28 protein-coding genes are annotated in these 49,710 nt (G+C 43.9%); 14 read left to right on the forward strand and 14 right to left on the reverse strand.

Annotated features, from left to right (window positions below):
• The first annotated feature begins 884 nt into the window (after positions 1-884).
• Positions 885-1,634 carry an oligogalacturonate-specific porin KdgM family protein gene (locus AB4161_RS20645; protein WP_048616477.1) on the forward strand — a complete coding sequence of 250 codons (750 nt, stop codon included), beginning with the start codon at positions 885-887 and terminating at the stop codon, positions 1,632-1,634.
• Positions 1,635-1,768: 134 nt separating this feature from the next.
• Here AB4161_RS20645 and AB4161_RS20650 read toward each other — a convergent pair whose 3' ends face one another.
• The 3 genes from AB4161_RS20650 to AB4161_RS20660 form a co-directional block, all read right to left on the reverse strand.
• Positions 1,769-2,485, reverse strand: coding sequence for a 3'-5' exonuclease (locus tag AB4161_RS20650; protein WP_372084135.1), 717 nt, complete (start codon positions 2,483-2,485; stop codon positions 1,769-1,771).
• Positions 2,485-4,347: a DUF294 nucleotidyltransferase-like domain-containing protein gene (locus tag AB4161_RS20655; protein WP_372084137.1), complete on the reverse strand. Its 1,863-nt coding sequence runs from the start codon at positions 4,345-4,347 to the stop codon at positions 2,485-2,487. The genes AB4161_RS20650 and AB4161_RS20655 overlap by 1 nt, the downstream gene beginning before the upstream one ends.
• Before the next feature lie 283 nt (positions 4,348-4,630).
• Positions 4,631-5,350, reverse strand: a complete 720-nt coding sequence (locus AB4161_RS20660; protein ID WP_017069960.1) for a FadR/GntR family transcriptional regulator — start codon at positions 5,348-5,350, stop codon at positions 4,631-4,633.
• A 342-nt stretch (positions 5,351-5,692) separates the two neighbouring features.
• On the opposite strand from AB4161_RS20660, the gene AB4161_RS20665 reads away from it, so the two are divergent.
• The 3 genes from AB4161_RS20665 (at position 5,693) to AB4161_RS20675 (ending at position 8,882) form a co-directional block, all read left to right on the forward strand.
• Positions 5,693-6,469, forward strand: coding sequence for an SDR family NAD(P)-dependent oxidoreductase (locus AB4161_RS20665; protein WP_372084138.1), 777 nt, complete (start codon positions 5,693-5,695; stop codon positions 6,467-6,469).
• 174 nt (positions 6,470-6,643) lie between these two features.
• On the forward strand, positions 6,644-7,366 hold the full coding sequence (locus AB4161_RS20670) for a FadR/GntR family transcriptional regulator (RefSeq protein WP_017061468.1): 723 nt from the start codon (positions 6,644-6,646) through the stop codon (positions 7,364-7,366).
• Between the two features lie 148 nt (positions 7,367-7,514).
• Positions 7,515-8,882, forward strand: a complete 1,368-nt coding sequence (locus tag AB4161_RS20675) for an MATE family efflux transporter (protein WP_080582237.1) — start codon at positions 7,515-7,517, stop codon at positions 8,880-8,882.
• 230 nt (positions 8,883-9,112) lie between these two features.
• On the opposite strand, the gene AB4161_RS20680 is transcribed toward AB4161_RS20675, so the two are convergent.
• Positions 9,113-10,150 (reverse strand): polysaccharide lyase family 7 protein, encoded by a 1,038-nt coding sequence (locus AB4161_RS20680; protein WP_017061470.1) that lies wholly within the window; start codon positions 10,148-10,150, stop codon positions 9,113-9,115.
• Between the two features lie 528 nt (positions 10,151-10,678).
• On the opposite strand from AB4161_RS20680, the gene AB4161_RS20685 reads away from it, so the two are divergent.
• Positions 10,679-11,437 (forward strand): oligogalacturonate-specific porin KdgM family protein, encoded by a 759-nt coding sequence (locus AB4161_RS20685; RefSeq protein ID WP_372084140.1) that lies wholly within the window; start codon positions 10,679-10,681, stop codon positions 11,435-11,437.
• Between the two features lie 648 nt (positions 11,438-12,085).
• On the opposite strand, the gene AB4161_RS20690 is transcribed toward AB4161_RS20685, so the two are convergent.
• The 7 genes from AB4161_RS20690 to AB4161_RS20720 form a co-directional block, all read right to left on the reverse strand.
• Positions 12,086-13,654 carry a polysaccharide lyase family 7 protein gene (locus AB4161_RS20690; protein WP_372084142.1) on the reverse strand — a complete coding sequence of 523 codons (1,569 nt, stop codon included), beginning with the start codon at positions 13,652-13,654 and terminating at the stop codon, positions 12,086-12,088.
• Positions 13,655-14,081: 427 nt separating this feature from the next.
• A complete protein-coding gene (locus tag AB4161_RS20695; protein WP_372084144.1) occupies positions 14,082-15,836 on the reverse strand; it encodes a polysaccharide lyase family 7 protein in 1,755 nt (584 codons plus the stop codon).
• A 237-nt stretch (positions 15,837-16,073) separates the two neighbouring features.
• On the reverse strand, positions 16,074-17,945 hold the full coding sequence (locus AB4161_RS20700) for a methyl-accepting chemotaxis protein (RefSeq protein ID WP_372084155.1): 1,872 nt from the start codon (positions 17,943-17,945) through the stop codon (positions 16,074-16,076).
• A gap of 1,069 nt (positions 17,946-19,014) precedes the next feature.
• On the reverse strand, positions 19,015-19,896 hold the full coding sequence (locus AB4161_RS20705; RefSeq protein WP_048607064.1) for an NAD(P)-dependent oxidoreductase: 882 nt from the start codon (positions 19,894-19,896) through the stop codon (positions 19,015-19,017).
• 645 nt (positions 19,897-20,541) lie between these two features.
• Entirely contained in the window at positions 20,542-22,620 is a 2,079-nt protein-coding gene (locus AB4161_RS20710) for a DUF4962 domain-containing protein (RefSeq protein ID WP_102394655.1), read from the reverse strand.
• A gap of 218 nt (positions 22,621-22,838) precedes the next feature.
• Complete coding sequence (locus AB4161_RS20715) at positions 22,839-24,617, reverse strand: sodium:solute symporter family transporter (RefSeq protein WP_102332117.1); 1,779 nt, start codon at positions 24,615-24,617, stop codon at positions 22,839-22,841.
• A 738-nt stretch (positions 24,618-25,355) separates the two neighbouring features.
• Positions 25,356-26,075, reverse strand: a complete 720-nt coding sequence (locus tag AB4161_RS20720; protein ID WP_017061478.1) for a FadR/GntR family transcriptional regulator — start codon at positions 26,073-26,075, stop codon at positions 25,356-25,358.
• A gap of 266 nt (positions 26,076-26,341) precedes the next feature.
• On the opposite strand from AB4161_RS20720, the gene phnD reads away from it, so the two are divergent.
• The 4 genes from phnD to phnE (AB4161_RS20740) all read left to right on the forward strand — a co-directional run bounded on the left by phnD (position 26,342) and on the right by phnE (AB4161_RS20740) (position 29,952).
• On the forward strand, positions 26,342-27,298 hold the full coding sequence (phnD, locus tag AB4161_RS20725) for a phosphate/phosphite/phosphonate ABC transporter substrate-binding protein (RefSeq protein ID WP_372084146.1): 957 nt from the start codon (positions 26,342-26,344) through the stop codon (positions 27,296-27,298).
• Between the two features lie 143 nt (positions 27,299-27,441).
• The gene (phnC, locus tag AB4161_RS20730; RefSeq protein ID WP_102320520.1) at positions 27,442-28,260 is read left to right on the forward strand and encodes a phosphonate ABC transporter ATP-binding protein; all 819 of its coding nucleotides are present in this window, start codon (positions 27,442-27,444) and stop codon (positions 28,258-28,260) included.
• Entirely contained in the window at positions 28,257-29,111 is an 855-nt protein-coding gene (phnE, locus tag AB4161_RS20735; protein WP_052878558.1) for a phosphonate ABC transporter, permease protein PhnE, read from the forward strand. Before phnC ends, phnE (AB4161_RS20735) begins: the two co-directional genes overlap by 4 nt.
• Positions 29,112-29,121: 10 nt before the next feature.
• On the forward strand, positions 29,122-29,952 hold the full coding sequence (phnE, locus tag AB4161_RS20740) for a phosphonate ABC transporter, permease protein PhnE (RefSeq protein ID WP_372084148.1): 831 nt from the start codon (positions 29,122-29,124) through the stop codon (positions 29,950-29,952).
• A 454-nt stretch (positions 29,953-30,406) separates the two neighbouring features.
• Here the strand turns inward: phnE (AB4161_RS20740) and AB4161_RS20745 are convergent, their stop codons facing one another.
• Both AB4161_RS20745 and AB4161_RS20750 read right to left on the reverse strand, forming a co-directional pair.
• Positions 30,407-32,560: a heparinase II/III family protein gene (locus AB4161_RS20745; RefSeq protein WP_372084149.1), complete on the reverse strand. Its 2,154-nt coding sequence runs from the start codon at positions 32,558-32,560 to the stop codon at positions 30,407-30,409.
• Between the two features lie 2 nt (positions 32,561-32,562).
• Positions 32,563-34,770 carry a heparinase II/III family protein gene (locus AB4161_RS20750; protein ID WP_372084151.1) on the reverse strand — a complete coding sequence of 736 codons (2,208 nt, stop codon included), beginning with the start codon at positions 34,768-34,770 and terminating at the stop codon, positions 32,563-32,565.
• Positions 34,771-35,103: 333 nt separating this feature from the next.
• Between AB4161_RS20750 and AB4161_RS20755 the strand changes: the two genes are divergently transcribed.
• The 5 genes from AB4161_RS20755 to AB4161_RS20775 all read left to right on the forward strand — a co-directional run bounded on the left by AB4161_RS20755 (position 35,104) and on the right by AB4161_RS20775 (position 40,760).
• Entirely contained in the window at positions 35,104-35,439 is a 336-nt protein-coding gene (locus AB4161_RS20755; protein ID WP_009846518.1) for a cupin domain-containing protein, read from the forward strand.
• 34 nt (positions 35,440-35,473) lie between these two features.
• On the forward strand, positions 35,474-36,406 hold the full coding sequence (locus AB4161_RS20760; RefSeq protein ID WP_017061485.1) for a sugar kinase: 933 nt from the start codon (positions 35,474-35,476) through the stop codon (positions 36,404-36,406).
• Between the two features lie 73 nt (positions 36,407-36,479).
• Entirely contained in the window at positions 36,480-37,106 is a 627-nt protein-coding gene (locus tag AB4161_RS20765; RefSeq protein WP_017061486.1) for a bifunctional 4-hydroxy-2-oxoglutarate aldolase/2-dehydro-3-deoxy-phosphogluconate aldolase, read from the forward strand.
• 859 nt (positions 37,107-37,965) lie between these two features.
• A complete protein-coding gene (locus tag AB4161_RS20770) occupies positions 37,966-39,732 on the forward strand; it encodes a sodium:solute symporter family protein (protein WP_017061487.1) in 1,767 nt (588 codons plus the stop codon).
• A gap of 263 nt (positions 39,733-39,995) precedes the next feature.
• Positions 39,996-40,760: a transporter substrate-binding domain-containing protein gene (locus AB4161_RS20775; protein ID WP_372084153.1), complete on the forward strand. Its 765-nt coding sequence runs from the start codon at positions 39,996-39,998 to the stop codon at positions 40,758-40,760.
• A gap of 75 nt (positions 40,761-40,835) precedes the next feature.
• Here the strand turns inward: AB4161_RS20775 and AB4161_RS20780 are convergent, their stop codons facing one another.
• Positions 40,836-49,697 (reverse strand): cadherin-like domain-containing protein, encoded by an 8,862-nt coding sequence (locus AB4161_RS20780; RefSeq protein WP_372084157.1) that lies wholly within the window; start codon positions 49,695-49,697, stop codon positions 40,836-40,838.
• Positions 49,698-49,710 lie beyond the last annotated feature (13 nt).

The raw sequence follows: 49,710 nt of genomic DNA on the forward strand, positions 1-49,710 counted from the left end.
ACAATTTAAATTACAGGCTCACCTAAAAGCCTATTCTTAAGCCGCGGTTTACACGCTTATTGAGCCGCACACGACTCTCTACTCAAATTTAAAATAAAAAAACGCTCATGTTGCCTGTATCAACATGAGCGCAAGGGTAGATCTTCGACTACCATCTCCTACCTTTCTAGATGAAAGCAGAAGTTATAATTAGAATAGTTGGGAGCAATAATCAAAATGCTTTCGCAAGCACTTCAACGATTTCTTCTTTGTCGCTGATGAGAACAACGGGTAACGATTCGAACCCAGTTCATTCCTATCAAGTTCATACTTATATAGCAGGCTATGTCACTACCTTGCCTACTACATTTCAAACCTTCTCTGATTGAGCTTTAAATCACCTCAAGTAAATGTCTCATGTTCTTAAAGCGGTGGATTTAATCCATTTAGCTTCAAGACCACTCTTACTTATTCGGCTTCACACCGTCTGTTCATGCAATCAACACAGCAAAGTTATGTGTTGCTAAAGAAAGTTAGTAAATAATAATGTATTACAAATAAAAATGATATCTAAAGGTTCAATTTTTGCTGTAGCGCACATTTATTGATGAACAAAACTCTTCAAAACCATTATCAACAGCCAAACAAATCACTAAAAAACATCAACTTAACGAAACAACTCGATTTTGTAACCCTTTGTAAATAGTGGTTTTGTCCTAACAACACGATCAAGTTCACAGATCATCACGCCTCGGATCGCTACCATATTTGTATTATTTAAATGCAAAATAAATTTGAAATAACCAAGAAATAATTTCAAAAACAAAATGCATTTAAGACAAGAACTACTCTATTTGGCTTGTAATTATGGCCAATACTCAACCTATAAATATGGAATTAATACCATGAATAAAACTAAAATCGTGATTGCTGTGGCATCTGTACTCGCTGCTGGCTCTGTATCTGCTGCGTCTTTCGATATGAGACACGAATACAAGAGTCATACAGATCAACACGCTACTCGTGTAAAACTTGGCGATAGCATTGGCAACTTCCTTGTAGATATCGAAGCGAAATTCAAGGGAGAAGACGGTAAATTCATGGAAGATTTGAAGAACAATGGTTGGGAGCTTGGTCTAAACTACCGTCATGTACTAAACGATAACTGGACAATGACTTACGGTATGCCAATTGAAGGTCGTGAATCTGGCGTTACATACAAGCCTCAAGTTCGTGCAACATACAAAGTGGATAGCGTTGATGGTCTAAGCCTAAGTGCTCGTTACCGTTACGATATGAGACAGAACACTAGCAGCTCAGAGTATCAATTCGATGACAATGGTGATGTTATTGTTGATAGTGACGGTGTTCCAATCACGGTTGATAAAAACGTTTCTAATCAACGTCGTCACCGTCTAACGGCAAACGTTAACTACTCAATGGAAAACTGGCGCTTTGGTCTAGAAGGTAACTACTACAAAGCGGATGGCTATGACATCTACGACAACGACGATACCAACTACGAGTTGAACGCAAGCATTCGCCATATTATGGGTCAATGGGCACCATATGTAGAGTTTGGTGATGTGAGCACTTCATCAACTAAAGCGACTCGTGAACTGCGTAGCCGTGTTGGTCTAACTTACAGCTTCTAATCGATAGCTACATGAATAATCTAAGATAATTACTGTCCTAATTTTCTAAGACCTAAACAAAAGCCAGCTTAATCGCTGGCTTTTTTTCCTTTAAAATCAGTAAAATAAGAGCCGCGCACTTGCAGCTCTTTTTCCTAGTGACTAATCCGATAGAGAAAGGCAACGGTCACATTATCGTTAGGCACAACTCGCTTCTGCTGAGCCAAAAACAATTCCGCTGTCGAAACGGCATCGGCTAATGCATTGTGGCTGTTGTACTCAGGAAGCCCGTACCTTTCGCGAGTGCCTGCTAGAGTCAAATCCACTTCTTCATGATTGCTGATCGCTTTCTCCATGCTCTTTTCGATACACAATGTGTCTAGCCAAAGCAGAGGAATCGCTCGTAAACCATAGCAACGAAGAAGATATTGGCTAATGAACCTCTCTTCTACCATGCAAGCGTGCGCGACAATAATCTTGCCTTTCGCTGCTTCGAAGAACGTCAGCATCGCATCATGAATAGACGCGCCCTCTTCCAACATTTGCGGCGTTATATGGTTGATAACAGCGGTTTCAGCGTTGATCTGAGAATCGTTATTCAGATAAATATGCTTGGCTGACGCTAAGTCGATTCTCCCTTTAACCACATCGACCCACCCCATAGATAAGATAAGGTCTTGCTCACTGTCTAAGCCCGTGGTTTCGAGATCTAAAATGATGTATTCGCTGTCTTTGGCCAAGTCCGTCATTTCAGGACAAGGCTGCTCTACGAGATCATGTAACGCCTCTGGCAACTTAACCGTTCCCAAATATTGCTTACGTTTACGTTTAATTCGCTCAAGCGGGTGAAAATAGTTTAACAAGGCTTTCATTAACGTGCTCCGAAACGAATTTTCGCCGCTTCTTGAAGGTCAGCAATGATCCTAAAGGCATCTTTCAAATGTTTACGTTCAAAGCTACCAAAGCTATCTGGGTTGATGTTGTTGTCAGGCACATCCCCGTTCTTCAGCGCTTCAAGTTGATGACCAAAACGGAAAGAGAGAATGAACTGGTAAGCACCCAGAATGTTCTTGAATGCATCGTCGCTCAGCATGCCTTTTTCATTGGCAGCAGCGAAACGTTCGTCAGTCGCCGACAAATCGCACTCCACAGCAAGGCCATAAATACGCGCTAAGTCGATAATCAAGTTGATCGCGTACTTCTTCACGTTCAGCGTTTTCTTATTCTCACCTGACTTCTCTAGCACTAAGCTATTGAAGATGCCAAGTGGCGGGTTGGTATTGACCGCGTCTTTCACTAGCGTGCTTAAAAACTCACGGTTACCGCGAATATTGCTATGCAGCTCATCGCGAAGAATACCTTCGAACTCACTGTTGCCGTAGATAGTACGAATTTCTAGGAACACACTGATGTTAAGCAAGCGTTCATACTCTGGGTTAGCCACCCACTTCTTGTAGTAGTGCTTCCACACGCTGAGTGGCTGACACCATTTTGGCGTCGCAGCCATGAATTTACCTGGACATAATGGGTAGTGACAACTTGCTAAGCCGTTGGTCACCATCATCGCTAAGTGCTTGAAGTAAATACGGTCACTGTCTGTTGCATCGTCAGCCAGAACAATCGCGCTGTCTTGGTCCGATAGCATGTGCACTTCATTACGCGCATGCGATCCGGCTACGATCCAAGAGAAATCACACGGTGGTGGGCCTAACTTATCAATCGCTATCTGAATCAATCGGCGGGTGTAGGCATCCATAATCATGGTCATTACCTTGCCGACTGTTTCAGGCGCTACTTTACCTTCCACCAGCGCTTCAAAAATAGCTTGGCGCTCTGAGGTGAACGAAGACATGGTTTTCACGCTGCCCGCGTATTTGATTTTCTCGATCAAGAATATCGCTTGAACACGGTGGTTTTGAACCAAATGAGATGTAGTAAGAAGACCAACGACCTTATTCTCTTTCACAACGGGCAAGTTACGGATATTGAATTGCATCATGATAGACGCAGCATGCAATACGAGATCATCCGGTTTTACCGTAAGTGGAGAGTGCGTCATTACCTCTGAGATCAGGCTATCAGTACTCACGCCGTGGGCGATAACTCGCTTAGTCATGTCTCGGTCGGTGATCAAACCAACAATGGTGTCACCTTCATAGATCACGGCACACGGTGAGCGTTGATGAAGCATTTCAACCGCAACCGACTGGATGGTTTGCTCAGACTTAACAATCGCCACCTGCCCGCTTGCCACTTCTTCGACTTTACGAATGAATAGGCCTTTCTCTTTATTTGACCAAACCACATCCAGTGCCGACTTCAAGCGAACCTGCGCCTGTGAAGCAAAGTGTTCTGCGCAACTTGGAAAGGCTTTGAAAAGCGTTTGAAGTGCCGAGTGTGGAATCACATAAAGCAAGGTGTTCTCGATTGCGACAGCTCTATAGCCTTTTTCGTCGTTGACTTCAGAATCTAAGAACGTAAAGCCGAACAAATCTTCACTGCCTAGACGAGCACGAAGCACACCATCCGATTTTCGTTGCTCCATAGAGCCCGTTCGAATGATATAGAGCGATTTTTCCTTCCCCGACTCACACAAATCAACCACATCTCCCTTACCGAGATAAGTAATTTGCACGTTAGACGCAAGTTCGCGAAGTGCTTCTTTAGGGATCTTATCGAATGGGTCGATTTGACCTATGAATTGAAGAATATTTGGCAGTAGAGACTGGGGCATAATCACACTCACAATAATTTAATTAGTATTATTATATAACTTAAAATACTGGTTACTAGTGCTTTTAACGAAACAGCAAATAATAGATTAAATATTGGACACCAGTCAGGTTTTCATCAAATTTGGATGCAAAAAAAGCACGTATGAAACGTGCTTTTTAGAGGTCGCTACTGAAGTTAGCTTCTGTACAACCGTAATTTTAACTTTGACTACCCTAGTTTTACGAGAATGACCTCTCGTCGATAATGCAAAACGATCAAAGCTAAAATAACAGTGAAAACAATTAACTAGCGGCTGGTAATCTGTGGTTTGTTTCTAACAGATGACTTGCTGACGCGTGGCGTGCTTTGTCACTATTACCTGCCATGATTGCTTCATAAATCTGGCGGTGTTCGTTAATACAAGTACTTCCCTCTTCAGAAGAGTGAGAAATAAAGTTAACAAACATGGTCGTTAAGATGTTACCAAATGGAAGGTAGAAGTCGTTACCTGTTGCATTGAAGATCAGGCTATGGAATTTCATATCAATATCTAGCCAACGCTCTTGATCAAGCGTTTCTTCGCTAGAGATTTCTACCATTTGTTGGAAAATACTAGACAGCTCAATGCGTTGTTCTGCACTCGCGAACTGAGCAGCTAAAGCACACGCTTCTGGTTCAATCGCGCGGCGTAAACCCAAAAACTGATGACAGAATTGGTCTGTATCGGCCAAACCGTCCATCCATTCGATCAATTGTGGATCTAAGAAGTTCCAGAACGCGCGGTTAACAACGCGAGTACCAATCTTAGGACGAGATTCTAATAGACCTTTTGAAGTAAGAAGCTTAACCGCTTCTCTTAATGCTGTTCTACTGATACCAAATTGCTCACACAGAGCCATTTCACCAGGGATAATAGAACCTTGAGGCAAATTGCCCGACAAAATACCACGAGCGATTTCACGTGCAACTTGCACATGAAGGCTTCGCTTAGAGCCTGAAATAGAATTGAAAGAGCCAGCCATGTGTCTACTTACTTATTAGATATGTATTATTTAACCCGGACTATAGCACTGATTTATATCTTCACCAACACAGCATCAGAATAACGTGAGGTCACTACCAATAAAGGCTGGAGCAATATTTCACAAACCTGCTCATCTTTAGGTTTATAAAACCAATTCAACCTATTAATTCATACAAATAGTTCTCATTTACTATTTCAATGTATGCGTGAACTCACAAAACCACCCTTACTCTCACTATTTATGTCGGTAATAACCCGTTTTTAGATAAACACCCTTGAATATAGCAAGTGTTATTGTATGATTTATTGGCGTGAATAATCTACAATATAGGCGGCTCTGATGTTTAACGATTTAAAAGGCAAACGCATTCTAATTACTGGCTCTACTGCAGGTATGGGCTTAGCTACAGCACGTATTTTCGCAAAGTATGGTGCAAAAATTGGTATCAATAGTCGTGCTTCTAGCCCAAAAGTTGATGACGTTCTATCTGAACTTACCGCACTGGGTGGCGATGTTGCCTTTTTTCCTGCAAACCTAATGTACACATTAGAGTGCGAAAGGTTAGTCAAAGAGTTCACTGATCATTTTGGTGGCATGGACGTGTTGATTAACAACGCCGGTGGCCTTGGTGGTCGCGCCAATCTAGAAAATATCGATGATGAGTTTTATGAGCGCGTAATGAACCTTAATGTTCGCTCTGCGCTGATGACAACCAAGTTCTCTATCCCGCACTTACGCGCCTCTGCTGCTGAGTCCGGGCAAACATCTTGTGTGATTAGCACGGGTTCGATTGCCGCTCGCGAAGGCGGTGGTGTTGGTGCAGGCATCTATGCCGCGTCTAAGGCTTGGTTACACGACATTCACCGCAATTGGGTGAAAGAGTTCGCGCAAGACAATATCCGTTTCAACATTGTTTCACCGGGCACTATCGACACCGCATTTCACGATGGCAAGAGCGACGATTTGAAAGCGACCATTGCTAACAACATTCCAATGGGACGCTTTGGCAATATTGATGAAGTTGCTCCTTCATTTGCTTTCTTTGCATCGCACGCTTGCAGCGGTTACATCACAGGTCAAATCCTAGATGTTAATGGCGGACAAATAACGCCTTAGTTAGCTGGTTTATATAAGCTCACTCAGCGATTTAAGTTCGCCACACTATATAAGGTCAACAGACCAGAGTAGATGAGGGAAAACCTCACACTAAATTCGACGTATACACTGACACTAAACACCAGATTCGTCTGGCTTTTAGTGTTTTCAAAGTTTCAATTTCAGGTGGTTTAAATGTCAATATTTACATTGGTGGAAGATTCAAGCCGCCGAATTCATGTTCAAGTGGCGAGACAAATTGCTCGCAAGATCTTGTCAGGCGAGTTAGAAGAAAATCAAAAGTTACCCAGCGAAATGGAGCTGTGCGAAATCTTTGGAGTGAGCAGAACTGCCCTTCGAGAATCAACTAAGCTACTTTCGGCAAAAGGTTTAATCGAGTCGAAGCCAAAAGTGGGCACTCGTATCAAACCGAGAACACAGTGGCACTTCTTGGACCCGCAATTGCTGTACTGGATCCAAGATTTAGAAGATACTAAACCCTTCTTGTCTCAATTTTTAGGCTTAAGAAAAGCGATTGACCCGGAAGCGTGTGCGCTCGCTGCAACCAATGCAACTGTAGAGCAACGCAAAGAGCTTTCGATTCTTTTCCAGAAAATGACCATCGCAGCAAATAGCTTCGATTATGAAGAGTGGACGACCAACGATCACCTGTTTCACCAAACGATTTTCTTATCGACAGGTAATCAATTTTACATTCCATTCGCGAACATTCTGTCGACTATCTTCAAGCAGTTTATCGACCACTCCGCTGAAGGCGGTCGCTTCTGTTTAGAAGAACACAAAGCGATTTACGACGCAATAATGTCTGGCGATACCAAGCAAGCTCGAATTGCTTCTCAAGTCCTGCTAGACGATGAGAACCAAAAGCTGTCTAGGGTTGAATTAGCCATCGCATAACCGAGATTAACCAAACTGACTTGTTTTTCAAAGACACAAGTCAGTCTTGTTTTAGCACCCATTTTTTAACCATCAACTACCGTAGTGTTTTCTTCTTTAAACGCTCTACTCCGCCACCTCAGAGAAAGCTTACGGTTATACACATAAGGTGTTGTTTGTGTCTTCACAATCGTACGTAAGGAAAAATTTCTCTCTCGCCTGGCCCCTCGCCTTAAACGGTATCTTGATGCAGTCGATGTTGATGATCGACACACTGCTTGTCTCTCCTCTTGGTGAAATCCCTTTAGCTGCAATGGGGATTGCGACGACTATCGTTGCCTTTGTACTGGGAATTCAAATGGCGCTGGCAAACGGTACTCAGTTAGTATTAAGCCGCGCAGTGGGCTCTGGCATCGCCGCATCATTATCTAAAGCATTTTGGGCAGGGTTATTTATCAACCTTGGCGTAGCAACACTATTTTGGCTTCTACTTACTTTTTTCGAACAACCCTTGATTCAAGCTTTAACAGATGACGCTTCCCTTCACTTAGAAATCAGCCGCTATCTAGACATCTCGAAATACATCGTTATTTTTACCGCGTTAACGCAGGTGATCATTGCTTTATTTAATGCGCTAGGCAGAACTAAAGTCCCATTCAAAGGTTACTTAATTGAACTGCCTATCAATGCTGTACTCTCATATGTGCTGATTCATGGTTTTTCTAATTTTGAAGGGATTGGAGTACAAGGCGCTGCATTAGGCAGCATTATTGCAATAACGATCCGCTTGCTGTATTTGGTTTTGTGCGTGCATTTAAGCTCAGCGATTTCACTCAAATTAGACGCTCAGCGCTCTGAATTCTTTACCAACGTTCGCCGTCACTTTATCGAAATATTCCCTGTAGCAGCGAACGTGACCATGCTTTTGATTGGCGCAACGATATATCAATTGTTGTATTCGCAACTTAACATCAACGCTTACGTAGCGATTACTTTGGTGATGCCTTGGATCAGGGCTGTCTCTCAATTTATTACCGCTTGGGCTCACTCTTCCGCAATTACTATCAGCCAAGCGATTGGCTCTAAAAAGATGGATGACCTAGTCAAAAACGTCGATACCAGTATTGATATTGCGGTCGTCATTTCTTTTGTGTGTGCAATCTTGTTCGCAGGATTAAGTCTGGTCATTGGTGACATTTACCCGAACTTGGATGAATCTACCTATCAAGCATTGGCCGTTATCGCCCCACTCTACATATTCTTGCCAATTGTTCGTGGCTACAACACGGTTCATGGGAATGTACTAAGAGCACTAGGAAAAACGACCGCAGTCTTCAAAATCAACTTTACTGGTCAATGGGTAATTTCAATTCCATTGTGTGCATTGATCATCTTTGGTTTAGATGGCTCTATCTTTTGGGCCTTTGCTATCCAACCATTCGAAGAAGTCGTTAAAGCTTTCCCATTCCGTCACTTAGCTCGAAAGTCTCTAAAGGAGTTTGATGCCGACAAAGCTAAAGAGTTGATGTATGACTAAGTCCGGTATCGAGTCGCCGTCCTAAAATCTTTCTACGCTTTCTGATTACAACCTTGTCTTTTGACAAGGTTGTATTGTTTCAGCTGTACCGTTCATTGGTAAGCTTCATTGTACTCTCGCTGATACCCGGCTCATCTTAAATCTCATAGAAAACAAAAAGACCACTCAACATTCGGTTCAGTGGTCTTCGAAAACATTCCTTAAGGCCTGTTTCTAACTAGCCTTATGTACTATTTGCCGTTCAACTTTAGTGCCGAGAAAGTCACACTGTTATAGTCGCCATTCTTTTTATCGACAGCGAAATCGCCAGTACCGCCACAACCTGGCCCCCATACAGGGTGAGAATCGCTCACGCTACATTGGCCGTATGCGCCCGCTTTGTAATAGAAATCATCTTCAGCATAACCCGTTGGTGAATCAAGCTCATCAATACCCTTGCTCAGATCGATTTCATACTTAACCGTATCGTGACGTTCTGTTTCAAACGTTAGGTACATCATGGTGCCTTTCACTTCCACTTTGTAGCTAAACTCTTCACCAAGAGCAATGCCTGCTTCACCCGGTTCCGCTGGGTTTTCCCAAGTGTTACCCCAAACAGGGTAAGCTATATCGGCACGGTTAGGATCTTTTTTCTCTAGGTTACGCTCATAGTTCCAAAATACTGAACCCATTTCTTGGCCAGGAAACTTCTTATAGAAGATCTTTAGTGGTTCATTACCATGCCCGTAACCAGTTCCAGCTTTGATTAACTCATTATGTTTTTTAGCGTGAATCTGACCAACAACCACCGAGTGAGCTGGGTACTTTTCTGGGTACTTAGCGTTAATCGCTACGTGATTCACTTTTAGGGTCGCTTCTAGCGTGCCGCCAACGGCACTGTACTCGCTTGCTGATGGATGGCTAGACAATGCCCATTGGTTTCCTTTGTCCGCCGTATCGATAGAGAAATCTGCGCCTCTTGGCATTTGTCGTAATTCAGAACGCGCATTCTTCGAATTTTTTGTCGTAATCGCTTGGTTCTGAACTTCAAATACAAGGTTACCGTCTTTATCAAGATGGAAGAAATCACTATGTGAGTAGCTCATCATGGCTACCCCCTCTATTTCATCAACACGACCATCTTCATTAATATCTGAAGGTATGGTTATTTTCCAATTATGCATATCGAATTTATCGGCAGGTACGGGGTAAGAAACACCGTTATTTGCGAAAGTAACCATTGGTACAGTCGCTAATAACGCCACTGCCAATATGTTTTTCTTAAACATGACTCATCCTTTATTGTTAAATAAGTACCAAGTTCTCTCAGCACAGAAAATACTTTGAACACTGATTCGCAATAACTATTTTCTTCAATTTAAATAGTCCAACCACAAAAATTAGGGTTAACAGCTTGTTAAACACACTCAAATACAGCTCTTATCTTTTCGAACAAGATCTCTTGGATAAAGCAGCCACTCGTAACAACCAAGGTTGCCATCACCACCAAACCCCAAAGATAAATCGAATATTTGTCTTATTTTAACATTTTTAATTTCGTATATTCTCAAGAATTATAAATATGAGAAGCGAGTCATGCTCAACCTAATAAATAGGCGCAAAACTGGGACATTCATTACATTTAACTATATATTCACTCCATTATTCAGAACTTCTTGATAGATATCACAGAAATACTAAGCGGTAATAAATACCATATTTGTCATACATTAATTTAATACCATTTATAGTGTTAAATTGTGAGCCATGGGTATATTGGATGTATCCAAAATAAAAAATAATAGTGAGACAAAGGTATGAACTCTGTTACAAAAATTGCTGCAATTGTTGTTACAACTCTTCTTGCAGGCACAGCGACTGGCGCAACTCTTGATTACCGTGCAGAACATAAGCATGAAGACGATAAATACGCGCATCGTATTAAAATTGGCGGAAGTACGAAAATAGCAGACGAGACAAAGCTATATTTTAGCGTTGAACAAAAGTTCGCTCCAAATGCAGAAGGCGATATATATAACCAATTGGAACGCGGAGATTCTGAGTTTGATTGGGGTGTTCGTTATGCGTTAGATGAAAAGTGGTATTTGCAGCCAGGTATGCCTATTACGTTCGGCGATGAAAAAACAACATTTAAACCACAGTTTCGTGTTGGGTATAAAGCTGACTTCGGTCTAACAACGGCTCTTCGTTACCGTCATGAATTCCAAAACTACACAGACAGTTCAAGCAGTTCTCTCACAAAAGTTAACGGCGACAAAATAGCATTAGCTGGTGAGACTGTTCAGCAAGGTAAATTTACATTGACTGGCGCTTATAAATTCCAAGACGAAGATTTAAAAAACCTTCAATTAAGTTATGAGGCGAACTACGTCAAAAGCTACGAAGATCAAGTCAAAGCGAATGGTGAAGATTGGGAATGGGATTTAGGTGTAAAAATCGGCTATAAATTCGATAACCTAAGACCTTATGTTGAATTTTGGACATCAGATTACGGCTCAGCGGAAGAGAATGAACGTCAGTTAAAAACACGCGTTGGTGTTACATACTCATTTTAAACATGGTGACTATCCATTCTTTAAAAAGGCTTATAAATTTCTAAGCCTTTTTTATGGTTCATCGCGGCTTTCCGGGGAAAGCCGCTTTTATCTTCAGTAAGCATTTGTTCTATATATCTTTTTAGGCACTCCGTTATACGAGCTTAAAGCTCCAACCAAGATAGAGATTCTGTTTTTATGCCGCAGTCACGACACTTAATTCTTCGTGTTTGAACGGAAAGTTCAACAGGAACACCGAGCAACATGGCCTCTTTTACATGACGCCATTGATACTCATGAATAGCCTCGGCCTCGAGACCACAAAGGCACTTAGCCTCAGAGTTAGGTTTAAGAATCAGGGTAATAAGTGATGCTGTCTGATGAGACTTTATTATTTGAAAACCTTCCCAGAATGAAGGTAGGAAAGTATGATTCGGCATGAAAACGGTCGTTTGTGTATGGTTTTTGTTTGGCGACTAAACCATATCACTTACTGCCGTTTTTTTTAGTTCCCGCTAATCCGCGTTGAACCTTTTTTATTGACGAAGTATCCTAAAACCCAAAACTTGTAGAGCGAAGCCTTAGGATTAAATAAAAGTAGTCCTATCGGTAATGAAAAAATGGCAGCTAATAATAGCTGCCATTTTAGTTGTAAATTCAACTTATTCATTATTCCTGATACTGATCGTGCGATACGTCTAGCTGGTAGAAAGTCGCTTGTGAGTAATCGTCTAGGTCGCCGCTGATGTTTTGGTTGTAAACACCGGCTTTGAAGTACATGTACTTGCCGCCTACGTCGTAACCGCTGTTGCTCATATCAACCACTTGTACAACGTCATCTTTGCCTTCACGCATTAGTGTTACTGTCATTGTATTACCTTTAACGTCAATACGGTAGCTGAACACTTCGCCAAGCGCGATACCATCGTCACCCACTTCAGCCGTCATGTCGCCCACTAGAGGGTAGAAGTCCTCTTTAATTGCGTCTTGGCTTTCATGTGCGAAGTAAACCGCACCCGTTGCTTGGTTTGGCAGTTTACGGTAGTACAAACGAATTGGTTCATCGTTTTGATCGTGAATCTGACCAATGATAAAGCGGCCTACTTCGTTCGCATTACCTGTCGTTGTTGCGTGATCGATTTTCAACGTTGCTTCTAGAACGCCGTCAATACCAGCAGCAGCTTCTAGGTCAGATTCAGGTGCGCTTGAGAATACCCAGTTGTTCTTGTTAACACCTTTAGTGCTAATAGACTGGTCACCACGACGCATCATTTCACGAAGCTCTGTACGCGCATACTTAGTATTTTTAGAGGTACGAACACCTTTCACGTAAGACTTGAATACCAGACCACCATCGTCAGCTGTGTAGAAGATCTCTGGGTGTTGGTAACCGTTTGCAAGGTTCCACTCAGAAACGTCATCAGGCTTACCGTTTTTGTCATGGTCGAATGGTTGAGATAGGTACCAATGCGTCATGTCAAAGTTTTCACTTGGCGCGTTACCTGCAACTGGTGTCGCTGGCAGGCCTGTCGGAATTGGTAATGCACTGCGCGTATCACATTCAACTGTAGTATCACAAGGGTAAACCGCTGCTACACCGAAGTTACCAGAACGAAGATCTTTGCGCGCATCTTTGCGTGCTTTTTCCGCCGCTTTCATTTCAGCGATCATTGCCGCTTCTGCAGCTACTACATCTGAAGTAATGATATGGCTAGCGGGACAAGCATTAATGCTACAGTTAACCGCAGCTAATCCCGTTACACTGTTCCAACCGTTTTTGGTGTTACCGTGACCAACGTATCTTACGTAGCGCGCTTGCACTGCTGGCTCGAATTGGAAACGCTCTAGGCCAATCGCTTTACCTGAGCTCAGTTGGTTTTCAAGCACGGTTGTCCAGTTTTCGCCATCTACACTCACTTGAATATCAAATTTAGATTGGCGCTCGTTACCTTTGCTGAAAGATGCTTGAACGGCATCAAATTCTTGCACTGAGCCATAGTCTAGCGTTGCCCACTCACCGTCACCCGCAGATGACCAACGTGTTGTTAGGTCTTGGTCAACGAGACGATCAGGGCCGTTGCCATCATGGCTACTAGCGGTAACAGCAACTGGCGTTAGAAGCGCTTCACCAGTTTCTTTATTATTTGGAAAATCAGCAGTAGGCGTGCTCGTGCTCGCACAACCAACCGCAAGTAGAATAGAAGAAGCGAGTAAGGTTTTTAGAGTGATTTGTTTCATATTTAATCCATTATTATATTACAAAGGCAGCGTTTGTAAGTGAAAACAAAATTGGCAAACACGAGCTATAAGGCAATTCCCCTCTCAGTATTTGCGACAACACAAAAATATTACGTAATCTTATAATACAAATAAAACACTTCGTTGAATAAATGAGACTGGGAACACTTTCCGCTTTTTCCATACTTTAACTGGATCACACTTCCTATTGATAAAAGACAATATATAAAAATTTAGAATGCGAAATGGGCTATCAAGGGCAAAAAAACCAAGCGGTAATGGTGAGAATTTGCATCACTCGAGCAGAGCATTTGTCGTTCAGAACACATCATTCAAAAGTGTCGCAGCAGTTAAAAAAAAGACCACATTGTTAGGAATCAATATGGTCTTTAAAGCATTCATTGTTGTTACTCAAACGTCAGCTAACTCAATAATGTTCAGCTCTAAGAGAACTAAAGCTCACATCAAACACCTCGCCGATATAGTCGCTGTCCGGCTTAAACTGTGGATAGATGCCCGCTTTGAAATAGAAAGCGATGTCTGTCGATGTCCAATCTGATGTTAACGAAACCGTGTCCCCATCTTTATCTGTGTAATCTTGTCCCCAAGGGATTAAATGAGAAACGGTGTTGGTCCCATCTAAATCATGAGTTGCCAAGTAGACACCGTCTTGATTGGCACGAATCGTATATCGCCACTCTTCACTTGCCGAATAAGTCCCTAACTCGACACTAAACGGGTCACAATGATTACAGTCTTGGTTGTTGCGCTCAAAATCAGAGTTCAGTATCACTCTTACCGGCTTACTCTCGCCTTCCCATAACAGCTTCACTAATGCTTGATTGATCTTCCAACCATGGATTTGTCCAAGTACCACTTTTGGATCTTGATTGTTGATGTTCGGGTAATCTTCAACTCGCAAGGTAGCGGTGAGCTGATGGTTAGTTTTATTGGTTCTTGTATCGTTCAAATACCAACTTGTGTCTTCATCGCTGGTACTGCAATCCGGCTGAGCACTGCTTTGATACAACTCCCTGAGCTCAGAACGAATATAGTTAGAGTTTTGTGTACTAGTGCCATAACCCATATCTGCTCTAAAGTGCATTCTCCCTTCATCGGTATTGAAATAAGAAAGACCAATATCGCTGTCGTAGACATCACTGTCGTTGGCGAGGAGGTCTTTGCTCGATTCACAGCGCTCAGGTTCTAGTTCAGCAGCACTATCGCCGTCACCATTTTCATACCAATCATTCTTGCTCGGCGGAATCGTCAACTTCCAATCGTTAATATCCCAATCGTTTGATCCATTGACCTGTGTGGTGGTGTATCGCAGTGCCTGAAAGTGGGCCGTGGCTTCACCATTTTCAAATTGATTGTAGATACCCGCTTTAAAGTAACTCAGTAGGTGCTGCCAGTAGGTGATGTCTTCGTCGACTTTAACTTCATCGTTCACTTTGATCGAAAGGGTGTTTTCATAAACAGAAAGATCAAATTTGGTGAAGCTATCGAGATCCGCCTCTCCCAAATCGTAGCGATTATATGAAGTGGCATAACAATCTGAAGAGTCAGCGGCACTGCTACAGTCAATGGCATTGTTTTTCATGACTGCCCAATAGTGACCTGTGAGCCCATCTCGTTCTTGCTCCCAAACCACACGCAATAGTGGATGAGGGATATAACCCGTACCACTCTCGTCCGTGCCTTTATTGTGGATCTGTAGCACGGTCACTTCATCGTGATCAGCGGGAGAACTCGCCATTGCATACTCAATATCAGGTAGGCTTATTTCCGCATGTAGACTGCGTCTAACGCCCGCTTCATTGATATCGAAGTTTTCTCCTTCACGAACTTCTGAGCGCATCTTGTAGTTCTCCATTTTGAAGATAAGATTCTCAGTCTCTTCGTCAGCATAAAAATAATCACTGACATAACCATCGAAGTTACCATCTTTGACTTCAGAGGTTTTATTGCCCTCCTCTCCATTAGGATCAGATACCTGAAGATCTGAACTGGAAAGGATGTTTTGATATTTGGCAATATCATAGGGAGCAACAACACCATAAGACGTTCCTGGGTTATTGGTATCAGAAGGATCACTACTGTCACTTGAGTCACTGGAACTGCTTCCACCGCAGCCATACGTAAGCGAAGCGAGTACTACGACGAAGATTGACTTATTCACATTTATCTCACTTATCCATAAGAGTAGAGTGATAATGTATATTTGTACTATTTTATGTCAATTGTCTATTTATCAGAATGTGAGATGCGGCAAATGAAGTGAAATGAACGGAAATTGCGTAGAGTTAGAATCAAGAACAACGCAGAAAGGCCACTCTAAACTCGATAGTTATTGAGTGGCTCTCAGATCAACAACTAAACTTAGTGTGTTGATTTTTATATATAAATATTAGAAAACTTAAACCTTAAAGCTGCTCATCAACTCACTAACGCTGCCGTTAAGTGTTTTGATTTCTGCTGATTCAGTCAACTGATCTTGGCTTAGCTTATTAAGCTCCTCAACAAAGCTTTCAATCTTATGCATGTTCTTAGCGATGCTTTGAATTAAAGCGTTTTGCTCAACAGACGAACCCGAAATATCGTTATTAAAACGACTCACCGTTTCCATCTGTTCCGTTAGCTTCGCCAACATATTTACCGCTTGAACCACTTGAGCACGCGTCATTTCACAGTTGCTTTTGGTCAACTCAATCGATTTAACCAAACCATCTGATTTAGACTGCAAGCCAGACAGCGCTTCATCAATTTCAGAAGTACTCATTTGAGTTCGGTTGGCTAACGCACGGACTTCATCAGCAACCACCGCGAAACCTCGACCATGCTCACCCGCTCTCGCCGCTTCAATTGACGCATTCAATGCCAACAAATTAGTTTGTTCCGCAATGCCGCCAATCACAGACACGATAGACTGGATGCTCTGCGTTTCATTGGCCATTGAGCGAATGTCATCAGAAGTGGTGCAGACTTGCTTCTCAAGATCACTGATATAGGTTTCCGTCACGGTGTTAATCTGTTTCGTCTCATCACTGAACACAGCGGCCTCTCTTGCTGCTTCTGCCGCCGACTGAGAACTCTTTTCGACCTCGTTTGATGCTTCAGATAAGCCGTTAATTGCAGAGACCACTTGAACCGTTTCATCAGTGTGAACTTTCAGTACATCGCTGGTTTCTTTACAACCTTCACGAATACTCAGTACCTTAGTATCGAGATCCGAGTTCTTAAATTTGACGTCCTTAACCATCTCTTGCAGGCCAATGATGAACAAGTTGATGTCTTTGGCGATATGCCCTAAGTCATCATTCCCCTTCTCAGCAAGCCTTTGAGTGAGGTCTCCGTTACCTTGAGATAGATCGTGGACGATTTTTCTCAGTGACACGATTGGGCGGTAGAAGCGATTCAGAAGTAAAATCATCAATATCACCGAGCCAAGTACACATGCCACGATAAGGATACGCGCACTCGACATCACGCCATTCAACTGATTGAGCGCGAGTTCAGGGTCAATACTGGAGATCATGTACCACTCTTTCTGGCTGCCAATATCCACTTTCTTGGCCATCAAAATTCTCTGGTTGCCATCAATCACACCCTCAATGAATTGATCAGGCTGTTCAATGGCACTGTTGAGTTTCATTTGAGTATCTGCAGAAGATATATTGCTTTGCGGAAGTACGTTTTCGATTGTCGAAGCGACCACCATCCCCTTCTCGTCGATGATAATGCCTTTGGCTTCGTAGATGCTGTCCAGCTGTTCAAGCTGAGTTTCCAAATCATCAAAACGTATGTCGGCCATGATGACACGATCTTGGTATGAGTAGGTCACGCCGATCATAGGCACTTGAGTACTCTTAGTGAAAAACAGGTCACTAAAAGATAAGCCTGATTTCAATTTCGCTTGTTGATACCAAGGTCGAGTGGTTGGATTGTACTTTTCTTTTATCCCAACACCGTTAGGGAAAGACTCTGAAGGGCGAGAAGTATAAGAACGGCCGTCGTCAAAACCCACCACAATCTTGTCAATACCACCGAGCTTAGCAGCATAATGCATGAGTGCTTCATTCGGCACTTGGTATGGGGATTTCATGAACTCTTGTGCAACAGAGTTAACGGTATCGATGGTGCGCTGAACGGTATTTTCTATTTGATTAATTTCTATCGTAAGCGAGTGATCAATCTCGTTATAAATCGTTTGGTTTACCTGTTCAGTGGCCAAGTTAAGCGTAAACCAGTTCGTAAATGCCAAAGCACTGGAACTGACAATCGCTACCATTAAAATCAATTTTCCTTTAAACCCTAGAGACAATTTTGAATTCATAAAACTCATCATCCATATCAACCTATGTCTATTATTTTCATCCGAATGAAATGGTCATTTTTTACATTTTCGAAGATACGGAAAACGAAACTTGTTCATGCCGATCCATCGTCACAACCATCAATTTAATTAATATTGTATGTTTAATTGACCAGGCATTCTGTGAGCGATCTTGATATATTAAAACTGGCTAAAACAGCCCTGTGACATAGGTATCATTTATGAATTTGGATTTTGTTCGAAGTTAAACATTGACGCATAACGCATTCAAATAGGTCGATTTTTAGATAATTAGCTCATCATTTCTCCGATAACACCTTTTCGGAAACTCTTCTTCTTCACCTCGTCCAGTCGAGTAAAAAAATGAGTCTTAACTCACACTTCTACCAACTAACCATTCACTAAAGGCATTCAATCTTAAAATTTATTTGTAATACAATAAGCCTTAAGTTATGGTGTATTTGAATCATAACTTAAGTTCTTTCTGGATGCTTTTGTTCAATTCAAAGTGATAATTGAAGCAGCCGCTTTAAGGTCATTGAACGCGTTTAACGTAGAAACTGTCGGGGGATCTCGTTATTCGTTTTTTCACTTGCTATTGATCATTTGTTTTTCTAGACGGCTCGTCCGAATATGCCCATACAGTCACCAGCTGTGTGGGCTTTTTTTTACTTTCTTTTCAGACCCGATACTCGAGCAGAGTTAAGCCATCACCAACAATCAGTTAAGTGCACTGGTTTAAGCTTGCGAGGAAAAGTGAGTGAGTTGGTGCTAGAAGGCTTTGAATTCACAAATAGATATAGATATAGAAACAAAAATAGGAATTGAGGCAGTAACAAAGTTGAACAGAGTTTTGACTAGATGTAGCTGAGGAAATTGAAGTAGAAGTAGAAGTAGAAGTAGAAGTAGAAGTAGAAGATTTTAACGAGGGAACAAAGGTTTGGGTATGGCTGATAAAAACGAACCTCGCTGAGGTATCGCCGCCTAAAAGGACAGGCAATACCCTAGCGAGGTCGTACGTCGATTACTTCTCTAGTTTAGCGAAGTAGTCGAAGATTACTGGTACGTCGTTGTTACCCATGCCTGCGTCAACAGCAGCTTGTAGGCTTGTTGCAGTACCTTGAGCGATTAGAGACTCAGTACCTAGCTCTTCACAAAGAGCAAGGAAGTAACCAAGGTCTTTGTTTGCGTTAGCAACAGAGAAACCTAGCTTCTCTTCGCCGTCTACTGCGTAGAACTTACAGAATTGCATGAACGGAGAGTTAGATGGACCTGCAGACATGATGTCAAACAGTTGTTGGCCATCAACACCAGCGCGTTGAGCAACAGCGAAAGCTTGAGACATAGTCGCAACAGTCGTCATACCCATGAAGTTGTTTACAAGCTTAGTCACGTGACCAGAACCTAGAGCGCCTAGGTGGAATACGTTTTCGCCTTGCTCTTCAAGAACAGGTTTAACTTTGTTGAAAGTTTCCATGTCGCCAGCAGCCATGATGTTCAGAAGACCATCTTTAGCGTGTGCAGGAGTACGACCTAGAGGTGCGTCGATCATGCCCGCGCCTTTTTCAGCAAGAGCTGCGCCGATTTGCTTAGTAGAAGCAGGGATAGAAGTACCGAAGTCTACTAGTACTGCGCCTTCTTTGATGCCCGCTAGAACGCCGTCTTCGCCGTAAACGATTTTTTCAACAACAGCAGAAGTTGTAAGACAAAACTGAACGATGTCACTTGCAGCAGCTAGTTCTTTAGCAGAAGTGAATGCAGTTGCGTTGCCGCGATCTGTAACGCGAGCAACAGCTTCAGCGCTTAGATCCATTACGTTTACGTGGTAGCCGCGCTTTTGCAGGTTTTCAACCATGTTGCCGCCCATAAGACCTAGGCCAATGAAACCGATTACAGGTTTAGTCATGTTCAAACTCCAAATATAGTATTGTATGATTATATGCTCATTATAATAACTACGTCTTTCTCGTTACGCAATAGTTTTAGGGCATTGATTTAATGGTTAGACGTAAGTTGTGACGGGGGTTCACTTTACGAGAAAATATGGGTCACGCTTTGTACTTACAGGAACTATTTGCCACTTTAAAAACCGTCTATTGATGAAATAACATACGTTAAATGTCATACGATTAGTAAGCACAAGCTACGCCATTACCTATGTATAGTTCACGACTCCCCTACTCAGCCAGTGATTAGACCGTTCACGCAGAAGTAAGTCATATCAGTTTTTACGAAAAAGGTGTTGGTGCCCTATTCTTTTAACAGAGCGATAAATGCGGGTCTCGTATACGACTCCTGCACCTTTCATTGAGCATCGTGGCTAAGTACACGCCCGACGTTTGTATGTATCAGCTTCCAGGTTCAGCCATCGAGCTATTGGTTTGGCATCGAGAAGCGATTGATCTCTTGGCCATTTAGTTTTCTTTCAAACTGATGGGGTTGCCAACTAATACAACTTAACTGACTTATCCAACTTACTAACTAGCCAAACAAAAAAACTCCGAGCTTTCACTCGGAGTTTTTAATATCTAGCTTCTGTTGCTTCAGCGAATTACAGTTCGATTGAAACCGTTTCACCGTCAACATTTAGCATTAGCGTGTTGCCTTCAAGCTTGTGAGACACTTCAACTTGCTCGCCTTCGTTCTTATTAGGAACAAGAAGCGTCAGGATGTTGTGCTCTTTCGATGGCTTGAATTCCACTTCAACGTGACGGTGGATTTCAAGATCTTTGAACTCGTATGGGTCAACTTCGCCAAAACCTTCAACGTTCTTAACTGAAGTGATGTTATCAGCAGACTCGTTGATGAAGTTTACGTCTAGGTGTGCAACTTCGCCGCGGATAGTGAAAGACTTGTCTGCCACGTCGTTTGCGAAAGTTGTGTGCATTAGCCAAGTCATGTCTTTCTCTTCAGAAAGCGTTGCCTTGTCTTGCATTACGAACACTTTACCTTGAACAAACCAGACCTTACGCTTGTAAGATTCAATTTCAGGAACGAAGTACTTGTAAGACGCTGTCGCATCACCTTCAACCATCTTAACATCAGATTCAGTGTCGAAATCAGAGATGTTGCCGCCCGCTTCGATACAGAAGCGATCTTGGTGGTTTTCGTAGCCCGTGTTCTTGTTCTCGCCGTACTGACCTTTACCGCCAAATAGTGGAAGGTTCTTAGAGAACGTTTGACGACGCCATTTCGTGTGCATATCAACACCGAAACCACCGTAGTAACCAGTGATTGACGCTAGCGTTTCACCGAATGCATGCAAGGTGAATGCGTTTTGGTCACCGTGAGAGTGGCTGATTGAGCCAAACGGAGAACATTTGAATACCATGTGAATATGGTTATCACGCTCAGTCATCTTGTTGTGGAATGCAGCCCAACCTGTGATTGGGAATACTTTCAACAGTGGATCATTCGATGGTGCTTTCTCTTCAGGTGCATCCCAAAGGAAGTTAAAGCGAAGATCGTCGTAACCGAAGTCCCACCAACCGAAGTTGTAGAATTTGGTGTGCGCTTCAGTATCACGGCCTTTCAGTTGGTTGTAGTACCAAACGTACTCAGGCTTCTGGTTAACACCTGCGTAGTGCTTAATGTTGTAAGCCAGTTTTAGACCTGGGAAATCACCGATTGAAGACTGGTCACAGAAGCTCGCGCGCTTAGAGTGAACAGGCATGCAGTAAAGCGGGAAATCACCTGTGTTTTCGTAGAATGTTTTGTTAAACATGTCTACGCCACAGTATGCTTTCAATAGATCGAATGCTTCGCCTAGGAATGCAGTTTGTGTGTTCCAGTAGTCAGGACCTTCAGCCCAACCGCCGTCTACACCGCCCCATGGTGGGTAATGTACTGCGTAATATTCTAGAGCGTATGCAATGTACTCGCCTGCTTTCGGGTGATCGTGGTAAAGCGCGATACACGTTGGAATGATAGCAGAAGAGATAGAACGAACACCGTGGCTGTTCAGTGGGTTGTTCAATAGATCAACCGTCACTTTCAGGTGGTGCATAATTTCGTCTAGACGCTCAATCAAAGCATCTTGAACTTGCTGACGTTCTTCATCTGTGAAGTAGCCGTGTAGCCAGTCGTAACCCCAAGCCATAGCCGCGATAACACGGAAAGCCGCTTCATCGTTATAGCCACGAGAAGTCACGCCTTCTGGATCGTACGTAGACAGTTTTAGAGTCCAAGCTTTTGCTTTAGCAATTAGCGCTTCGTCTTCTTTCACAACACCAGCAATTGCTAGGTTACGTGTCGCGTTCAGTGCCATTTGGCAATCAACGTACATTTGACGCCAGTAAGGACGCCATAGAGAAGCCTTACCTACCGTCTCAGCTGGGTACGCTTGAGGCTCTTCGAAAGGAGCAGTCTCAAGGAACTTAACTGTCGAGTTATTGTAGAAATCATCAAACATGCAGTGAGCTTCATCAGCTTTCACTTTCGCTTTGAATTCTTCTAACTGATCTGCTTGAACAAGAAGACGTGGACGTGCTTCGCTCAAGTTGTCTAGGAATGATAGGTCGAAGTCACGTGTTTGAACTTCGATAGGGAGTAGGTCTACAAGATTACCTGCTGAAGTATCATTCTCCAGCTTCATCTTCCTGATTGCATCAAGAGATTTTTGGTCGCTCATTCTAACTCACTTATTTTTCAAGTTGATTGAAAGGAATTAGCAATAATATACGTCTTATTGTAGGACAATTGAATATATTTCGATTCGATTGAACCATTTTGTACAGTTTTCGTGATTTAGGTCAGATATCTTCCACCTGACAGTTTTTCCGTGTCGCAGAACAAAAAATGCGACGCCCTTTCGAGTCGTCGCATTCTATTATAAACGTTTTCTATGTATTAGCTTTCGGTTACTGCTTTCGCTTGCTTGCCGCCGTCATCGACCGCTTTAACCAGTAAGACACCAACACCACCAACAATCACACCACAAAGTATGAAGACTAGACGTCCCCACATTGGGTTAGTGAGTAGAGCCATTAGCATGATACCGACACCCGCTACCGCAATCAGTTTACCAAGCATTTCACGCTGTTTGTTATCCAGTACTTTCTGTTCTGCTGACTCCGCAACTAATGGAGTAGACAGGTTACCGAAGAACTTATCAACGTCTGCTTGACGCTTCTCAGTTAATGGCTTGTAGAACAGAGTTGATAGGATGAAGAAACCACCTGTCAGCGTAATGTGAGCAATCAGACCGATAGCAACCTTAACATCAGACCATTCACGGCTTGTTAGCTCTTCTAGACCGAAGATTGAAGACACCATTTCAGCGTTAACAACGAAACCCACGTAGTAAGAAACAAAACCACCAACCACTAGCGTACCCCAACCAGCCCAGTCCGGAGTCTTCTTAATAAAGAAGCCAAGGAATGCAGGAATTGTCATTGGGAAGCCGATCAGTGCGCCTACATACATCATGGTATCGAACAGGCTCAAACCTTTAAGCGAGTTGATGAACTGTGCAATAAGGATGATAGCAATACCAAACACGGCAGAAGTAATCTTAGAAACCGTTACTAGTTCTTTTTCGCTAGCCGTACCTTTACGAACGATTGGTTCATAGAAGTTCTTAACAAAGATACCCGAGTTACGGTTTAGACCAGAATCCATTGAAGACATTGTCGCTGCAAACATCGCCGCAACTAGAAGGCCAACCATACCTGCTGGCATGTACTCTTGTACGAAGTATAGGTAGGCAAAGTCACCCGCTTTCTTACCTGCATCTGGGTAAGCTGCTGCTAGGTCGACACCTTGACCTGCAATGTACCAAGAAGGCATGAACCAGATAAATACACCACAAAGCATTAGCACACACGCTAGTAGCGCCGCTTTCTTCGCGTTCTTTGAGTCTTTAGCCGCTAGGTAACGGTAAGAGTTAAGCATGTTGTTAGTAATAGAGAACTGCTTCACGAAGATGAAGAATGCCCAAATGCTGAAGATGCTTAAGTAGTTAATGTTGTTACCAGAAAGGAAAGAACCGCCTTCCGCTACAGGGAAGTTATTCACGATTTCACCAACACCGCCACCTTGAACAACAGCAACAACAGCACATGTCACGGTTACTGCCATGATGATAACCATCTGCATAAAGTCAGATGCAATTACCGCCCATGAACCACCCGTTACAGACATTGCCAATACAACCAAACCGGTAATCCAGATAGTTGCTGTCATGTCGAAACCGAAGATACCAGAAGCGATGATTGCTAGTGCGTTTAACCATACACCGGCAGAAACAACACTGTTTGGCATTGAAGACCAAGTGAACACTTGTTCGTTAGTCGCACCGAAACGCATACGAATTGCTTCGATTACCGTTACTACACGTAGTTGACGGAACTTTGGAGCAAAATATGCGAAGTTCATGAAGTAACCAAATGCGTTGGCTACGAAGATGACCGCTACTGCAAAACCATCGTTATACGCTTTACCTGCCGCACCGGTGAATGTCCATGCACTAAACTGGGTCATAAAGGCGGTTGCACCAACCATCCACCACAACATGTTACCGCCCCCGCGGAAGTAGTCACTGGTGGTACTTGTAAATGTTCTAAACATCCAACCTATCGCAATCAAGAATAGGAAATAAATGCCGACAATAATCGTGTTGAGTTCCATCGTGTATCCTTTGTCCGTTGTATTTTGTTACGAGGACTATAGGAAATCTCAAACTTTATTTGTAGTACAATAATCCAAATAAGTGATGGCGATCTTATTTTGATTGATTAAGTTAATTATATATATGACATAGGATGGAATATGGCCAATCCATTAAGGAAATTACTGGTGTTTGAGATGAAAACTCAAAAAACCAAGACCAAAGAACATCACACCCATTAAAATCAAAGACTTATAAAAAAACGAGACTTTGCACACTTATTAACAAATACAACCAAACACATATAAATATAAAATTCTCAAAAATAATAAAAGCCAAATCAGAGCTGAATCACCCTCATTTATCACACAATAAACCAGTGTTTTTTATCTATAGAGAGCGGGAAATTTCATTAGAATTCTACTTAAATTAATCAATATTGAAGCGGCATATCCTGTTCAAACGATGGCGAATTCAAAATATACAAAAATGAAAAATTATGAATGACGCATAATTATTTTTTTTGGGGGGGGGAGCTCGAATGTCTTAAAAACGAATATCGAGCGTAATATTGTTTTTATTATGATGGTAAAGAGAACGATCGCTAGACGTATACAAGAAGGAATTAACTTAAGAAAGGGTTAAGCGGGGGTGAACCAAAACAGTGCCACACATGGTGCAACACGCTTTCTAAAAACAAAAAAGGCATGCACTTGGCATACCTTTTTGACTGGTTCAAATGAAGTTGAAAACCGTGTTTAGCTTGCAGTGGCTAAACGGTGGTTAGCATCTTGCAAGTGAGCCGCTGACATTGTACGAGCTTTTTCACTGTCGCCAGCCATAATCGCTTCATAGATTCTACGGTGTTCATTGATACATGTGCTGCCCTCTTCAGAAGAGTGCACGATGAAGTTAACGAACATAGTCGTCAGAATATTGCCGAATGGCAGGTAGAAATCGTTACCTGTCGCATTAAAGATCAAGCTATGGAAACGAATATCGATGTCTGTCCAGCGTTCTTGGTCAAACACTTCTGCGTCATCCACTTCAACCATCTTCTGGAAGATCTCTGAAAGCTCGATACGTTGCTCAGCAGTCGCAAATTTTGCCGCTAATGCACACGCTTCAGGTTCAATCGCACGGCGAAGGCCTAAAAACTGAGAACAGAATTGGTCTATGTCGGTTAGACCATCCATCCATTCAATCAGTTGAGGATCAAGAAAGTTCCAGTATGCGCGATCCACTACACGAGTACCGATTTTCGGGCGGGACTCTAACAGGCCTTTAGAAGTCAGTAGTTTAACTGCTTCACGAAGTGCCGTACGGCTGATACCAAACTGTTCACACAGCGCCATTTCACCAGGAATAATAGAACCTTGTGGCAGTTCACCAGACAAGATTCCACGAGCGATTTCACGCGCTACTTGCACGTGCAGGCTGCGCTTCGAGCCCGAGATTGAATTAAAAGTGCTAACCATAAGTTCACTTATTTTATATGTTATGTTTATGTATTATTTAAGGATCACTATAACAGGATTTCAACCTAGCGCCAATTGAGTAAATTAGCAACGAGTCGTGCCCTATTAATTTACTCAATGAATCAAACGCTTATAAAGCATCTAACTCCATACAGCTAGAAACATTATGTTACACCATTCATAAATCCGTCATCAAAATGCATCGGTTCTGTCATCCTCGATTTCTATACTCCCTTCCCAAGAAATCACTCAATTGGACTGAAATAATGAAACCGACAAAAACAAACCTCACGCTTAAGAGCGCTATTACTGCTGCGCTGATTTTTTCTGGTTCTGCATTAGCAATGGATACACGATACGAAGATCGCTCTGGCAACTTGGTTGCTGATGTTCCTCAAGATGAATCGCAATGGGTTGACCCAAACACGCTAATTTTTGCTTATACGCCAGTTGAAGATCCTGCAGTATACGCTGATGTGTGGAGCGAGTTTTTGAGCCTCCTTGAAAAAACAACGGAAAAGACGGTTCGTTTCTTCCCTGTTCAAAATAACGCTGCTCAAATTGAAGCAATGCGTTCAGGTCGCCTACATATCGCAGGTTTCAACACAGGTTCTACTCCACTAGCGGTTAACTGTGCAGGCTTTGCCCCATTCACAATGATGGCTGCAGAAGATGGTTCTTTCGGTTACGAAATGGAAATCATCACTTACCCTGGTTCTGGCATTGAGAAAGTGGAAGACCTAAAAGATAAGAACCTAGCGTTCACATCACAAACGTCTAACTCTGGCTTCAAAGCACCTTCTGCGATTTTGGACGCTGAATACCAACTTCAACCTGATCGAGATTTCAAACCAGCATTCTCTGGCGCACACGACAACTCTATTTTGGGTGTGGCGCACAAAGATTACGATGCTGCAGCAGTTGCTAACTCAGTATTGAACCGCATGCTTTCACGCGATGTTGTGAAAGAAGACCAAATCAAGAGCATCTACAAATCTCAAACCTTCCCGACTACCGCTTACGGCACCGCGCACAACCTGACGCCAGAGCTGCAAGAGAAGATTCAAAAAGCGTTCTTCACTTTCGATTGGGAAGGCACAAAGCTTCAAGAAGAATTTGAACGTAACGGCGAAGCGCAGTTCGTTCCTATTACTTACAAAGAGCACTGGGAAGTGATCCGCACTATCGATACGGCAAACAAAGTCTCTTACACGTGTAGCTAAGTTCAACCGAACTAAAAAGCCAATCACACACCGATAAAACTAACTGCAGGTGTGTTCGCCTGCAGTTATTCACCACTCTTTCCGGTTTACTTTCCATGCCTGTCTCAGGCGAACTCTTAGTACACCGCTCTTATAGGAATTCTATGTCTACTCTTACCCTTAAAGGGCTTACCAAGCACTACTCCAGTTCTGATAAAGCCCTTACCAACGTTAGCTTGTCGGTCAATGCCGGTGAAGTAGTTGGTTTAATTGGTCCATCTGGTGCGGGTAAATCAACGCTTATCCGTTGTATTAATCGGCTCACCGAGCCCACCAGCGGCGAAGTGATCTTTTCCAATACCAATCTAGAGACGCTGTCTAAGCGACAACTGAGACAATCACGCCGTGAAATCGGGATGATTTTCCAAGAGTACGCGCTGATTGAGCGTTTGACGGTGATGGAAAACGTACTTTCAGGACGTTTGGGTTACGTAAATTTCTGGCAAAGCTTTACTCGTCGTTTCCCTGAATCAGATATCCAAGCCGCTTATGCACTACTCGACCGTGTTGGATTGTTAGAACACGCCAATAAAAGGGCCGATGCTCTGTCGGGTGGTCAGCGTCAACGTGTTGGTATTGCACGTGCACTTGCTCAGAAACCGAAATTACTGTTGATTGATGAACCAACGGCCGCACTTGATCCACGTACAGCGCGCCAAATCATGCGACTGATCAGTGAGATTTGTTCAGAGCAACAGCTCCCTGCCATCATCAATATTCACGATGTTCAATTAGCAAAGCAGTTTGTTGACCGTGTTGTCGGCTTAAATGCAGGTTGTGTCGTATTTGATGACAAACCAAACCTGCTCACTGAATATGTTTTAACGCAAATCTACGGTGAAGAAGACTGGAGTCAACAAGCAGAAGAAGAGGCCGATGACCTCATCATCACAAGCCCTCGCCTGTCCGAGGCGACAATATGACTCAACCATATCCAAATCAAGTTCAGCAGCATTTAAAGTCAGGAAAACAGAATTCCAAACAATACCCGACACAGTGGACAAAGCCGCCACTGATTTCTAGCCCATGGCTGCGCTGGAGCTTAATCATCATTGTCGCGGTTTACTTGTACCTTGCGACTCAGTCGGTACACGTCAACTGGACTCGAATTTACGAAGGCAGCGAACGCGGCTGGCAGTTCATTTTGGCTTTCATGAACCCAGATTTTGGTGGCCGTTGGAACAACATCTCACAAGGTTTGATTGAGAGTTTAACCATGACCCTCACATCGACCGTGGCGGGTGTCCTTCTTTCAATTCCATTCGGGTTAGGCGCAGCGAAAAACCTTGCCCCTACGCCTGTTTACTTGTTCTGTCGTGCATTTATTTCGGTTGCGCGTAGCTTACAAGAGATCATCGTTGCGATTCTGTGTGTGGCTCTGTTTGGCTTTGGTACGTTTGCGGGTTTTGTCACGCTGACCTTCGCCACCATCGGCTTTCTCGCGAAATTGTTTGCCGATGAAATTGAAGCCATTGACCCAGCACCTCTCACTGCAATGCGTGCAACTGGCGCAAGTTGGCTACAACAGGTGAACTACGCCATTCAAGCGCAGGTAATGCCACGCTTTATCGGGCTTTCGATGTACCGACTCGACATCAACTTTCGTGAATCTGCTGTGATTGGCATTGTTGGCGCAGGGGGCATCGGCGCAACATTGAACACTGCCATGGACCGTTATGAATACAGCGCAGCGGCCGCTATTCTCTTGATTATTATCGTGATCGTGATGTTGTGTGAATACCTATCGACCATCATCCGCAAGCATGTGCAGTAAGGAGCGACCAATGAGCACGCTAAATGACACCTCTACAAGCTCCATGAATCGTACCCAATGGCAGCGTTACGACAGTAAACAGAGCCTAATGCTTTGGATTGGCTGGCTTTGCTTTGTTGCCCTAACGGTTTTTGCATGGCAAGTCATGAACAAAGACACGATTTGGTACTTTGTGACTGACTCACCGAATCAACTTGCTGATATCTCGTCACGTATGTGGCCACCAAGATGGAGCTACTTAGAGTCTCTTTGGAGTCCGTTGTGGGACACCATTAACATCGCGACACTTGGCACACTGTTGGGGATAGTACTAGCGTTTCCAGTCGCGTTCTTAGCTGCACGTAATACAACGCCAAGCATGACGTTTATCAGACCTATCGCGCTGTTCATCATCGCGGCAAGTCGTTCAATTAACTCGTTAATTTGGGCATTGTTATTGGTAGCAATCATCGGCCCAGGCTTGTTGGCCGGTATCATTGCGATAGCGCTACGTTCAATTGGTTTTGTGGCGAAGTTAATGTATGAAGCGATTGAAGAAGTGAATGCAACACAGATGTCTGCAATCCAATCGACTGGAGCTTCTCCGCTGCAGGTATTGAACTACGGTATTCTTCCGCAAGTGATGCCAAGTTTCATCGGCACGAGCTTGTTCCGCTGGGATATCAATATTCGTGAGTCTACCGTCTTAGGTTTGGTGGGCGCTGGCGGTATCGGCTTAAAACTGCAAGAGTCGATGGCAATGCTGGCATGGCCTCAAGTGACTGTCATTTTCTGTGCGATTCTAGTGACGGTCATCTTCTCTGAATGGGTGGCAGCCAAAGCAAGAAAAGCCCTTATCTAAATACTAAAAACAACGTCAAATAGACGGTTAGCTAAGATCAAAGCCTACTCACTGAGTAGGCTTTTCGTTTGTTGAAACGTTCTATTCTGTTTCCTACACGCATAAAAAAACCGAGCAACTCGCAATGAGTTACTCGGTTTGACTTATTCCCGATGTATTCAGTCGTTGTTGGTATCAACGAACGATTTTGCAATCACGACTGAATTCAATGTGACGCTTCGTTCCCGCAAAGCACCACATCAACACAAGCCATCGTTAAATAACTTGCATGTGATACCAATCGTAGTAAATAACTGATCACCCTAGCTTGTTAAAAAGCTCGATAACTTCGTTAGAATTTTTGATTGTAGAATAACTACTTATCGAAAAATTCTGCCTTGTTCTCAAGCTTTTTTCCTGCGCTATTTCTGCTCACTTACTTACTTACTTACTTACTGTGATTAGTATTAATCATTTACAGTTGAGCAAATGATCCTTCCCACGAGTATGTCTCACCAGCAAACTCAACAGTGTGAGTTGCTTGCTGCTTATCTTCAGCTTGGTTTGAGATACCGTAGTGGTAAGTGTTACCAGAAGTAGTCTGAATGCGAACAACAGTCCCGACACTGTTATGGCCCACAACAGATACTGATTTAACCAGACCACGAGCGCCTACAGAAGCTTCGATAGACTCGTTAAAGTAACCATGCGTTTCTAGTACAGAAGCAAACACGTGGTTTTGACCAGACTGACGTAAGATGAACGCAGGCTCACTCTTAAGGTTGAAGTCTGGATCGTTAGCACCAGTGCGAGCAAAAATCACTTCGCTGCCCGCATTCGCGCTGGTTACTAGGCTGTAGTAGCTGCTGTCATGTAGCCAGCTTACTAGAGAACCTTCTTCGTTTACTTTACCTGAAGCAACGTTCCATAGATGTTGGTAACCGTTATCTTCACCTAGCGGCTTAAGCGTTTTTTCCATGTTGTAATCAAAGTCAGTACGGATGATCTGGCCAGAGTGGTGAGCTGGTAAGTCGTACTGGTGCTCAGCGTCAGCTTCGATGCGGTACACATCAATCACTAGCGGTTTTTCGAACTCAGGAAGTTCAGCAAGAATCACGCTGCGTTGCATGTCTACGCCAGTGTAGTACTCAGAAATGGTGCCGCTCATGCCTTGTAGAGACTGGTCGTCTGCTACGAAGAAGTGCTTCTGACCAAACTTAGACTCAGCCAGTGCTGTGTTGAAGTTGTTCTGCGTTTTCTGATCAACCGTTACTGTGTTGTGAGCAACCGTCTGCTTACAGTAAGACTTGTTCTCTGGGATGTAACGACCGCCAAACTTAGGCTCCACGTTTACCCAACGACCGAAGCCGTAATCGTGCAGCACTTCGTGGCCACGGTTGAATACGCTTAGGTGTAAGCCATCGTAGTGACCGTGGTCTAGCGCAGAGTGATACTGGTGGTCAGAACCGTGCTGACCAAACCAGATCAACGCCATTGTGTCGTCGCCTTTCTCATCACGGTGACGAAGAATGCTAACGCCGCCTTTCTCGCCTTCAGGGCCGTCGGTTACAAACAGGCTACCCCAGTTGAATGCTTTGATGTCGTCTGCTGAATCAACCGCGTCAGACAATGTTTTACCTGAAGCATGAACCCAAACGTTTTGTTGGTGGTTAGCCATACCAAGCAGAGTTTCAGTCTGCTCGTAACGGTGGTAACACACAGACGTCGCCATGATAACCCCTTCATCGTTGATAGAAATCGTCTTCGATGAATCGTTCAGAGCTGGCAATGTACCGTCTGGGAATGCAGTTTTGAATACTGAGTAAGACGTTGTCTTGATCACTGAATCGTTAAATTCGTAAATACCGATTTCTGGCTGACGACGTTCAATCGCTTCTGCGAACAGGTAGATTGGACGCAGAGAGAAACGGTGATAGTAAGGACCTTCCATGTAGTAGCCGTCTGGCGAGAACAGTTGGTCAAGTTGCGCTAGGAAACCGCCGCTTACTTTGTCCAATTTCAGGCCGTAAAGTGCTTTATCTACAGACTCTTGATCGTTGATCGCGTAACCACAGATACCTACCGCCGCCACTGCCCATAAGCCGTGGTTGTGTACGATATCGAAGTCGTGTGCGTAAGTAACAACGAACATTTCGATCATTTGCTTCAGAAGATCGTCTTCGATAAGACGCTTCTGCTCTTCAGAGATAGTGTGGTAAATGCAGCTGTACGCACAAGAAGCGTAAAGCATCCACATGTTCTCGTTCAACGTTTGGTGGAACAGCTTACCCGGAGGGTTAGTGTCACGACTTACGTTGCTTTCCAATGTTGGGTATACCGTCGCGTACGCAGTTAGCATATCAACGATGTAATCACGGTACTTTGTTTCCTCTGTGATCAGGAACAAACGACCCGCTAGATCCATATGGATGTAGTTTTGCTTGTGACGATTGTGCTCGTAACCGCCACCTTCACCGTGACCTGGTACTTCGATGCCAACTTCTGCCATGTACGCGTCAGTTTGTTTAATGTCACGAGTCAGTGCGTTACCTAAAAGGCTATCCTTGCCAAGTTCTTTACGAAGCTCTGCTGCTTCATCAAAGTTAAGTAAAAGTGGTTGATAGCTCATTATTATTTCCCCTGCTTTGCAGTGCTAAGTTCTTCTGAATTTGTTTCTTGTAAAGTTGTCTCTACTGAGTAGAAGCCTGTCCAGCTGTATACTTTACCGTTCAGTTCTACCTTGTGTTCAGTGTTGTCAGTCGCACCAAGTTGGTTGCTGATCATCACGGTCACATTTGATTTTTCTGTGCTGATTTCGACGACTGAACCTACATTTGTATGCGCGACAACCTTGATGTCTTTCACAACGCCGCGAGCATTGACTGATTGCTCGAACTCTTCGTTGAAGTAACCGTGCGTTTCAAGAACAGAAGCGAACAGTGTTGTTTCACCTTTGCTGCGTAGAATGAACGCAGGCTCAGAACGTAAGTTGAAGCTTGGGTCGTTAGCGCCAGTGCGAGTAAAGATAACTTCAGCATTGTCGTTAGACGTTGCACCTAGCCACGTGTAGTAGGTGTTGTTCTGTAGCCAGCTTACCAGTGCTGTGCCCTTCACTTCACCGCTTGCCACGTTCCATAGGTGTTGGTAACCGAAGTCTTCACCTAGCGTGTTCAGCTCTTTGTTTGCTTGGTATTCAAAGCTAGTGCGAACAATCTGACCTTGATATTGGTGTGAGTAGTCGTACTGATGCTCACCTTCACCGCCTTTCTCAGAATCTAAACGGTAAAGATCTAATAGTAGCGGAGATTCTAATTCTTCAAGGTTTAGCATGAACACGCTGCGTTGCATGTCAAAACCTTCGTAATGATCGTTAGCAAATGCGCTCATGCCATTGATTTGCTCGTCTTCTACTTTGAAGAAGTGTGGCAAGCCGTGTACTGCATCTGCACGTTCAACGTCAAAGTTGTTCTGACATTTTTCATCAATCGTTACTGCGTTATGTGCAATTGTTTGACGAGCGTAAGATTTGTTTTCGTCTAGGTAACGGCCGCCGAATTTAGGCTCAACGTTCACCCAACGACAGAAACCGTATTCACGCAGTACTTCTTGACCACGGTTGAAGAAAGAAATACCCAGCGTATCAAAGTTACCGTGACCCATGCCGTGTTGGCCGTAGTTCATAACAAGTTGAGAAACGTCGCCTTTCTTATCCTGCATACGGATAAAGCCTTGCGCGCCGTTGTGACCTTGAGGGCCTTCGTTCAATTCAACACTTGGCCAGAAAGGCATGCCGATTTCTTTCTCAGCAGACGCTGCTTCGTAGGCTTTAGATAGCTCAAGACCACATGGATGCATCCAAACTGCGTCTTGAATCTTCGCCATACCAAGAATGTTTTGGTCTACGCCGTTTTCAGAAGAGTAATGCTTGCTGTAAACACTTACTGCAACCTGAACACCCATGTCTGTAATACCCATAGTACGAGAAGCATCATTCAGAGCCGGGAACTCACCGTTCGGGTAAGCCGTCGCCAGCATCGCTTGTACTGTGTTACCAATCACGCCGCCTTTGTAGTTGTAGATATCCACTTCAGGCATATGACGGTGAATCACTTCAGCGAACACACACGTTGGACGAATCGCATAACGGTGGTAGTAAGGACCTTCCATGTAGTAGCCAGAAGGTGCAAACAGCTGAGAAACTTGCGCTAGGAAGCCGCCAGTGTCGTTACGGTCAATGCCGTACACCGACATTTCAAGGTATTCACGCTTGCCAAGAGCAAGACCACAAATACCGACAGCGGCTACTGCCCAAATACCGTGATTGTGAATTCGGTCGAAGTCGTGTGCGTATTTAACCGTGAACATTTCTAACATTGGTTCAAAAATGCGAGACTCAATATTGTCGCGTTGTTCTTGTGTCAGGGTTGAAGCAACACAAGAGTAAGCTAAGCTTGAGAACATTAACCAGCAGTGTTCGTTCAGGATTTGGTGGAACAAACGACCTGTAGGGTTAGTGTTTTTCTGTACGTGGTAATCAAACGTTAGGTATTTATCTGCGTACTCTTCTAGTAATTCTGTAACAAAGTCAGCGTACTTTTGCTCTTTAGTGATCAAGAACATGCGACCAGCTAGATTCATGTACGTGTAATTTTGCTTATGGCGGTTATGTTCGTAACCCCCAGCTTCACCATGACCTGGGACATCAATAGGTAAACGCATGAATGCTTCTAGATCTTTCGCGTTCGCTGCAATGGTTTTGCCCATTAAGCTAGAACGGCCCACTTCAAGATGAAGCTGCTCGATTTCTGCTTCAGTCAACAATACTGGTTTAGTCGTCATATTCTTTGTCACCCTCAATAAAGAGTTTATCTGCTTAAACTTTGATTAAATTTTCAAACTCCATATAAAGTAATACAATATGAGCTTTAATTATACCTATTCGTCGCTAAATGATGAGTAGAGTCACATAATTAGCCATAAGTCATTGATGTAGCTGGCTAATGGTAAATATTAGCCATTTATTAAGTTGTTGATTTATTTACGCTATATAAAGAATCGCTTGATCAATATCACACAAATTTAGATATATTGTATTACAATTAGGCTCATTCCCTTATGATGGATACAAGTTAAGTAACACTTAAAAGATTTAAACAGATTAGGAGATACACAATGAACTCTTTCTTTATCCTAGATGAAAACCCATGGGAAGAACTTGGTGGCGGCATTAAGCGTAAAATCGTTGCTTACACTGACGATCTAATGGCAGTACACCTATGTTTTGATAAGGGCGCGATTGGCCACCCTCATACTCACGAAATCCATGACCAAATCGGTTACGTAGTTCGTGGTAGCTTCGAAGCTGAGATTGAAGGCGAAAAGAAAGTCCTTAAAGAAGGCGATGCTTACTTCGCTCGTAAACACATGATGCACGGTGCAGTTGCACTAGAGCAAGACAGCATCCTTCTTGATATCTTCAACCCTGCGCGTGAAGATTTCCTAAAATAATAAACAGCGCAACCTCAGTTGCTAAGGTAAGCATATGAAATCATTAAACATCGCGGTCATTGGCGAGTGCATGGTTGAGCTACAAAAGAAACAAGACGGGCTTAAGCAAAGTTTCGGTGGCGATACACTAAATACTGCACTTTACTTGTCTCGCTTAACAAAAGAGCAAGATATCAACACGAGCTATGTAACAGCGCTAGGCACTGACCCATTCAGTACCGACATGTTAGAAAAGTGGCAAGCGGAAGGTATCGACACTAGCTTAATTGCTCAGCTTGATCACAAACAACCAGGGCTTTACTACATCGAGACCGATGAAACTGGTGAACGCAGTTTCCACTACTGGCGTAATGATGCTGCAGCAAAGTTCATGTTTGACCAGGAAGACACGCCTGCTCTACTTGATAAGTTATTCTCTTTTGATGCGGTTTACCTAAGTGGTATTACGCTTGCTATCTTGACAGAGAATGGACGCACGCAGCTATTCAACTTCTTAGACAAATTTAAAGCGCAAGGCGGGCAAGTATTCTTCGACAATAACTTCCGTCCAAAACTTTGGGAAAGTCAACAAGAAGCGATTTCTTGGTACTTGAAGATGCTTAAGTACACTGACACGGCTCTACTGACGTTCGATGACGAGCAAGAGTTGTACGGCGACGAAAGCATTGAACAGTGTATTGCACGTACGTCTGAATCTGGTGTGAAAGAGATCATCATTAAACGTGGTGCTAAAGACTGCTTAGTAGTTGAAAGCCAAAGCGCTCAGTACGTTGCTCCAAACCCAGTAGACAACATTGTTGATACTACAGCGGCTGGCGACTCGTTCAGCGCGGGCTTCCTAGCTAAGCGCTTAAGCGGTGGCAATGCACGTGATGCAGCGTTAGCAGGTCATATTGTGGCAGGGACTGTGATTCAGCATCCAGGTGCTATCATTCCTCTAGAAGCGACGCCTGATCTGTCTCTATAATTACGCACTTTAACTATTAATCAAGGGTTTGCTTAGTTGAAAGCAAGCCCACATTTAACGTGAGAAAGAATTCATGACTACATTAAATGAACAACTAGCAAACCTAAAAGTAATTCCTGTAATCGCTATCAACCGTGCTGAAGACGCTATCCCTCTAGGTAAAGCACTTGTTGAAAACGGCATGCCATGTGCAGAAATCACGCTACGTACAGAATGTGCAATCGAAGCGATTCGCATCATGCGTAAAGAATTCCCAGACATGTTAATTGGTTCAGGTACTGTACTGACTAACGAGCAAGTTGACGCATCTATTGAAGCTGGCGTTGATTTCATCGTAAGCCCAGGTTTCAACCCGCGCACTGTTCAATACTGTATCGATAAAGGCGTTGCAATCGTACCGGGTGTTAACAACCCAAGCCTAGTGGAACAAGCAATGGAAATGGGCCTTCGCACATTGAAGTTCTTCCCTGCTGAGCCTTCTGGCGGTACTGGCATGCTTAAAGCACTAACAGCGGTTTACCCTGTTAAATTTATGCCTACTGGTGGTGTAAGCTTGAAGAATGTAGATGAATACCTATCGATCCCTTCTGTACTTGCGTGTGGCGGTACTTGGATGGTTCCAACTAACCTTATCGACGAAGGTAAGTGGGAAGAACTAGGCAAGCTGGTTCGTGACGCAGTTGATCACGTTAACGCTTAATCTATTTTAGATTGAGTGATGAAGCCTCACCTCGGTGGGGCTTTTTGTTATCTGGCGTTTATTGCGCTGACTAACCGTAAAACACGCTCAATCAACATTATGTTTCCCCCACACCTTATCGCCTTTCTCTCTATGGGCTCGTCCAGCTCCGCGACTAAGACAGGCAATAACAAGTAATGTAAGCTTTCAATCGACTCCAGCACGCATCTAACGAAGCGTTACTGGTGCCCCCTATCGCCTATCCAGCTTCTTATCCAGCCCCTTACCCAGCAATGTTCCTTTTCGATACGTCATCAAGCATCTCTCATGGCATGCACTGAAGACCACAATAGACAAAGTGCACCGCAAAATGTGTCCCGTCATCGAGTTTAACGCCCACTCAGCGACAAAAATTCCAAATACGCACCTCTATGGCACAAAAAACAAACAAATAGCATAGAAAGGCTTCATGGCCGCAGATAAACAGAAAATAGCGAAGTGAAAACAATGAGCTACACTTGAAATCTCAATACAAAAATTTTCAGTATAGGGTTCCAAATTAACGTGAATGTCGTCGCACAACACACCAATTTGTAGCACATTTGTTACGGTTATAATTAAAATCTTATAGATACGGTAAAGTAAGCGCTTTTGTTTATATTGTAATACATATAAACATTTAACCCTCAATTTATTTTAGATCTCAAACAAAATACACTCACATTTAAATTCAATTAAAACAAATACTTATACAACCACGTGTTAGAGGCCGAAAAATCAATGCGACCTAGATCATACTAAAGACATATTGTAGTACAAATAAACCTTGGAACGCGTTAATCTAAGCCCAGTTAATTATGATATTTAAAAGGCTGAAAAGATGACTATTGATACTTTTGTTGTTCTCGCCTACTTCTTCTTTTTAATCGCGATTGGTTGGATGTTCCGTAAGTTCACCACCTCTACAAGTGATTACTTCAGAGGGGGCGGCAAAATGTTGTGGTGGATGGTTGGTGCAACTGCCTTCATGACACAGTTTTCAGCATGGACGTTTACAGGTGCCGCAGGACGCGCGTTCAATGACGGTTTCGTTATTGTAATCCTATTCTTAGCCAATGCTTTTGGCTACTTCATGAACTATATGTACTTCGCTCCAAAGTTCCGCCAACTTCGTGTGGTAACGGCGATCGAAGCTATTCGTCAGCGCTTTGGTAAAACGTCTGAACAGTTCTTCACATGGGCAGGTATGCCGGATAGCCTTATCTCTGCAGGTATCTGGTTAAACGGTCTAGCTATCTTTGTAGCAGCGGTATTCAATATCCCAATGGAAGCTACCATTGTGGTAACGGGTATGGTTCTAGTATTGATGGCAGTAACGGGCGGCTCTTGGGCGGTTGTTGCTTCTGACTTCATGCAAATGCTTGTAATCATGGCCGTGACAATCACTTGTGCGGTAGCAGCTTACTTCCACGGTGGCGGCTTAACTAACATTGTTGCTAACTTCGACGGCGACTTCATGTTAGGTAACAACCTAAACTACATGAGCATCTTCATCCTTTGGGTTGTATTCATCTTCGTGAAGCAGTTCGGTGTAATGAACAACAGCATCAACGCATACCGTTACCTATGTGCAAAAGACAGTGAAAACGCACGTAAAGCGGCAGGCCTAGCATGTATCCTTATGGTTGTTGGTCCACTAATTTGGTTCCTACCACCTTGGTACGTTAGTGCATTCATGCCTGAGTTCGCTGAGCAATACACATCAATGGGCGACAAAGCCGGTGATGCTGCTTACCTAGCATTCGTACAAAACGTAATGCCAGCAGGTATGGTTGGTCTTCTTATGTCAGCAATGTTCGCTGCAACGATGTCTTCTATGGATTCAGGTTTGAACCGTAACGCTGGTATCTTTGTAATGAACTTCTACAGCCCGATTCTTCGTAAAAATGCGACTCAGAAAGAGCTGGTTATTGTAAGTAAGATAACGACTATCATGATGGGTATTTTCATCATTGCGATTGGTCTATTCATTAACTCTCTGCGTCACTTAAGCTTGTTCGATATCGTAATGAACGTAGGTGCGTTGATTGGCTTCCCAATGCTTATCCCTGTCCTACTAGGTATGTGGATTCGTAAGACACCTGACTGGGCTGGTTGGTCTACTCTAGTGGTTGGTGGTTTCGTTTCTTACATCTTCGGTATCTCTCTGCAAGCAGAAGACATCGAGAACCTATTTGGTCTAGAAACAGCGCTTACAGGCCGTGAATGGAGCGACTTGAAAGTAGGTCTTAGCTTAGCTGCTCACGTAGTGTTCACAGGTGGTTACTTCATCATGACTTCTCGCTTCTACAAAGGCCTATCGCCAGAGCGTGAGAAAGAAGTTGACCAACTATTCACTAACTGGAACACGCCGCTTGTAGCGGAAGGTGAAGAGCAACAAAACCTAGATACTAAACAGCGTTCAATGCTTGGTAAGCTTATCAGCACAGCCGGTTTCGGTATCCTAGCAATGGCTCTGATTCCAAACGAACCAACAGGACGCTTATTGTTCCTACTATGTGGTTCGATGGTACTAACCGTTGGTATCCTGCTGGTTAACGCATCTAAAGCTCCGGCTAAGATGAACAACGAGTCAGTTGCCAAATAGCTAAACAGCTAAACAGCTAAATAAGCAGCTAACAAGTTAAACCAAAATGAAGCCCATGTTATTCGATAACATGGGCTTTTTGTTTGTCTTCGGTTTATCAAAATAGAATATGAAACGCATCTCGATTAATGCGCATAAAGCGTAGAAATACCTATCTCCTGCCCTCGTTTTATCTTCTTTTCCAACCTTTCCAATGGTTTGATCTCTTTCTCTGATTGTTTCTGTTACTTTGAATGACAACACAAACACAACAGACAATTACAATGAAAAAAACATCACTATTACTTGCCTCCATTGCTCTGGCACTTTCTGGTGTCGCACAAGCTGACCAGCTAGAAGACATTCAAAAATCAGGCACTTTGCGTGTGGGCACTACTGGCGACTACAAGCCTTTCTCTTACTTCGATGGTAAAAGCTACTCTGGCTACGATATCGATGTTGCACAGCACATCGCGGAACAATTAGGCGTTGAATTGAAGATTGTTCGTACCACATGGAAAGATCTACTGACCGACCTAGACGACGATAAGTACGACATCGCGATGGGCGGCATTACGCGTAAAATGCAGCGTCAGTTAAACGCGGAACAAACTCAAGGCTACATGACCTTTGGTAAGTGTTTCTTGGTTGCGAAAGGCACCGCAGAACAGTACGACAGCATTGAGAAAGTGAACCACTCTTCTGTTCGTGTGGGCGTGAACATTGGCGGCACTAACGAGATCTTTGCCGACGGGAACTTGCAGAACGCAAGCTTCACACGCTACGAGAACAACCTCGACGTACCAAAAGCAGTAGCGGAAGGCAAAGTTGATGTGATGGTGACAGAAACCCCTGAAGGTCTGTTCTATCAGGTAACTGACGAACGTCTTGAAGCGGCCCGCTGCGAAACCCCGTTCACCAACAGTCAGTTCGGCTACCTGATTCCTAAAGGTGAACAACGTTTGTTGAACACGGTGAACTTCATTATGGATGAGATGAAATTGAAAGGTGTTGAAGAAGAGTTCCTGATCCACAACTCCCTTAAGTAACTCTTTTCAATTTATACCGTAACAAAAAAGAGGCCAGCAATGCTGGCCTCTTTCGTTATGGTTCAATGGTTCGCTTTAACCGTGAGTTATCACATTCTGCTGTACCAATGCATCCAGAATGTCCGAAGGCATGGTGCTACTTAAGGTTAGCTGTGGCGCAAGGTCTTCAACCACAATCACCTGTTCCGTAGTACCTAAGCCATCCGGGTTGATCGTAAGCTCAATATCATCCCCGTCCACTTTCGCGTCTATTTGTTGTAGCAACGCGGTCATGTCTGGAGATGTATTTTTAAGCTCCGGCAACACTTCTCTCAAGTCAATGCTGTCCCCTTCCGACAAATCAAAGTCGGTAATCGTATCTTCAACACCATCTTCGATGTTAAGCCATACGAACGAGTCCATACCATCACCACCAGTCAGAATGTCTGAGCCTCCGCCGCCAATCAGGGTGTCGTTACCGTCACCGCCAACAAGCGTATCGTCACCTGCGCCACCTTCAAGTCGATCATTCCCTGAACCACCCGTTAAGTCAGTCGCATTAGCACCAGCCAGTAACTGAACATCATCGGTTTCCGAAGCCAAGTTAATATCAACTGCGTTAGACACAATGTTCAAGTTAAGGTCAATCGATGCAGAGGTTGCTGTATCGTTGTTGTCAGTCTCTTCAGAAACCGCCTCGACTTTCAGTGTGTAGTTACCCGGAGTTTGAGAAAGCCCAACCGCTTGCAAGCTTTCAATTGCATCTGCCGTTGCTACCCAAACACCACCGCCAAGATCCGTCACAGAACCCGCAGCACTGGTGATTTGAGCGCCAGCAGGTACATCACTGATATGCAGCGTTAGCTCTTCTGTAATGTCCGTTAAGGCTGCGATAATCCCAACTAAAGGAATGCCACTCGCACTCACAGACTGACTCGCAGTAATGTTTCTCACGTAGTTAGTCGCACTATCGATAGACAGGGTTGGTGCATTCGCCACTGGCGTCACCGCGATGTTGTAAACCACAGGTGCTGTCTCTATCGCAATACCTGAAGGGTTGCCGCTGTCTTTGGCAACAACTTCTAATCCAATGCTATTGGTTGGAGACAGGCTCGCATCAAGGAAAACACCATTTGGACTGGTTGGCGTATCAATCAACGCATTCAGGTCACTCAATGTCCCCACTAAGATGACTGAACCCGTGTTGTTGCCGTTAACAACAACCGTCGTCACTGCTGGAAGTGATACATTCAATGTACCGTAATCCACCGTCAGCGTGACGGTCATCAGATCATCAGAAAATGTATCTACATAATCAGGGTCACTGACATTGATACCACTCAACAGTTGACCAGCATCCTCGTCAATAACCGTAGTGACACTGTCACTATTAACGACCGGTGTATCGTTCACTCCATCGACAATCGCGGTGATCTCCGCTGTATCCGTTAGGAAGTCATTAGCGCCGTTGGTTGTACCATCATCCTCTACGGTATAGGTAAACTTAACGTTGCCGTTGTATTCATCAGCTGCCGTAAATACCCAGTATGGGCCAGTGATCGTAGCATCATCAGCACCACCTACGTTCTCGAAGCGTTGTAGTTGACCTTGGCCTTCATCGAGCGCCAGATTAGTCACGGTAATCGTGTCGTTTTCCGGATCGCTCGTCGCAGCAATTAAATCGCCCTCTTTGATGATCAACTGACCTTCTTCAAGGATGTTGCCTAAGTCGATGTCCGTTGCTACAGGAGCGTCATTCACTTCCGTTACTTCAAGACTAATTTCAGCACTGTCGGTTAGGAAGTCATCCGCGCCATTAGTTGTACCGTCATCAGTAATTGAGTAATTGAATTTAACGTCACCGTTAAAGTCGTTGTCCGCTACAAATAGCCAGAATGGTCCGGTAATCGCCGCGTCATCGGCGCCACCTGCATTTTCAAAGCGGGTTAGTTGGCCTTGTCCCTGAGTCAGAGTTACACCAGTTACTGTTAAGTTGTGGTTTTCTGGGTCAGAGCTTGCTGCAATTAAATCCCCTTCAACAATGACGATTTGACCATCTTCTGCAATCGAACCTAAATCAACGTCTGTCGCGACAGGTGCATCATTCACTTCCGTTACGATGAGGCTAATTTCAGCGCTATCGGTCAAGAAATCATCCACACCATTGGTTGTGCCATCATCGATAATGGAATAGTTGAATTTCACATCACCGTTGAAATCATTATCTGCAACGAACAGCCAGAATGGTCCGGTAATCGCCGCGTTATCGGCGCCACCTGCGTTTTCAAAGCGCGTTAATTGGCCTTGTCCTTGAGTCAGGGTTACACCCGTAACCGTCAGGTTATGGTTTTCAATGTCAGAACTTACTGAAATCAAGTCTCCTTCCACAATCACTATTTGACCATCTTCAGCAATCGAACCTAAATCAACATCAGTTGCCACAGGAGCGTCATTCACTTCCGTTACTTTAATGGTGAAAGTAGTTTGGTTGGTCTGTGCTGTATTCGGATCACCCGCATCAATCAAGCCATTATTACCGCCGTCATCGAGTGTTGCATTAATCGTGACTAAACCACTCTGGTTGAGATAGTTCTGGTCTGGGTCTGGTTTGAAAGTCACGGCTCCATTAGTCAATGCGGTATTGATGTCGGCTTCTTTACCGGTAATCATCAATGAGCCACCAGGTTGCAATACAAACGTCACGTCAGGTGAGCTCGTAAACTCAAACACACCTTGCGCTCCCGGAAGTGTTTGATCGACTTGCAACGTAAGAACATACGGAGCGTCTGGATTATCAAAGTTAGCATCAACGTCGTAGATACTAAAGTTGTCGATAGCAACACTAATGTCTTCCGATGTTTCAATATTCGTTACGTTCACAAAGATCGGTTGATCGTTAATAGGATCAATCACCAGATCAACATCGAAGCTGGTTGGCGTCCCCAAATATTCGGTGTTATCAGCGTCAGTATCCACAGAGCGAACGGTAATCTGCAGCGGGCCATTAATGCCTAATACATTACCCGTATCGCTATTGTGTTCACCTGAATTGAATACGATCTTATCGAGCGACTGTGCAGGAACATCAAGTGTCCAAAGCTGCGTAACTGGATCATAACTAGCCAAGGTTGTGCCGTCTGGATAATAGATAGAGGCATCTTGAGGAACGCCCGCAACTTCTACTCGAAGTGTCTCTGGTGCATTCTCGGTATAAGTGCCGTTGCCCGTTGCAGATAGCTCTTTATCCAAAATCGTCGCATTGATTTCGATATCAATGTTTTGACCTTCGTTACCTGTCACAGAATCTGTTGGATTAGTATCAACATCATCACCCACAGGTACCACATGCAGCTTAAAGCTTGGCAGATTTGATGCTGCAGTAGGCACACCCAACAAAGATTCTTGAGTAAATACGGCAACACCAAATTCAGCCGTACCACTGAAGTCCTTAGGCGGTAAAATCGAAATCTCACTCAAGTCGAACGATAACCCTGATGCTTGAGGTAGTTGAACACTCCACTCACCACCACCATTATTCTTCACCGTGTATGCCGAACCAGCATCTGCACGCATCTGGAAGCCATCAGGTACATCTGTAAACTTAATCGACACAAACTGTTCTGAGCCATCAAGGTCAGTCAGTGCAATCGATACAGGCCCTGTGCCCGACAAAGAAATCAGCTGGTCCTCAGTACCCGTAATCTCGATAACATCAGGATCGCTACCCGGGCCAGTGACAGACACGTCATCCACCACAGGAACGACTTCAAAACTGACATTGGTAGAGAAAGTATCGGTATCAGTCGCGCTGCCAGTTGGCGAAGCTGCATCATTGTATGTAGCAGTATCGGTAATCGTCCCGCTGACATTCACTTGCACCTGATTTACGTCATTATCTGTTGGGTAATTTAACGCCGGTCGGAATAGTACATTATCCAACGCGCCTGCATTAATCTCAGCTTCATTAAAGGTCACCGATGTGCCAAGCGATACCCCTGCGCTGGTATAGAAAGCCCCAACACTCGTGTCATTTAACGTCAGTGTGATAGAGGTGAATTTTTCGTCACCACCTTCAACTCCGCTTACTTGGTCATCAATGGTCGAGCTGAAATCAAGTTGGATATAGGTATCTTCGTAGCCGACTGGATCTTGCCCTGCTTGACCGTCGGTATCGACAGGGTTAAACGAATCGTCAAGCGAACCAACGACAGTAACGTCAATATCTGGGTTACCTTCAACATCAGGAGCAACTTTAATGACTACTTCTGTCACTAGAGTTTTCTCATCCCCCGACAATACGTCTTTAGTTACTATCGTCAACGGCAACCTAAAGTCGCCGGAGTAGTCGGCTGGTAAGTTAAGCAGTAGTCCAGAGAGGTCGGTCGAGACCCCTTGATCGACGGTAGTCTGGAATACATATTTGCCATTAACAAAGTCTAGGTCGCTGCTTCCCGATAAACTAATTGGGAAGGTGACTTCGTTCACCGCTCCTGGATTAATGGTCACACTGTCATCAATAATGATGGTCACTTGATCAGTTGAGTCATCTTCGCCCGAGAAAGTAATTAAACCATTCAATGCCGTACCTAGATCTAACTGGGTGTCCTCAATCGCATCAACAACACTGTCTGGTGTTATATCAATATCGGCTGCAACCTTAGTACTCCCAACCACCACTTGAGGGAATGACAGAGTGACTTCTCCGTCCCTACGAGCGGCCGTAGATGACTCAACCTCAGCACCATCACCTCGGTCTATCACCGTACTAAAGATGTCCATCTTGATGTCATTGAACCCTCCAGCCCCGCTGTTTCCTGAAGGAAGAACAAGGCCGTTCGGTGCACTTATGCTAAATATGTCTTCATTCGTTACAACCCAGCGCCCATTGCCTTCATAAGCAGCGCCAATAACGAGCAGTTGATTGAGTACAGCATCTGATAGAGCCGAGTCGTCCACATTTGTTAATTGAATAACTAACTGATCCACTTCTTCGATAACGGACGAAGCATCTGTTTCTTGATATCGAATGACGAACTCATCCGTAACCGATGTATTATCGCTATTGGTAGTGAACTTAAGCACGCCAGTGTTTGCATCAGCAACTACGGTTGCTAGTGCTCCAGTACCCAGCACATCATCGACGATAAGCTTGTTGCTCGCATCTTCAGGCTCAACCACAGGTCGCACTTGAACGTTAATGATTCCGGTTATATCTGGATCGGCTTCGACATAACCACCATCTTCATCCTCTAAGCCGCTAGGCGTATACTCATGATCTCGCTCTTCCATTTTAAGTTCGGTGGTCAACGTAAAATCTGCACTAGAATCAGCCGGGGGCGTCATTTGAATGAAGTTATTCGCTAATGCAATTTGAGTAAATTGCTCCGGTGTTTGACTAGCGTCTTTAGGAGTAATAGTTAACGTACCTGCACCATCATTTACAACAGTAACATCACCATTTACGGTAGGTGTGACACCCGATGGAATACCGGAAATCGTAATCGAAGTGAAATGCTCATCAGAATCAATATAGTCTGCACCTTCGGGGTGCCAATCAATGTTGATAGCCGCATCTTCATCACCGTTAGTCGTATTGACATAAGTTGCTGATGTGTCGATTCTAGGTATAACAAGCACGCGCACTTCTTGGTCAAACGTAAGCGTATGACCGTCATTCTCAGTCACGATCACTTTACCCTGAATATGAATATTCTCAGTTGAAGAATCGACAGGTCTGATGCGAATTCCTGAGGTTTTACCTGCGTCAGTGATGTTAGCTTCGTAGATAGGTTTAGACAGATCAGGGCTACCACCCGGACCGGTTTCATAACCAACAAAATTAAGGTCAATCACTGTACCATCGCCATCTTCGAGGATGACCCCGTCAGGGATACCCGAAAGGATTACAGTGATTGCTTCAGACCCATCTCCTGTTAAAGGAGAATCCGCGAGATCATCAGGTTTACGTTCACCAGACAACACCGTGAAATCAAGCTCGGCATAGTTGTCTCCATTCTGGCTCTCTTGGATCGTGGTTTGAACACCAGATGTTGTGCCATCGGTGATTGCTGTCCAAGCCGTACCGTTTGTACCGCCATAAGGAATATCTGCAACACCTTTAACCTCAACGTTAACCGTTTTAGTTCCTAGGATTTCTTCATCAACTTGCGCCCCTGTAGATAGGTTCGCGGTATCTTTAACCACACCGGTTACGTCAAAGGTAAAATCAACATTGCTGTGTTTAGTCGGAGTAACTTCAATTTTCGCTAAGTCAGCATAAGCAATCTCTTGGTAAACGATGCCATTGATAGTCACTGTGTTGATGGTTACATTGCTATCAGTACTACTAAGCACCGCGCCTTCAGTAATATTGTTAATACGAACGAAGAGTTCTTCAGATCCATCAGTATCAACGGATCCCGTCATGGTGATAACTTCGTCTAACGTGAATGCGTCCTTATTATCAAGAGGACCTAGATAATCAGGATCATCAATGTTGTCTTCGTTGATCCTAATGCGACTCACACTGAGTTTTCCAGGGTCGGCGTCAGCAGTCACATCGATAATGATGTTTTGCTCTACAGAGCGAGCGGTCGTTTTGTCTACCCCACCGTTGGCTGAATCATCATATGGGTTGCGTGTTTCTTCCGTAATTGCCGTTGCTTTGAACTCAATTTGTCCAGAGAAGTTGTCGATTGGGTTAACTTCAGTGCTATTGATATCTGCAGATGCGATGACATAAACACCATTAACGGGCGTTAACAGGTTGCCATTTTGATCCAACAGCTCAAACTTCCCATCACCCTGAATCGCCTCAAGTTCATAAGTAATGGTTTCAGTACGGCTGTTATCTTGAGACTCTGCGTTCAGCTGCAGCGTCACATTGTCCTCATCTTCATTCACTTGATATTGATAAGTGCTATTCGCATCATCCCAAGTCGCAATGTCGGCAACCGCTTCAATTTCAATTCTAAAGTTTGAGTTTACGGTATGGTCTAGTGAACCATTATTATCAATTTCGAGCTCATAATTGATTCGAACCCCATTTTCACCAGAACCAAAATTCTGGTCTGGGACAAAGAACAAGTTGTCGATTGTCGCGATGGTGTCTAATGGTTGATTCGTACTTGGAGCAAAGCTCTGCTGCATTTCAGGAGGACCAAACAAGATATCACCGTTTGGTTCTGCCACTAGTTTGTGATAGTCCACGCCATCAAAGTAATAGAACGTCCCTCTGTGATTGCTACTCTGGATCGTCAGTTGGCCGATGGACTCGTTGTTATCTTGGTCCTTCAGGTTAACCTGTAACGCAACTTGTGCAGGGGCATCAGGCAACCCACTTTGATTATCTTGGGTATTCTCTAAGTTTGGAGCATCGCCCGTTGCGTAAGGGATTGTAGAGTCTCTACCCGCATCCTCAAACGTAGTCACCTTGAGCGAGATTGCTGAAGACTCTTCATCCGTAATCGTGATGTTCAAAGGCGTAGATGACGTATCCAAATCACTGTCTGTCGCAATCACATTGATCGAGAAGTCGATGGAGTCACCATCATGATCGAGATAATTGGTAGCTCTAAATTCTATTTCGCCATTTGAGTTGATACGCAAAGTACCCAGCTGCCTTTCCTGAGTACCACCATTGCCATCATCGGTCTGCTCATAAACACGGATAGTTCGACGTCCACTTTGAACATTCAAGCCATCGCTAAAGCCTGTATTGTTACCTCGTTGAAAAACAATATCAGCCCCGTTACTTGAGATACCTTCAATTCGACTCAGTACCGCGCCATCAGCCCCCACATCGGTCGCATTGGCAAACATATCGACTTTAGAACCATTGTAATTCTGACCTTCAATACGAGTGATAGACTGAGTTGTCACTAACGGAACATCATCGGTTACTGTGATTTTCAGATCGATTGCGTTTGATTGGTCTTGGTCAAAATCTTCAGCAATGATTGAAAAATCAAGTTCGATGTTGTTTTCATCGGCACCATCAGGGTGCTTGAGAGGTTTAAACAGTTCAAACTGATAGCTGTTGTTTGACGTATCAAAAATAATCTCGAAAACAGGCACTTGACCTGTGCCTGTCTGAGCAACGTAAGTAAACGTACTGCCAGATACAGAAACAGGTAACCATTCTAAGCTTTCTCCATCGGAGGTTAAGCCAGTCAGAACCAAATCTTCATCAACCAGTTCATACTTAACAACGCCATCGGCACCTTCATCGACCGAGAACAGTCCATTAATAATGGTGTCTTCAGATTGATCGGAACCAATACCAGTAAGATCGTCTTCATCGACAACCGTTTCACCGGTTGGCGCACTCATTACTGGCGCATCGTCTAGCACCTCGATTGGCAATACATATTGGTTAGAATCATCACCATCACCATCAACAGCAACAACATCAAACGGTATTGTTAGTGTATCGAGGTTGCTCGGTGTCGTGGCGTGATTGAGAGGTCCAAGCAAGGTAAACGTGTAAGCACCGTCATCAGTCAGCACTAATGTGAAAATTGGCGTTCCGCCTGGGTCAGTTGCACCTTGGTAGGTGGTCGTGTTAGCAGCACCTGTGATCTCGGTGATCTTAATACCTTCATTGCCAGACGATAGCGTCGCTTCTAGAGTTGAGATATTGCGTAGTTCGTAAACCTCAACTTTGTCTGCACCTTCAGTCGTAACAAATGCACCTGTCGCCTGAGCGACAACAGAACCTAAATCGTCTTCATCAACGACAAATGTACTCGCAACCGTCGTATCAGTGATCGTTGGCGCATCATCGAGCACCTCAATTGGCAATACATATTGGTTAGAATCATCGCCATCACCATCAACAGCAACAACATCAAACGGTATTGTTAATGTATCGAGGTTATTTGGTGTCGTAGCGTGATTGAGAGGGCCAAGCAAGGTAAACGTATAAGCACCGTCATCAGTCAGTACTAGTGTAAAAATTGGCGTTCCACCT

Source organism: Vibrio sp. 10N.286.51.E5 (assembly GCF_041469125.1).
In the GTDB taxonomy this organism is placed as follows: Bacteria; Pseudomonadota; Gammaproteobacteria; order Enterobacterales; family Vibrionaceae; genus Vibrio; species Vibrio crassostreae_C.

Bases quoted from the DNA above. Each gene is read 5' to 3' on its own strand.
- AB4161_RS20645 (WP_048616477.1), top strand. From the start codon at position 885: ATGAATAAAACTAAAATCGTGATTGCTGTGGCATCTGTACTCGCTGCT.
- AB4161_RS20650 (WP_372084135.1), bottom strand. From the start codon at position 2,485: ATGAAAGCCTTGTTAAACTATTTTCACCCGCTTGAGCGAATTAAACGT.
- AB4161_RS20655 (WP_372084137.1), bottom strand. From the start codon at position 4,347: ATGCCCCAGTCTCTACTGCCAAATATTCTTCAATTCATAGGTCAAATC.
- AB4161_RS20660 (WP_017069960.1), bottom strand. From the start codon at position 5,350: ATGGCTGGCTCTTTCAATTCTATTTCAGGCTCTAAGCGAAGCCTTCAT.
- AB4161_RS20665 (WP_372084138.1), top strand. From the start codon at position 5,693: ATGTTTAACGATTTAAAAGGCAAACGCATTCTAATTACTGGCTCTACT.
- AB4161_RS20670 (WP_017061468.1), top strand. From the start codon at position 6,644: ATGTCAATATTTACATTGGTGGAAGATTCAAGCCGCCGAATTCATGTT.
- AB4161_RS20680 (WP_017061470.1), bottom strand. From the start codon at position 10,150: ATGTTTAAGAAAAACATATTGGCAGTGGCGTTATTAGCGACTGTACCA.
- AB4161_RS20685 (WP_372084140.1), top strand. From the start codon at position 10,679: ATGAACTCTGTTACAAAAATTGCTGCAATTGTTGTTACAACTCTTCTT.
- AB4161_RS20690 (WP_372084142.1), bottom strand. From the start codon at position 13,654: ATGAAACAAATCACTCTAAAAACCTTACTCGCTTCTTCTATTCTACTT.
- AB4161_RS20700 (WP_372084155.1), bottom strand. From the start codon at position 17,945: ATGGTAGCGATTGTCAGTTCCAGTGCTTTGGCATTTACGAACTGGTTT.
- AB4161_RS20705 (WP_048607064.1), bottom strand. From the start codon at position 19,896: ATGACTAAACCTGTAATCGGTTTCATTGGCCTAGGTCTTATGGGCGGC.
- AB4161_RS20710 (WP_102394655.1), bottom strand. From the start codon at position 22,620: ATGAGCGACCAAAAATCTCTTGATGCAATCAGGAAGATGAAGCTGGAG.
- AB4161_RS20715 (WP_102332117.1), bottom strand. From the start codon at position 24,617: ATGGAACTCAACACGATTATTGTCGGCATTTATTTCCTATTCTTGATT.
- AB4161_RS20720 (WP_017061478.1), bottom strand. From the start codon at position 26,075: ATGGTTAGCACTTTTAATTCAATCTCGGGCTCGAAGCGCAGCCTGCAC.
- phnD (WP_372084146.1), top strand. From the start codon at position 26,342: ATGAAACCGACAAAAACAAACCTCACGCTTAAGAGCGCTATTACTGCT.
- phnC (WP_102320520.1), top strand. From the start codon at position 27,442: ATGTCTACTCTTACCCTTAAAGGGCTTACCAAGCACTACTCCAGTTCT.
- phnE (WP_052878558.1), top strand. From the start codon at position 28,257: ATGACTCAACCATATCCAAATCAAGTTCAGCAGCATTTAAAGTCAGGA.
- phnE (WP_372084148.1), top strand. From the start codon at position 29,122: ATGAGCACGCTAAATGACACCTCTACAAGCTCCATGAATCGTACCCAA.
- AB4161_RS20745 (WP_372084149.1), bottom strand. From the start codon at position 32,560: ATGAGCTATCAACCACTTTTACTTAACTTTGATGAAGCAGCAGAGCTT.
- AB4161_RS20750 (WP_372084151.1), bottom strand. From the start codon at position 34,770: ATGACGACTAAACCAGTATTGTTGACTGAAGCAGAAATCGAGCAGCTT.
- AB4161_RS20755 (WP_009846518.1), top strand. From the start codon at position 35,104: ATGAACTCTTTCTTTATCCTAGATGAAAACCCATGGGAAGAACTTGGT.
- AB4161_RS20760 (WP_017061485.1), top strand. From the start codon at position 35,474: ATGAAATCATTAAACATCGCGGTCATTGGCGAGTGCATGGTTGAGCTA.
- AB4161_RS20765 (WP_017061486.1), top strand. From the start codon at position 36,480: ATGACTACATTAAATGAACAACTAGCAAACCTAAAAGTAATTCCTGTA.
- AB4161_RS20770 (WP_017061487.1), top strand. From the start codon at position 37,966: ATGACTATTGATACTTTTGTTGTTCTCGCCTACTTCTTCTTTTTAATC.
- AB4161_RS20775 (WP_372084153.1), top strand. From the start codon at position 39,996: ATGAAAAAAACATCACTATTACTTGCCTCCATTGCTCTGGCACTTTCT.